Source organism: Acidovorax sp. T1 (assembly GCF_002176815.1).
In the GTDB taxonomy this organism is placed as follows: Bacteria; Pseudomonadota; Gammaproteobacteria; order Burkholderiales; family Burkholderiaceae_C; genus Acidovorax.
The window spans coordinates 2,952,971-3,010,339 of sequence record NZ_CP021648.1 but is presented as its reverse complement, the minus strand read 5'-3'; the positions used below and the strand labels follow the sequence as shown (position 1 = coordinate 3,010,339).

Here is a 57,369-nt window from a genome sequence, read left to right as displayed (position 1 = left end):
CAAGAGCCTGCAGGACAAGAACGTGGCCGACAAGGTGTACGAGAAGTTCCCGCTCATCCTGACTTCCGGCCGCTTGGTCGAATACGAAGGTGGCGGCGAGGAAACCCGTTCCAACCCCTGGCTGGCCGAGTTGCAGCAGGAGTCGTTCGTCGAGATCAACCCCAAGACGGCGGCCGACCGGGGCATCCGCAACGGCGAGCGTGTGTGGCTGAGCAGCCCTACGGGCGCACGCCTGAATGTGCAGGCGCTGGTCACCGAACGGGTTGCACCAGACACGGTCTGGATGCCGTTTCACTTCTCTGGCCGCTGGCAAGGGGCGGACATGCTGGCGTATTACCCCAAGGGTGCGGCACCTGTGGTACGCGGCGAAGCCGTGAACACGGCCACCACCTATGGCTACGATAGCGTGACCATGATGCAGGAAACCAAGACCACGATCTGCAACGTGGAACGGGCGTGAGCGCGCAGCACTGACCAGGAGACAGAACAATGGCACGAATGAAATTCATCTGCGATGCAGAGCGCTGTATCGAATGTAACGGCTGCGTCACCGCCTGCAAGAACGAGCACGAGGTGCCGTGGGGTGTGAACCGCCGCAGAGTGGTCACCCTCAACGACGGGGTGCCCGGCGAAAAATCGATCTCGGTGGCCTGCATGCACTGCAGCGATGCGCCCTGCATGGCGGTCTGCCCCGTCAACTGCTTTTACCGCACCGAAGAGGGTGTGGTGCTGCACGACAAGGATGTCTGCATTGGCTGTGGCTACTGCAGCTATGCCTGCCCGTTTGGCGCGCCGCAGTTTCCGTCGCAAGGCACCTTTGGCGTGCGCGGCAAGATGGACAAGTGCACCTTCTGTGCCGGTGGCCCAGAGGTCAACGGCAGCCAGGCAGAGTTCGAGAAATACGGCCGCAACCGTCTGGCCGAAGGCAAACTGCCCGCTTGTGCCGAAATGTGCTCGACCAAGGCCCTGCTGGCAGGTGACGGCGATGTGGTCGCCGACATCTTCCGCAACCGCGTGGTGCAGCGCGGCAAGGGTGCCGAAGTGTGGGGCTGGGGCACGGCCTATGGCACGCAAAAGGGTGCCCAGCCACCTGCAGGAGCCAAGTCATGAAGCGCGTAACCCTCATCCTGACAGCGGTGTTGGCCCTTGCCGGCCTGGCCGCCTGCTCCGAAAAGCCCCAGACCGGTGGCGGTGTGAAGCAAGACGCTGCACCTTACGCGGGCACCGGCAGCAATTTCACCCAGCCGGGCTGGAAGGCGGGCGACAAGACCAGCTGGGAGCAGCAGCTGAAGGCGCGCCAGCAGTACGGCCAGAACGAATACACCCGCTCCCAGTCCAAGTGAGGCCCGCCATGAAACACATCGTGTGGACCCTGGCTTTGGCGGCTGGCCTGGCCTGGGGGCCTGCGGGCGCCCAGGCTCCGGCAGCGCCGGATGCCGCTGCTGCGCCTGCAACCGCTGCACCGGCTACCCCCGCTGCAACCGGAGGCATCCAGAGCCAGAGCATCTTTCAGGTCAAACCCGACGCCAGCGCCGACCCGCAGTACGCCGAGCAGACCAACGGCGAGCGCATGAAGGTGCAGCCCGGCAACAACGCGCCCATGTGGCGCCAGGTGGGGCAGGGCGTGACGGGCTACAGCAGCCTGCCCAAGACCCAGGCGCCCGAAGCGGGCAATCTGATCCAGCCTTTTGTGGAGTACCCCGGCTCGCGTTTCACCAATGCAGGTGAGGCATGGCGCCAGGTGCGCAACCAGTGGATCATTCCCTATGGTGCTGCCTTGCTGAGCCTGGTGTTGCTGGCCTTGGCGATTTTCTATTTCACCAAGGGAGCCATGGGGCACGAGCATCCCGAATCAGGCCGCAAGATCGAGCGCTTCACCCCGTTTGAACGCGCGGCGCACTGGGCCAATGCCGGCGCATTCATTGCGCTGGCGATTTCGGGCATTGTGATGGCGTTTGGCAAGTTCTTTCTGCTGCCGATTATCGGCAGCACGCTCTTTGGCTGGCTGACCTACGCGCTCAAGAACGTGCACAACTTCATGGGCCCCCTGTTTGCCGTTTCGCTGCTGGTCATCATCCTCACGTTTGTGAAGGACAACATCGCCAACCGCGCCGATATCGTCTGGCTCAGCAAGGGCGGCGGCATGCTGGGCGGCGGTGACCACCAGGTGCCTTCGCACCGTTTTAACGCGGGTGAAAAGGGGCTGTTCTGGTGGGGCATCACCATCCCGGGCATCTTGGTGGTGGCAACGGGTCTGGTGCTCGACAAGCTGATTCCTGGTTTTGGTGACGTGCGTGGCGACATGCAGATCGCCCACATGATCCACGCCACCCTGGCCATCTGGATGATGGCGCTGATCTGCGGCCATATCTACATGGGCACCGTGGGCATGCGAGGCGCCTACAAGGCCATGAAGACGGGCTACGTGAGCGAGGCATGGGCGAAAGAGCACCATGAGCTCTGGTACGACGATGTCCAGGCAGGCAAGATTCCCCGTCAACGCAGCGCCAGCCAACCGGCGGCCAATGCTGCCGCAACACCATCAGCGGGCCAGCCCGCGCAGGTATGAGGTTTCGCCCCATGATGATGCACTTTTCCCGTTCCTCTTTGCTGGCGCTTTGCGCGGCCAGCGTTTGTACGCTGGCATCGGCCAAGCTGCCCGCTCCCTCGCCTGAAGCGGCTGCCAAAGCGGCAGAAGCCGCCGCCAAGGCCGCATGGGCTGGCAAGGTGGACAACTACAAACTGTGCCAGTCGCAAGACCGCGTGGCAGCCCACTATCGAAAGACGACGCCGTCGGCAAAGCCAGCCACTGCTGTTGGTTCGGGCTGTACCGACCCCGGCCCCTTCGCTTACACACCGCCAGCTGCCAAGCCCGTTGAAGCGGCTGGCGCGCATTCGCCACCAGGCACCGCCAGCAGCCCGCCCAGCACGCTGGTGCCTGCTGCGGCAGCTGCGTCGGCGCCCAAGTCCTGAGGCAGCCATCGCCTGGATGAAAGCCGTGCCCACTTTGTGAGCGCGGCTTTTTTTGTGGCGGGACCGACGCCTTGCGGACAGTGCGCAGGGCGTCCCGGCGCCGGCGCAACCAGCCACCAAGAGTCCACGCGCTATTACGTATAAGCGGCTAGTGCGTATATTGACCCCATGAAACGTTCTTCGCACCCCGCTTCTGTTGTGCCAGCCCTGCCGCGTCTTACGCAAGCCCAGGCGCCCCTCACTCACGGCGTGGAGGTTGTCAATGAACTGGGCGAGCGCGAGCAGGTGCAGATTCCGGCTGAGCGGCCGCTCACCGTCTACGTGGACAAGCGCGAGCTCGTCACCCTCATGACGTTGGGCGCGCAACCCGAGTTGTTGGTGCTGGGCTACCTGCGCAACCAGCGGCTGGTGGAGTCGGTTTTGGACATCGAATCCATCACGGTCGATTGGGAGGTCCACGCCGCCGCCGTGCGCACGCGCCACGGCATTGCACGCATCGAAGAGCGCACCGCCAGCAAGGTGGTGACCACCGGTTGTGGGCAGGGCAGCGTGTTTGGCGGGCTCATGGACGAGGTCGATCGCATCGAGCTGCCGGCAGCGCAGCTCACGCAGGCGCAGCTCTATGGCATCGTCAACGCCATCCGCCTCAAGGAAAGCACTTACAAGTCTGCCGGCTCGGTGCATGGCTGTGCGCTGTTTCGCGGCGAAGAGCTGCTCACGTTCGTGGAAGACGTGGGCCGGCACAACGCCATCGACACCATCGCCGGCTGGATGTGGATGCAGGATGGTGACATGGCAGGGGGCGACAAGGTGTTCTACACCACGGGCCGGCTGACTAGCGAGATGGTCATCAAGTCGGCGCAGATGGGCGTGCCCATCGTGGTGTCGCGCAGTGGCATGACGCAGATGGGCCATGCCGTGGCGCAGCAACTTGGCCTGTGCGCCATTGGCCGGGCAACCAATCGGCGCTTCGTTTGCTACAGCGGCGCCGACCGATTGGTGCTGCAGCCCGAACTGGCGCTGGCCCGTCCTGTCGCACCGGTACCTGTCGGGTAAGTTGCAACACCGCAGTGGCTGCGGCAAATCCCCAGAGCCACTTTGGGGGCGCAATTGCGCTAAGGTCCATACCCATGAATCTGTCCTTTTTTCGCCTGGGGTTGCGCACCCTGGCGCGTGACCTGCGCGCCGGAGAGTTGCGCCTGCTCATCGTGGCTGTCACCCTGGCGGTGGCGGCGCTGACGTCGGTGGGGTTTTTTGCCGATCGCTTGCAAGGCGGGCTGCAGCGCGACGCCCTGCAGCTGCTGGGCGGCGATGCCGTGGTGGCCAGCGACAACCCTACGCCCCCCGCCTTTGTCGAGCGCGCGCGGGCGCTGGGCCTGCAGACGGTGACGACCATGGGCTTTCCGACCATGGGGCGGGCCAGCGAGCAGCAGGGCGGAGCCACCAAGCTCGTCGCCCTCAAGAGCGTGGAGCCGGGCTATCCCTTGCGCGGCAGCCTGCAGGTGGCCGATTCGCCCGATGCCTTGGGGCAGGCCACCAGCGATATTCCGGCGCCAGGCGAGGTGTGGGTGGACGCCCCCTTGCTGGAAGCGCTGGGCCTGTCGATGGGCGACATGCTGCTGCTCGGTGATGCGCAGCTGCGCATTGCCCGCATCATCGTGGTGGAGCCCGACCGGGGCACCGGCTTCATGAGCTTTGCGCCGCGCGTCCTGCTTAACCAGGCCGATGTGCCGGCCACCGGGCTGGTGCAGCCGGCTAGCCGCATCACCTACCGCTTTGCCGTGGCCGGAACGCCCGCAGCCGTCAAGGCTTTCAGCGAATGGGCTGCGGCCGAGGCCAAGAAGCCTGAAGTGCACGGCGTGCGCGTCGAGTCGCTCGAAAGCGGCCGCCCCGAAATGCGCCAGACGCTGGACCGCGCCCAGAAGTTTCTCAACCTGGTGGCCCTGCTGGCGGCACTGCTGTCGGCCGTGGCCGTGGCGCTGGCGGCGCGGGGCTTTGCGGCCGACCATCTCGATGCGTCGGCCATGCTGCGCGTGCTGGGCCAAAGCCAGCGCGCCATCGCGGGCGCCTACACCATCGAGTTCGCGCTGATCGGCCTGTTTGCCAGTGCCCTGGGCGTGGCGCTTGGCTACCTGGTGCACAACGTGTTCGTGCTGCTGCTGGCCGGGCTGGTGGAGTCGGCCCTGCCCGCGCCCAGCCTGTGGCCGGTGGCGTTTGGCCTGGGCATGGGCCTGACGCTGCTGCTGGCCTTTGGGCTGCCGCCGGTGCTGCAGCTGGCCCAGGTGCCGCCGCTGCGCGTGATTCGGCGCGACATGGGCGGGCTCAAACCTGTTTCTCTGGCCGTGCTGGCGGTGGGCGTGGCCGGTTTTGCGGCACTGCTGCTGGCCGTGAGCAGCGATCTGGTGCTGGGCCTGATCGCCGTGGGTGGCTTTGCCGGGGCCGTGGCGCTGTTTGCGCTCTTGAGCTGGGTGGCGGTGAAGCTGCTGCGCAAGAGCGTCAACGAATCCACGGCGCCGCGCTGGCTGGTGCTGGCCACGCGGCAGATTTCGGCGCGCCCGGCCTATGCCGTGGTGCAGGTCAGCAGCTTGGCCGTGGGGCTGCTGGCGCTGGTGCTGCTGGTGTTGCTGCGCACCGACCTGATTGCCAGCTGGCGCCAGGCCACGCCGCCCGACGCGCCCAACCGCTTCGTCATCAATGTCATGCCCGACCAGGCCGATGCCTTCCAGCAGGTGCTCAAAAATGCGGGCGTGGCCCGCTACGACTGGTACCCCATGATCCGCGGCCGCCTGCTGGCCGTGAATGGCCAGCCCGTGGGTCCCGACAACTACGTTGAAGACCGCGCCAAGCGCCTGGTGGACCGCGAGTTCAACCTCTCCAACGCCGTCGATGCGCCCGGCCACAACCAGGTGGTAGCCGGCCAATGGACACCCGGCGAGGAGGGCGCCATCAGCGTCGAAGAGGGCATTGCGCAAACCCTGGGCCTGCGGCTGGGCGACAGCCTGCGTTTTGACATGGGCGGCGTGCAAAGCGAGGCCCGCATCACCAGCCTGCGCAAGGTGGACTGGGGCTCCATGCGCGCCAATTTCTTCGTGATGTTCCCCGTGGCCCACCTGCAGGATGTGCCGGTGACTTACCTCGCCGCGTTCCGGGCCCCCGACAAGGCGGGGTTCGACAACGCGCTGGTGCGCCAGTTTCCCAACATCACCAACGTGGACATGGGCGCCACCATTGCCCAGATCCAGCGCGTGCTGGAACAGGTGATCCAGGCGGTCGAATTTTTGTTTGCCTTCACGCTGGCGGCCGGGCTGGTGGTGCTGTTTGCCGCCGTCACGGCCACGCGCGAGGAGCGTGCGCGCGAGTTCGCCATCATGCGCGCCGTGGGCGCCCGCGCCAGCCTGCTGCGCCAGGTGCAGCGCGCCGAGCTGGTGGGCGTGGGCCTGCTCGCGGGCTTTTTGGCCAGCTGCGTGGCCGTGGCCGTGGGCTGGGCCTTGGCGCGCTACGTGTTCGATTTCGCGTGGACCGCCGCGCCCTGGGTGCCGCTGGTCGGGGCCCTGGCGGGCGCCGTGCTGGCTCTGGCCGCAGGCTGGTGGGGGCTGCGCGATGTGCTCAACCGCCCCGTGGTAGAGACACTGCGGCGTTCTGCGGAATAGGCGATGCCGGACCTTGCTGCGAAATGGTTGCTTTAGTATTAATTTGATAGCTGTCAGCGCTTGATAGCATTGCGCTTGAGCCGGTTTTTATATGAATAATCCAAACCTTGATACGCACGAAGATCGTGCCAACCCTGCAGCCGCAGAAACGCCCTTTGAATGGATCGGCGGCGAAGAGCGCGTGCGCGCGCTGACCGAGCGCTTCTACGACCTCATGGATCTGGAGCCCGGCTACGCCGAACTGCGTGCCGCCCACGGCAGCGAGCTGGCCGATGCGCGGCAAAAGCTCTTCATGTTCCTGTGCGGCTGGCTGGGCGGGCCGTCGTACTACACCGACCAGTTTGGCCATCCCCGCCTGCGTGCGCGCCACATGCCGTTTGCCATCGGCATCAAGGAGCGCGACCAGTGGGTGGCCTGCATGGACCAGGCCATGGGCGAAACCGGCGTGCCGCAGGACTTGCGGGCGCGGCTGAAAGAGAGCTTCATGGGCACGGCCGACTGGATGCGCAACAAGGGCGTGTGAGCTTGCAGGATGCGATTGCTATGAGTTACATAGCTGCTAACGCTTGCCAATAAATGGGTTGAGCCTGTTTTCATTCATATCCATTGTGTGCGCTGCTTTGGCGGCTGCGCACCATGCACTGCGGCCTGCATTGGCGGTTTCAGCCAAGCCATCTTCGGCCGCTAAGATGCCCTCATTCAATCAAACGGGAGGTGGGATATGTCGGCAACTGCATGGATTGTTCTGGCAGTGATCGCTGCGTTGGTGCTCTGGGCCATTGCGGTTTACAACCGGCTGGTGCAGTTGCGCAACCGCATTGCCAATGCCTTTGCCCAGATCGACGTGCAACTCAAGCGCCGCTACGATCTGGTGCCCAACCTCGTGGAAGTGGCGCGCGGCTATCTGGCCCATGAAGCGGCTACGCTGGAGGCGGTGATCAAGGCGCGCGGCCAGGCGCAGAGGGCCGCCACCGCAGCACGGACGGCGCCCACCAGCGCGGGCGCCTTGGGGGCGCTGGCCGTGGCTGAGCAGGCCCTGGGCGGCAGCCTGGGGCGCCTGATGGCGGTGGCCGAAAACTACCCCGATCTCAAGGCCGACACCACCATGCAGTCGCTCAGCGAGGAACTCACCAGCACCGAGAACCGCCTGGGTTTTGCGCGCCAGGCCTACAACGACCAGGTCCTCGACTTCAACGACCAGGCCGCGCGGTTTCCGGCCATCGTGGTGGCGCGGCTGCTGGGCTTTCCCTCTGCGCCCATGCTCCAAGCCACGCGCAGCGAGGAAGAGCGTGCCGCGCCCCGGGTGCAGTTCGGACAATAGGCGACCTGCGTAAGCTTTCCCCATGAGGTTCTGGGACCATCAGCACACCGCCCGCAGCGAAACGCGGCGGCTGCTGCTCGCCTTTGCGCTGGCCGTGGCCGTGCTGGTGGCGGCCGTGCATGGGGCGCTGGTGGTGGCCTGGCTGCTGATGGCGGCGGTGTTGCCGGTGCATCTGCCGTTTCCGGCCGGTTTTTTGGCGGTGAACGTGGGGGTGTCGCTGATGCTGGTGCTTGGCGGCTGGTGGGTGGAAACGTCCAACCTGCGTGCGGGTGGCGTCAAGCTCGCCCAGCGCATTGGCGCGCGCGAGGCCCGGCCCAACGTGTCGCATGCCGAGCAACGCCTGTGCAATGTCGTGGATGAACTGTGCATCGCGGCCCACATGCCGCCGCCGCAGGTCATGGTGCTGCCACGCACCGAAGCCATCAACGCCTTCGCCGCCGGATGGGACGCGAGCGACGCCGTGGTGGCCGTCACCCAGGGCGCGCTTGACCACCTCACGCGCGAGGAACTGCAGGGCATGGTGGCCCACGAACTGAGCCACCTGCACGAAGGCGACACGCGCCTGAAGATGCGCCTGGCGGGCATGGTGTTCGGGTTGGAGCTGGTTTACAACTTTGGCGACGAACTGCGCGAGCGCCGTGGCCTGGCATGGCTGTTTGGCTCGGCCATCATGCTGGCGGGATTTGCCGGCTGGCTGGCAGGCCGCATGCTCAAGGCTGCCGTGTCGCGCCAGCGCGAATACCTTGCCGATGCCCGCGCCGTGCAATGGACGCGCAGCCGCGACGGCCTGGGCGGCGTGTTGCGCAAGGTGATGGCGCAGCGGCGCGACACCCCGCAGGCTACGAGCGCGCAACCCACCAGGGGCTGGCGCACCCCGCGGTGCAGCACATGCTGCTGGTGGACCTGCCGGGCGCGGGCGCCATGGAGCGCTGGCTCGACTCGCACCCCACGCTGGCAGAGCGCGTGCAGCGCATCTATGGCCGCAGCATGCAGCCGCTGCCGCTCACACCGGTCAACGAGCCGCCCGAGGCCACACGCCGCGCGGGCACCGTGGCGCCAGGTGCCGTGACGCTGGCCTCGCTGGTCGACCCGTTCGCCCGCCTGTAAATCTCGCTTGGCAGGGTGCCCTGCCGGAGTCGCTTGGGCCTGATGGCTATCGCGGCGCTGGGCCCGCTGCGGATGCCGGCTTTTGTAGCATGCCCCGGGTCTCGATGAACTTCACCACCTCGGCCACGCCTGTCAGCGTCTTGAGGTTGGTCATCACAAAGGGCTTGAGGCCCTGGGCGTTGGTGCGCATGCGGGTGGTGTCGGCGTGCATCACCTCCAGGTTGGCGCCTACATGGGGGGCCAGGTCGGTCTTGTTGATGATGAACAGGTCGCTTTTGGTGATGCCGGGGCCCCCCTTGCGCGGGATTTTTTCGCCAGCCGCCACGTCGATGACGTAGATGGTGAGGTCCGAGAGCTCCGGGCTGAAGGTGGCGGCCAGGTTGTCGCCGCCGCTTTCGACAAACACGATGTCGGCGTTGGGGAACTCGCCCAGCATGCGGTCGATGGCCTCAAGGTTGATGGAGCAGTCTTCGCGGATGGCCGTGTGCGGGCAGCCGCCGGTCTCCACGCCCAGGATGCGGTCCGCAGGCAGGGCGCCGCTCACCGTGAGCAGGCGCTGGTCTTCCTTGGTGTAGATATCGTTGGTGATGGCGATGAGGTCGTAGTCATCGCGCATGGCCTTGCACAGCATTTCCAGCAGCGTGGTCTTGCCCGAGCCCACCGGGCCGCCGATGCCGACGCGCAGGGGGGGCAGGTTCTTGGTGCGGTGGGGGATGTGGTGCAGTGCGTTGGTCATGGCGTTTGTTACTATTAAATCAATAGCTGCTTGCGCAGGCGGTGCGTGCGCTAGGAGCGAAAAAGCCTTGAATATTGGACTTCGTGCTGGCTGCTGAGTATGGCCAGCATGGGTGAGAAAGCCTGGCGCTCGCTGTCCATCAGGCCGATGGCGTGGTCGGCGGCAGCGGGGATGGCTTCGGCCAGGCGGGCGAGGATGCGCTGGCCGGCGCTCTGGCCCAGCTGCATCGATTTGAGGGCGGCCTGCACCATGTTTTCGGCCCAGCCAAAGGCGTAGGCCAGCAGCACATCGCGCACGCTGGCCTGGGTGATGGACGCGGCCAGTGCATACGCCACGGGGTAGGTGGGGGGCAGGGCGGCCAGGTGGCGCACGGCGGGCATCCGTTGTGCATCGCCCTGGTGCTGGTTGCGCAGCCAGTCGGCCATGGAGCGGCCCATCTGCTCGGTTTGCAGCCGCAGCTCGCTGGTTTCGCGGGTGTGCAGCACCCAGTCGTTGAGCTCGCGCACACGATCCCAGTCGGCGCGGCGCCAGGCGCCCACGGCCTTGGTGATCAGCGCCATGTCGCCGCGCGCCTGGGCAATGTGCAGCTGGTCCAGCAGCCAGTTGGCCACCGCGGCCTCGCTGTCGATGCCAGCGTATTCGACGGCGCTTTCCAGCCCCTCGGAATACGAAAAACCGCCCACCGGCAGCGCGGGTGAGGCGAGCCACATCAGCTGCAAGAAGCTGGCGGCGGGCAGGGGCGTGGGGCGGTCGGCGCGCATGGTGGTGGTGGGTCAGCCCAGTGGCTGGGGGTGGGGGCGCAGGTGGGGCATGCAGCGTGCCTTGGCTTCGACAGGCTCAGCCCGAACGGAGAGGGGGTTGCGTTGCGGGCGGCTCATTGCCTGCTCAGTGGTCGTGGTTGCAGTGCGGGCCGTGCACATGGCCCTGGGCGACCACGGGGATGGACACGGTGCGGCCACGGGCGGGGGGCTCGGTCGCAGCCGGTGCATCGGTGTGGGCATGTCCGTGGTCATGATCGTGCGCGTGGTCATGGGAATGGCCGTGACCATGGCTGTGACTATGGCCCCCGCCGTGGCCCGCCGCATAGGCACCGCCTTCGGGCTCAAACGGCAGGTTTTGCTCGGTCACGATCAGGTGCATGGCGCGCAGCATGTCGGCCAGCACATGGTCGGGCTCGATCTTGAGGTGGTCGGGCTGCAGCTCGATGGGCACATGCCGGTTGCCCAGGTGGTAGGCGGCGCGCGTCAGGTCAAACGGCGTGCCGTGATGGGCGCAGTGCGTGATGACCTGCACCGGCTGCGGCGCGGCCAGCACGCGCACCAGAGAGCCGTCTTCGGCCACCAGCACATCGCCGCCGCGCACCAGCGTGCCGCGTGGCAGAAACACGCCCAGCTCACGCCCGGCCGAATCCGTAGCGGCAAAACGGCTTTTCTGGCGCACGTCCCAGTCCAGCTCGATGGTGGTGGCGCGCTTGAGTAGCACAGGCGCAAGGCCTTGGCCTTGGGGGATGAGTTTGGAGATCTGGATCATCGATGGGGTCAGAAAAGGAAATAGCGCTGCGCCATCGGCAACACCGTGGCGGGCTCGCAGGTGAGCAATTGTCCATCTGCGCGCACGGTGTAGGTTTGCGCGTCCACTTCCATCTTGGGTGTGTAGCTGTTGTGCACCATGTCGCGCTTGCGGATGCCGCGGATGTTGTGCACGGCGCTCAAGGTTTTGCGCAGGCCAAAGCGCTCGCCAATGCCAGCGTTCAGGCCCGCCTGCGAGACAAAGGTGAGCGAGGTCTTGGCCACGGCCCCGCCAAATGCGCCAAACATGGGCCGGTAGTGCACCGGCTGCGGTGTGGGGATGGAGGCATTCGGGTCGCCCATCGCGGCCATGGCGATCAGCCCGCCCTTCAAGATGAGCGCGGGTTTCACGCCAAAGAAGGCGGGCTTCCAGATCACGATGTCGGCCCACTTGCCCACTTCGAGCGAACCGACCTCGTGGCTGATGCCGTGGGCAATGGCGGGGTTGATGGTGTACTTGGCCACGTAGCGCTTGATGCGGAAGTTGTCGTTGCGCTGCAGGATTTCGGCCAGCTCATCGCGGCCGGCGGTGGGGGCCAGCCAGCCGCGCTGCACCTTCATCTTGTGCGCCGTTTGCCAGGTGCGCAGGATGACCTCGCCCACCCGGCCCATGGCCTGGCTGTCGCTGCTCATCATGCTGATGGCACCCAGGTCGTGCAGGATGTCTTCGGCGGCAATGGTCTCCTTGCGGATGCGGCTTTCGGCAAAGGCCAGGTCCTCGGCAATGCTCGCATCGAGGTGGTGGCACACCATGAGCATGTCCACATGCTCGTCCAGCGTGTTGTGCGTGTAGGGCATGGTGGGGTTGGTGGAGCTGGGCAAGAAGTTGTCTTCACCCACCACGCGCAGGATGTCGGGCGCGTGGCCGCCGCCCGCACCCTCGGTGTGGAAGGCGCAGATGCCGCGCCCGCCCACGGCGGCGATGGTGTTCTCTACAAAGCCCGATTCGTTGAGCGTGTCGCTGTGGATGGCGACCTGCGTGTCGGTCTCGTCCGCCACGTCCAGGCAGTTGCTGATGGCCGAGGGCGTGGTGCCCCAGTCTTCGTGGAGCTTGAGGCCAATGGCGCCCGCGTTGATCTGCTCGTGCAGCGCATCGGGCAGGCTGGCGTTGCCCTTGCCCAAAAAGCCCAGGTTCATCGGGAAGGCGTCGGCGGCCTGCAGCATGCGCTCCAGGTTGAAGGGGCCCGACGTGCAGGTGGTGGCCAGCGTGCCCGTGGCGGGGCCGGTGCCGCCGCCCAGCATGGTGGTCACGCCGCTGGCCAGGGCTTCTTCGATCTGCTGCGGGCAGATGAAGTGGATGTGGCTGTCGATGCCGCCTGCGGTGACGATGTTGCCCTCGCAGCTGATGACCTCGGTGCCGGGGCCGATGATGATGTCCACGCCGGGCTGCACGTCGGGGTTGCCCGCCTTGCCGATGGCTGCGATGCGGCCTGCCTTGAGGCCAATGTCGGCCTTGAAGATGCCGGTGTGGTCCACCACCAGGGCGTTGGTCAACACCGTATCGACTGCACCTTGCGCATTGCTGCGTTGCGACTGCGCCATGCCGTCGCGAATGGTCTTGCCGCCGCCAAACTTTACCTCTTCACCGTAGCTGCCAGCGCGCAGCGTGTAGTCGGCCTCGACCTCCAGGATGAGTTCGGTGTCGGCCAGGCGCAGCCGGTCGCCCACGGTGGGGCCGAACATTTCGGCGTAGGCGCGTCGTCCAATGGTTGCCATGGTGGGGTACTCCGCGAGAACTGGTAACTATATTTTTGATAGCTGCTAGCGCTTATCCATCAAGCGCTAGAGGCTGTTTTGGCTTGAAATTTCTACAGTGCGCCCTGCGTCAGGCCCTGAAAGCCATACACGCGGCGCTCGCCCGCGTAGTCCACCAGCTCTACCGTGCGCTGCTGGCCGGGCTCAAAACGCACGGCGGTGCCCGATGCAATGTTCAGCCGCATGCCGCGCGCGGCGGCGCGGTCAAAGCCCAGGGCGTTGTTGGTCTCGGCAAAGTGGTAGTGCGATCCCACCTGGATGGGGCGGTCGCCGGTGTTGCGCACCACCAAGGTCAGCGTGCGGCGGCCGGTGTTGAGCGGGTGTTCGCCGGGTTCGGTGAAGAGTTCGCCTGGGATCATTGCGTGCTCCTGGTGGGCAGACGGGTTCAGGCCATTTGCGCCAGCAGCGCACCGCCGAACGCGGCCACGCCAGCGCCGGCTGCGCGTGCCAGCCACACATGGCGGTGGCGCAGGGCCCAGCCAGCCGCCAGGCCTGCGCTGTGCAGCAGCACGGTGGCCGTCAGCATCCCCGCCAGGGTTTGCCAGGCGCTGTCGCTGCCCGCCAGCTCGTGGCCGTGGGCCACGCCGTGGAACACCGCAAACACCCCCACGCCCAGCGCGGCCACGAGGCCGGGCACGCGAAGGCGCGACCACACGAGCAGGCCGGTGACCAGCAGCGACGCGGCAATCATCGGCTCTACCGCAGGCAGTGCCACGCCCTGCAACCCCAGCACGGCGCCCGCCAGCAGCATGGCTGCAAAACCCACGGGGCCCCACAGCAGATCGCGCCCGGCGCTGCGTGCGGCCAGGGCGCTCCACAGGCCCACGGCCACCATGGCGGCCAGGTGGTCCAGGCCAAAGAGCGGGTGGGCAAAACCGCTCAGAAAACTGTGGTGGATGTGGGATTCAGCCCCTGTATGGGCGATAGCGCTTGTGGATACTGCGCTGATTGCTATAAAAATAAGAGCGACTGTGTGGCGGTGTGTGTGTGCGATGCGCATGGGGGCTCCACAGAGAGAAAGGGGGAAGAGGGGGTCAAACGATCGGCTGATGCACGGTGACGAGCTTGGTGCCGTCAGGGAAGGTGGCCTCCACCTGGATGTCCGGAATCATTTCGGCGATGCCGTCCATCACATCGGCGCGGGTCAGCACGGTGCGGCCTTCGCTCATGAGTTGCGCCACGGTCTTGCCGTCGCGGGCACCTTCCATCACGGCGGCGCTGATCAGGGCCATGGCCTCGGGGTAGTTGAGCTTGAGGCCCCGGGCCTTGCGGCGCTCGGCCAGCAGGGCGGCGGTGAAGATCAGCAGCTTGTCTTTTTCGCGAGGAGTCAGTTCCATTTCGTTTCACTCAATGCTGGGGTCAATGGCTCGCGCGACCGCTGTGCGGCCGAACGCGAGGAGTCAGTTCCATTTCGTTTCACTCAATGCTGGGGTCAATGGCTCGCGCGACCGCCGAGGCGGTCGAACACGAGGGGTGAGTTTCATGGTGTACCGGGTGATCTGGTGGCAGCGGATTCATCATAGGCAGCAAGCCCCGTGCCCGCCATACGTCATCTGGCGCAGGGGCTGTGCTCGCTGGGGCGGCCGTGGCATGGAAACTGCACCTGCAGTGCTTGCTGTCATTCCATGCCCATGCCACTTTCCTCCGCTTCTCTTGCTCCCGCCGATGCTGCGCCGGTGCAGCCGTCGGGGCAGGATGTGGATGCGCAAGCCCCCCAGCAGGTCGTCAAGGTGCGCCGCGACTACAACAGCTGGGTGGCCACCGAGACCATGGAGGATTACGCGCTGCGCTACACGCCGCAGCGCTTTCGCAAGTGGTCGGAATGGCGGGTGGCCAACACGGCGTTCGGCGCCGCGTCGTTCCTGATCCTGGAGGCCGTGGGCGCCACGCTGCTGGTGCAGTACGGCTTCATCAACGCCTTCTGGGCCATCGTGGCCACGGGGCTCATCATCTTCCTGGCGGGCCTGCCCATCAGCGTGTATGCGGCCCGCTATGGCGTGGACATGGATTTGCTCACGCGCGGCGCGGGCTTTGGTTACATCGGCTCCACGCTCACTTCGCTGATCTACGCGAGCTTCACCTTCATCTTCTTCGCGCTCGAAGCGGCCGTGATGGCCTATGCGCTGGAGCTGGCGCTCGACATCCCGCCCACCTGGGGCTACCTCATCTGCGCCATTGTGGTGATTCCGCTGGTCACCCACGGTGTGTCGGCCATCAGCCGCCTGCAGGTGTGGACGCAGCCGCTGTGGCTGGTGATGCTGGTGGTGCCGTTTGTCTATGTGTTGGTGCGTGATCCTGGTGCGTTTTCTGGAGTTGTGCACTACGGTGGTGAATCAATGCGCGGTGCCACGTTCAAATTGCCCTTGTTTGGTGCAGCACTCACGGTGGGCATTGCGCTCATCACCCAGATGGGAGAGCAAGCCGACTACCTGCGCTTCATGCCCGCCAGCACACCGGCCACGCGCGGGCGCTGGTGGCTGGGCGTGCTGGTGGGCGGGCCGGGCTGGGTGGTGCTGGGGGTGCTCAAGATGCTGGGCGGTGCGCTGCTGGCCTACCTGGCGCTCACCCACATGGTGCCGGCCGACCGGGCGGTGGACCCGAACCAGATGTACCTGGCCGCCTATGAATACGTCTTTCCGAACTACGGCTGGGCGGTGGCGGCCACGGCGTTGTTTGTGGTGATTTCGCAGCTCAAGATCAATGTGACCAATGCCTATGCGGGGTCGCTCGCGTGGTCCAACTTTTTTTCGCGCCTCACGCACAGCCACCCGGGGCGCGTGGTGTGGGTGGTGTTCAACACGCTCATCGCCTTCATGCTGATGGAGATGAACGTGTTCCGCGCCATGGGCGAAGTGCTGGGGTTGTACTCCAACATCGCCATCGCCTGGATCATGTCCGTGGTGGCCGACCTCGTCATCAACAAGCCGCTGGGCCTGTCGCCCAAGGGCATCGAGTTCAAGCGCGCGCACCTGTATGACATCAACCCGGTGGGCGTGGGCTCGATGGCGCTGGCGTCCATCCTTTCCATCAGCGCGCACCTGGGGTTGTTCGGCCCGTTGGCGCAGGCGTTCTCGGCCGTGATCGCGATGGCGGTGGCCTTTGTCACCGCACCGCTCATCGCCTGGGCCACCGGGGGGCGCTACTACATTGCGCGCCCATCGGAACCCGCTGCGCTGACCGACGTGGTGGCGGTGCCCCTGCACGGCCCGCTGCGCCGCAATGCGCAGGGCGACCTGGGCAGCTACGTGCGCTACACCGTACAGCGCTGCGTGATCTGCGAGCGCGAGTACGAAGCGCCCGACATGGCCCAGTGCCCCGCCTACCGGGGCGCCATCTGCTCACTGTGCTGCACGCTCGATGCGCGCTGCGGTGACCTGTGCAAGCCCCACGCCAGCATGGCGGTGCAGTGGTCTGCTGCCCTGCGCTGGGTGTTGCCGCGCGCCATGTGGCGCTACCTGGACACGGGCCTGGGCCACTTCCTGCTGCTGATGCTGGTGATTGCGCCACTGCTGGCCTCGGTGATGGGGCTGCTGTACCACCAGGAACTCAACACCATTGCGCAGGCGGCCACCGACACCGAGGTGATGGCCGCGCCCGAAGTGGCCTTGCGCTCTGGCCTGCTCAAGGCATATCTTGCGCTGCTGGTCATCTCGGGCATCGTGGCCTGGTGGCTGGTGCTGGCGCACAAGAGCCGCCAGGTGGCGCAGGAGGAATCCAACCGCCAGACCGGCCTGCTGGTGCGCGAGATCGAACTGCACCGCCAGACCGACGAGGCCCTGCAGACCGCCCGCAGCGTGGCCGAGCAGGCGCGCCAGGTGGCCGAAGCCGCGCAGCGCGCCGCCGACCAGGCCAACCAGGCCAAGAGCCGCTACATCAGCTCTATCAGCCACGAGATCCGCACGCCGCTCAACTCCATCCTGGGCTATGCCCAGCTGATGGGCGAGGACGCGGGCGTGCCGCCGCACCGCAAGCAGGCGGTGCATGTGATCCGCCGGGGTGGCGAGCACCTGCTGTCGCTCATCGAGGGCACGCTCGACATCGCGCGCATCGAATCGGGCAAGCTCACGCTGGATGTCACGCCCATGCGTTTTGCCGACGGCCTGCACGAGATGGCCAGCCTGTTCGAACTGCAGGCTGCCGCCAAGGGCCTGGCGTTTCAGTTCGATGTGCTGGGTGTGATTCCTGAAGTGGTGCGCGCCGATGAAAAGCGCCTGCGCCAGATTCTCATCAACCTGCTGGGCAATGCGGTCAAGTTCACCGCGCAGGGCACCGTCACGCTGCGCGTGCGCTATGCGCGCGAGATGGCGCGCATCGAGGTGCAGGACACCGGGCCGGGCCTGACGGCCGAGGAGATCGAGCGCATCTTCGAGCCCTTTGCGCGCGGCGGATCGGGCGGTGGCAGCACTGCGGCCGCGCCCGGCGCGGGCCTGGGCCTGACCATTGCCAAGATGCTTACCGTGCTCATGGGCGGCGAGCTGACGGTGGGCAGCACACCGGGTGTGGGCTCGGTGTTCCAGGTCAAACTCTTTTTGCCCGAGGTGCATGCCGATGCCTTGGGCAAGGCTGGGGCGGCGGCTTTGCCGCGCCCCGCCAGGGTCCGTACCGGCTACGTGGGCGAGCGCCGCCGCATCCTGGTGGTAGACAACGAAGAGCCTGACCGCGAGCTGCTGGTGCAACTGCTCGAACCCCTGGGCTTTGCGTTGCGCCAGGCCGCCAGCGGGCACGATGCGCTCGATTTGTTGGCCACCGGCTACCGGCCGCATGCGATCTTCATGGATCTGGCCATGCCGGGCATTGATGGGTGGGAGACGCTGCGACGTGTGCGGCAGATGCGGTTGCCGGACGTGCATTGCGCCATTGTTTCCGCCAACGCGTTCGACAAGGCGCTGGACAACGACGTAGGCATCCGCCCCGAAGATTTCATCGTCAAGCCCGTGCGCCACACAGAGCTGCTGGACTGGCTGGAACGTCGCCTTGGCTTGCAGTGGTTGCAAGATGAGGCCGCTGCAGCGCCTGCGCCAACGGGCGCAACCGCCGCGCCAGCACCCCTCACGTACCCTGATGCCGCTGCCCTGTCGGCCTTGGCCCAGGTGGTGACGCTGGGCTACTACCGTGGCATCCTCAACACCCTGGACGACATCGAACGCAGCCAACCCGCCCACAGTGCGTTCGTAGTCACCATGCGGCAACTGGCCAAGCAGTTCCAGTTCGATGCAATGGGCCAGATCCTGGAACAGGCGCCCTCGTGATGACCACTGCCAAGCCACCTTCTTTCCCGGCGCCTGCAGCGCCCGCTGCGGCGCTGGATCGCGCCGACAGCGACGTGGTGCTCATCGTGGACGACGTGCCCGACAACCTTGCCGTGCTGCACGACGCGCTCGACGAATCGGGTTACACGGTGCTGGTCGCCACGCATGGCGAGGCCGCGTTGCAGCGCGCTGCGCAGGCACTGCCCGACATCGTGCTGCTCGACGCCATGATGCCCGGCATGGACGGCTTCGAGGTCGCAAGGCGCCTGAAGGCATCGCCTGCCACCGCGCACATCCCCATCATCTTCATGACGGGCCTCACCGAAACCGAGCACCTGGTGGCTGCGCTGGAAGCCGGGGGCATCGACTACGTCACCAAGCCCATCAAGCCGCGCGAGGTGATGGCCCGCATGCAGGTGCACCTGGGCGCCGCCCGCAAGGCCCGGCAGGACGCCCGCCAGGCCCGCGAGGCGCGCAACGCACTCGACGCCTTTGGCTACGCCAGCATCACCGTGCGCGCAGTGGACGGCCGCATCGTGTGGCAGACCCCGCTGGCGCGCGAGCTGCTGCAAAGCTACTTTGGCGAGGTGGGCCCCGATGGTGTGCCCACCGCCTTTGGTCAATGGGCGCCCGAGCCCGTGCAGGCCTGGCTGCGCCGCCATGTGCTGGCCGACAACGCCGCCGAGCTGCTGGCCGCATCGCTGGCCGAGCCGCCGCGCCTGGCGGTAGAGCAGGGCGCCCGCAGGCTCACCTTCCGCCTGCACCAGCAGGCGGGTGACAGCGCAGGCGGTGGCGACTGGCTCATCGTGATGCGCGAGGTGTCGGACGCCAAGATCATCGAATCCATGAGTCTGTCCTTCAAGCTCACCGCGCGCGAGGCCGAGGTGCTGTACTGGGTGGTCAAGGGCAAGATCAACCGCGACATTGGCGACATCCTGGGCGCCAGCCCCGCCACGGTGAAGAAGCACCTGGAGCGTGTGTTTGCCAAGCTGGGCGTGGAGACCCGCACGGCTGCAGCTGCCATGGCCATGAACCGCATCCGGCAGTTGCATCCGCAGTTTGAGGGGTGAATGGATGGGTTTGGGCTTGAAATCGCCCTGGCAGCTTTCCTTTGCAGTCCTGCCTTGCCAGCCGGGCGCTGAAACCCGTTGGGCCGCAGGGATGCTCACGTCCTGGTGCAGGGCCACAAGCCAGTTGCGGTCGGCGGTCTTTTCAAAATAGATGCATTGACGGCCCGCACATCGGCGGGCAGGCATGGGGCGATGGTCGGGTGGTGCGTGCGCAGCTGTTGCGCCGGGAGTCTGCTTACCTGGACTGCCCGCCATCCGAAATCCGCCGTGCGTACACCGCCAGCACGATGCGCTCGGAATGCACCAGGTACTCGTTGAGCGCGGCAGACGCCTCTTGCAGCTTGCCTGCCTCGAACAGTTCCAGGATATTCACGTTCATCTCCACATAAGGCATGTGCAGAAATTCCGGGTCGTTGAGCAGCCCAAAGGCCAGCCGCAGCTCGGCCAGCAGGTGCGAGAACATCACGTTCAGGCGCTCGCTGTCGGCCAGCTCCACAATGGCCATGTGGAACTCCATGTTGGCCGTGCCCACGCCCTGCCAGTCGTCTGCATCGCGGCAGCGCAGGGCCATTTCCACGGCGTCGCGCAGGTGCTTTTTTGCGGGGTGGCGGGGGTAGGCCTGGGCCAGGGCCTGGCATTCAATCAACCGGCGCACGCGGTAGATGTCGATGATGGATGCGATGCTGGGGATGGCCACAAACACGCCCCGGTTAGGCTCGTGCTTGAGCAGCCCCTCCTTGGTCAGCAGGCGGAACACCTCGCGCAGGGTGTTGCGCGATATCTCCAGGCTCTCGCTCAGGGCCGCCTCAGACAGGCGCTGGCCCGGCGTGAACTCCCCGTGCACGATCTTCTGGCGGATCAGCTCCGCCATGCGGTCATTCAGTGTTTGAAAATTGCTCAGTTCTGACTTCATGCCCGGATGGTAAGGGGAAAGACGCCCATCCCACCGCACATCACCCGCCCATCCCAGAGGGAGCGCGACGCAGGGACTGCGCCGCCAAAAGACCACTTTGGAGTGGCAGAAATCGAGGGTTTCTACGTAGTGTGAAGGCGCCTCTTTGTTGGGCAAAATCGACAAATCGTAAAACAATCAAATATTTTTGTTCTACAAAAAATATTTGATTGCCACTCAATGGTGCATGTTTTGTTCTTTGATGTGGCATGCAAGTTGCATGGCGAGAGGTGGCTGGCTTCGTGTTCGGGACTTTGGGGTCTGCACGCAGCGGCAGAGGAAAGGCGCGCGCAGCGGTGCCTGTGCCCTGGTTCAGGGGCGCGTGGCTGTGCGTCGTGTTTGTGTGCTCAATGAAGGATCAACATGCTTAGTGACGTCAATCTGTGGCCGCTCATCGGGGTGGCCATCATCATCGTGGGCTTTGTCCTGCGGTTTAACCCCATGCTGGTCGTGATCGTCACGGCCGTGGGCACCGCCCTGGCAGCCGGGTTTCCCATCGACAAAATCCTCGCCACCATCGGCACAGGTTTCATCAAGACGCGCAACCTGCCGCTCATCATCTTGCTGCCCCTGGCGGTGATTGGCCTGCTCGAGCGCCATGGCCTGCGCCAGCATGCGCAAAACTGGATCAGCTCCATCCAATCGGCCACCGCAGGCCGCCTGCTCATCGTGTACCTGGCTGCGCGCCAGCTCACCGCTGCCATTGGCCTGACCAGCCTGGGTGGCCACCCGCAAATGGTGCGCCCGCTGCTGGCGCCCATGGCCGAAGGCGCCACCGAGGCGCGCTACGGCACGCTGCCAGAGCGCATTCGCCACAAGCTGCGCGCCTTCTCGGCCGCGACGGACAACGTGGGCCTGTTCTTTGGCGAAGACATCTTCGTGGCTTTTGGCGCCATCGTGCTGATGACCACCTTCCTGCACGAAGCGGGCATTGATGTGGAGCCACTGCACGTTGCGTTCTGGGGCATCCCCACGGCGGTCTGTGCGTTCCTGATCCACGCCTGGCGCCTGTACCGCCTGGACGGCGTGCTGGCCCGTGAGCTGAAGGCCGAGGGCATCGAGCCCTTGTCCGCCTCTGCAGCTTCTTCCAACAAAGCTGCCTGAGGAGCGCCGCAATGATTCTCTCTATCCAATACCTGTACTACCTGGTGGGTGCCGTGCTGGCCTTCACGTCCATCGCCACATTCACCGACAGCAGCAACCCCAAGCGCGTGAGCAGCGGCTTGTTCTGGGGCCTGTATGCCCTGGTGTTCCTGGTGGGCGACCGGTTGCCCCCGCTGTGGGTGGGCGTGGGCGCCGTGGCCATGGCATTGATTGCGGGCTTTGGCGGCGTGGCCGGTGGCCAGCACAAAAGCCCCAGCGTGGCCGAGTACGCGGCCAGCGCCAAGCGCCTGGGCAACAAGCTGTTTGCTCCGGCCCTGGCGATTCCGCTGGTCACCATGATCGGCACCTTGTCGGCCAAGCACCTGTCGGTGGGCGGCGTGCCGCTGCTGGACCCCAAGAACACCACGCTGGTGAGCCTGGGCGTGGGCTGCGTGCTGTCGCTGGCGCTGGTGTGCTGGCTGACGCGTGAAACCCCCGCACAGGGCATGCGCGAATCGCGCCGCCTGACCGATGCCCTGGGCTGGGCCCTGGTGCTGCCGCAAATGCTGGGCATGCTGGGTCTCGTCTTCTCGGACGCGGGTGTGGGCAAGGCCGTGGCCTATGTCACCACCACCTACATCAACATGGACCTGCGCTTTGTGGCCGTGGCCGTGTATGTGATTGGCATGGCGCTGTTCACCATCATCATGGGCAACGGCTTTGCCGCTTTCCCGGTGATGACGGGCGGCGTGGGCGTGCCCGTGCTGGTGGGCGTGTACCACGGTGACCCCGCAGTGATGGCGGCCATTGGCATGCTGTCGGGCTATTGCGGCACACTGCTGACGCCCATGGCGGCCAACTTCAACATCGTGCCCGCCGCGCTGCTGGAACTGCCAGACAAGAACGCCGTCATCCGTGCCCAGGTGCCCACGGCCCTGGTGTTGCTCACGGTCAACGTGTTTTTGCTGTACTTCCTGATGTTCCGCTAACCTCAATGAACCCCAAGGAAACGCCATGACGCAGAACGTGCTGCTCACCGGCTTTGAGCCGTTTGACAAAGACCCGCTCAACCCCTCGTGGGAAGTGGCCCGCGCGCTGGACGGCTGGCAGCCAGCCACACCAGCATCCGCCGGTGGTGCCTGCACCGTGCGCGCAGTGCAGCTGCCCTGCGTCTTTGGCGATGCCATTGCCCGCCTGGAGCAGGCGGTTGCGCAGTGGCAGCCCACGCTGGTGATCTGCCTGGGCCTGGCCGGTGGGCGCACCGAGATCACCCCCGAGCGCGTGGCCATCAACGTGGACGACGCCCGCATCCCCGACAACGCTGGGCGCCAGCCGGTGGACACGGCGGTGCACGCCGATGGCCCGGTCGCGTACTTCTCCACCTTGCCCGTCAAGGCCATGGTGCGCGACATGCGGGCCCAGGGTGTGCCCGCTGCGGTGTCCAACACGGCGGGCACCTTTGTGTGCAACCACATCTTCTATGCGCTGATGCACCACCTGGCTACGCGGGCGGGTGGCGCATCAGGGGCGATATCGGGGGCAGCACCGGGTACTGCAGCGGGTGGTGCGGCGGGCTCCGGCGCGGTGCGCGGGGGCTTTATTCATGTGCCTACCTTGCCCGAACTGGCGGCATTGCACCCCGGCATGCCCAGCATGGCCTTGGCTACGCAGGTACGCGGCTTGCAAGTGGCCATCGAAACCGCGCTGGCCGTGCAGGCCGATGTGCGCGAAGTGGGCGGCGCGCTGCACTGAGCCTGGCGCACCCCGCTGATTGATGACGCTGGCCGCGCGCACCTTGCACGCGCCAGCACCTGGAGAACACGATGACAACAATGGACCTCAACAGCGACCTGGGCGAAAGTCTGGGCGCCTGGACGATGGGCGATGACGCCGCGATGCTGGAGATTGTCAGCAGCGCCAATGTGGCCTGCGGCTTTCATGCGGGCGACCCTGTCGGCATATTGCAAACCCTGCGCGCCGCCGCAGCGCGCGGCGTGGTGGTGGGCGCCCACGTGGCCTACCCAGATCTCAAGGGCTTTGGCCGTCGCAGCATGGACATCTCCAGCGCCGAGCTGGTGGCCGATGTGATCTACCAGATTGGTGCCCTGCAAGGGCTGGCGGCGGCTGCGGGCACTGCGGTGCGCTACGTCAAGCCGCACGGCGCGCTGTATAACACCATTGCCCAAGATGCCCGCCAGGCCAAGGACGTGATCACCGCCCTTCGCGCCATCAACCCGCAGTTAACGCTGGTGGCCCTGGCCGGATCGCCCCTGGTGCAGTGGGCCCGCGATGCGGGCCTGCGCGTGGTGTCCGAAGCCTTTGCCGACCGTGCCTACACCCCGCTGGGCGCGCTGGTGTCGCGCCGCGAAAAAGGCGCCGTGCTGCACGACCCTGCAGTGATTGCCCAGCGCATGGTGCGCCTGGTGCGCGAGGGTGTGGTCGAAGCCATTGACGGCAGCACCGTGCGCATCGAGGCCGATTCGATCTGCGTGCACGGCGACAGCCCCGATGCCGTGGGCATTGCCCGTGAGTTGCGCAAGCGCTTTGAGGCCGATGGCATCAAGATCGCTTCGTTCATGGCCTCATTCATGGCCGCGGCCCAGGGGTAAGTCGGCATGCGTTTCTTGCCCGTCACCCTCAATTCGCTGCTCGTCGAGCTGGCCGACCTGGACGAAACCCTGGCGCTGCTGGCCTCGCTGCAGCACACCCCGCTGGCCGGTGTGGAAGAACTGGTCCCCGCTGCGCGGACCATCCTGGTGCGCTACCGCCCCTCAGCCACCAGCGCCGCCGTGCTGGTGCAGCACATTGCGCAGCGCGACCTGTCGCAGCGCGCCGAGCGCAGCGATACCTTGGTCGAAATCCCGGTGCACTACCACGGCGAAGACCTGGCCGAGGTGGCGCAGATCCTGGGCATCACTGCGGATGAAGTGGTGCAGCGCCACACGGGCAGCGAGTACACCGTGGCCTTCACTGGCTTTGCGCCCGGCTTTGCCTACCTGAGCGGCGGCCACCCCAGCCTGAACGTACCCCGCCGCAGCACACCGCGCACCCGCCTGCCTGCGGGCTCTGTGGGGCTGGCGGGCACCTTCAGCGGCGTGTACCCGCAGGCCAGCCCTGGCGGGTGGCAAATCATTGGCACCACCCCCGTGGCCATGTGGGACATTGCCCGCGCGCAGCCCGCCTTGCTGCAGCCAGGCTATCGCGTGCGCTTTGTGGATATTGCTACAAAATCAATAGCTGCTAGCGCTTATGCAGAGAGCGCTACAGGCCAAAAAGACCTTGAATCCTCTGGCCGCACGCAGCCAAGCCTTGCCGCAGGGCAGGCCGGGTTGCAGGTGCGTGCCACCGGGCTGCTCACCGTCTTCCAGGACTTGGGCCGCCACGGCCAGGCCGGGCAGGGCGTGTCGGCATCGGGGGCGATGGACCAGGCCGCCCTCAAGGCCGCCAACCGCCTGGTGGGCAACCCCAGCCACCTGGCTGCGCTGGAGACCGTGGGCGGTGGCCTGCAGCTGCGCAGCGTGGGCGAGAACGTGGTGGCCGTCACCGGTGCCGATGCCGTGCTGACGCTGACCACGGCCGCCGGGCAGCGCTGGCCTGCGCAACGTTACGAGGCCGTGGCCCTGGCCGATGGCGACACCCTGGCCGTGGGCCAACCCACCGCAGGCGCGCGCTGCTATGTGGCCGTGCGCGGCGGCTTTGCCGAAGCGCCAGTGATGGGCAGCTGCGCCACCGACACCCTGGCCCATGTGGGCCCCGCCCCCGTGGCCGTGGGCGACTGGCTGGCCGTGCGACCCGCCCCGGCTACCTGCGTGGTGGCCGCGCCCGAGCTGCCGCCCGCCGACCTGCCCACGCTGGAGCGTGACGTGGTGCTGGACGTGGTGATGGGCCCGCGCACCGACTGGTTCACGCCCGAGGCCATCGCCCGCTTTGCAGCGCAGCGCTGGCAGGTCACGCCCCAATCCAACCGCGTGGGCCTGCGCCTGGCAGGCGAGGTGCCACTGGACCGCGCCATCACCGGCGAGCTACCCAGCGAAGGTACGGCATTGGGCGCCCTGCAGGTGCCGCCCAGCGGCCAGCCCGTGCTGTTTTTGGCCGACCACCCGCTCACCGGCGGCTACCCGGTCATCGGCTGCGTGGCGCCGTACCACCTCGACCGCGCAGGGCAGATCCCTGTGGGCGCGTGGCTGCGGTTCAACCCGATCCAGCCGTTTGCAGAGTTGGCGCCTGAGGATCGCCCCGCCGCGTTCTGAGGATTGAGGCCACATGAGTTCACATAAACCGTTCACTGAGCGCAGTCGAAGCGCTGCGCAGGGCTTCGACAAGCTCAGCCCGAACGGCGTTGCCAGTTCACAGAGAAAGTTATCCATGAAAAAGGTCCTGATTGCTAATCGCGGCGAGATCGCCGTCCGCATCGCCCGCGCCTGTGCCGACTACGGCGTGCAGTCCGTCGCTGTGTACGCCAATGCCGACATCGACGCGCTGCACACCCGCATGGCCGATGAAGCCTACGGTCTGGATGGCGACCGCCCAGCAGACACCTACCTCAACGTCGAAAAGCTCCTGGCCATCGCCAAAAAAAGCGGCGCCGACGCCGTGCACCCCGGCTACGGATTCCTGTCGGAGAACCAGGGCTTTGCCCAGGCCGTCATCGATGCCGGGCTGGCCTGGATTGGCCCATCGCCCACCACCATTGCCCAACTGGGCGACAAAGTGCAGGCGCGCAAGATTGCGCTGCAGGTGGGCGCGCCGCTGGTGGTGGGCACGCCCGACCCGGTGAAGGACGCGAGCGAAGTGCTGGCCTTTGCCGAGCAAAACGGCCTGCCCATCATCATCAAGGCCGCCTTTGGTGGCGGCGGGCGTGGCATGAAGATCGCATGGCGCATGGACGAAGTGGCCGAGCTGTTCGAATCCGCCGTGCGCGAAGCCGTCACCGCCTTTGGCCGGGGCGAATGCTTTGTTGAGCAGTTCCTTGACAAGCCCCGCCACATCGAGGCACAGGTGCTGGCCGACACCCACGGCAACGTGGTGGTGCTGGGCACGCGCGACTGCTCGCTGCAGCGGCGCAACCAGAAGCTGGTGGAAGAGGCCCCAGCTCCGTTCCTGAGCGACGCACAGCGCGAACGCATCCACACCGCCGCACGCGACATCTGCGCTGCCGCAGGCTATGTGAGCGCGGGCACGGTGGAGTTTTTGCTGAGCCAAAGCGGCGCCATTTCGTTCCTGGAGGTCAACACCCGCCTGCAGGTGGAGCACCCTGTGACCGAGCAAACCACGGGCGTGGACCTGGTGGTGGAGCAGTTGCGCGTGGCTGATGGCCTGCCGCTGTCCATCACGCAAACACCTGCGCCCCTGGGCCACTCCATCGAGTTCCGCATCAACGCCGAAGACGTGGGCCGAGGCTTCTTGCCCACGCCCGGCCCGGTGCAGCGCTTTGACGCCCCCTCCGGCCCCGGCGTGCGGCTGGACACCGGCGTGCAGACCGGCTCGGTGGTGCCCGGCACGTTCGACTCGCTCATGGCCAAGCTCATCGTGACCGGCGCCACGCGCGAACAGGCCCTGGCCCGCGCACGCCGTGCGCTGCGTGAATTTCATATCGAAGGTGTGGCTTCGGTGCTGCCCTTTCACCGTGCCGTGATCGACCACCCCGACTTTGTGGGCGCTGATGGCTTCAAGGTGCACACCCGCTGGATCGAGTCCGACTTTGCCACCCCGCTGGCTGCGGCGGTGCGGGCCGTGCCTGCGGCAGACACCAGCTTGCTGCGCACCGCCATCGAGATCGACGGTCGCCGCGTGCAACTGGGCTTGCCAGCGGTGCTGCTGCAAGGCTTGGCCGCAGCGGGTGGGCAGGGCGCTGGTGCCGCCGCACCGGCAGAGGCCGCGGTGGACGCCGCTGCGGTCACATCCCCCATTGCAGGCAACCTGCATGCCTGGAAGGTGGCCGATGGCGACACGGTGCAAGAAGGCGATGTGATCGCCGTGATGGAAGCGATGAAGATGGAGATGCAGGTGACAGCGCACCGCAGCGGGCGCGTGGCCTTGGCTGCGGCGGCAGGCACGGCGCAGGCGCTGGGCGCGGTGATTGCGCGCATCGCCTGAAGACCGAAAGAGAGGCACAGGCCTGCTCACCCTGTGGGATGGGCTGGCTACAAGCCAAAAGCCAAGCGTTGATGTGTTTTTTTGTGGGCAGCGGCATTCAGGGGGCGAACGACGATTCGGCGAGTTTGTGAGATCGACGGCAACGAAGGGGCGCCCATGTACGCCACCCGGCGTATTTCCCGAATGCCAGGGGCTCTCCAGAATCCATTCCATCGCACCACACGGCCTACCGGCAGCCCCGGCGGGCAGGGCGAAGCGGTTTGATTCCTTACCTACCGGAGAAGCACACATGCAACGTCGTTATTCCCTCAAGGCCCTCGCGGCCGTCGCTACGCTCGCTGGCCTGTCTGCGCTGCCAGCCCATGCCCAGGACACGATCAAGGTCGGCATCCTGCACAGCCTGTCGGGCACCATGGCCATCTCCGAGACCGTGTTGAAAGACACCGTGCTCATGGCGATCGACGAGATCAACGCCAAGGGCGGCGTGCTGGGCAAGAAGCTCGAACCCGTGGTGGTGGACCCGGCCTCCAATTGGCCCCTGTTCGCTGAAAAGACCAAACAGCTGCTGGGCCAGGACAAGGTCTCGGTCATCTTCGGCTGCTGGACCTCGGTGTCGCGCAAGTCGGTGCTGCCCGTCGTGGAAGAAATGAACGGCCTGCTGTTCTACCCCGTGCAGTACGAGGGTGAAGAGCTGTCCAAGAACGTGTTCTACACCGGCGCAGCGCCCAACCAGCAAGCCATCCCCGCTGTGGACTACCTGATGAGCAAGGACGGCGGCGGTGCCAAGCGCTGGGTGCTGCTGGGTACCGACTATGTGTACCCCCGCACCACCAACAAGATCCTGCGCGCCTACCTCAAGTCCAAGGGCGTGAAGGACAGCGACATCGACGAGAAGTACACCCCGTTCGGCCACGCTGACTACCAGACCATCGTGGCCGACATCAAGAAGTTCAGCCAGGGCGGCAAGACGGCGGTGGTCTCCACCATCAACGGCGACTCGAATGTGCCCTTCTACAAGGAACTGGGCAACGCAGGCCTGAAGGCCAAGGACGTGCCGGTGGTCGCGTTCAGCGTGGGCGAAGAAGAACTGCGCGGCGTGGACACCAAGCCGCTGGTGGGCCACCTGGCTGCCTGGAACTACTTCCAGTCCATCAAGAGCCCGGCCAACACCGAGTTCATCAAGAAGTGGAGCGACTACGCCAAGGCCAAGGGCATTGCCGGCCACAAGGACAAGCCGCTCACCAACGATCCGATGGAAGCCACCTACATCGGCATCAACATGTGGAAGCAAGCGGTTGAAAAGGCCAAGAGCACGGACGTGGACAAGGTCATCGCCGCCATGGCCGGCCAGACCTTCAAGGCGCCGTCGGGCATCGTGAGCAAGATGGATGAGAAGAACCACCACCTGCACAAGAGCGTGTTCATCGGCGAGATCAAGGCCGACGGCCAGTTCAACGTGGTGTGGAAGACCCCCGGCCCCGTGAAGGCCAAGCCATGGAGCCCGTACATCGAGGGTAACGACAAGAAGAAGGACGAGCCGGAGAAGAAGTAAGGCTCCCCCTGAGCGGCTGCGCCGCTTCCCCCTCTCTCACGCTGCGCATGGGAGGGGGACGCCCCCAGCGCACGCAAGCGAAGCGCCGCATGCGCGGCTTGGCGGCCCTTGCGCGGGGGGGGCACTGGTCTGGGCTGTGCGCGTCGCACAGGCCGACCGCTTTTTGACCCACTGGCCCTTCCATGCTTTCCTCATTTTTCCCCCGCCTGATTGCCTGCGTTCTGTTGTGTGCAACGGTTCAGGCGCACGCCCTTACTGCCGAGCAGGCTCTGGCCATGGCCGCTGGCGAGACCGACGACCGTGTGGCCGCCGTGCAGCAGGCCGTGGTGGAGCCCGGCGAACGCACTGCCGCCTTCCTGCAGGCGCTGGCGGAAGATGCGGTGAAAGTGGCCGACGGCAAGGCGCTGATCGTGCAGGGCGACAAGGGCATCGACCCTGTGACCGGTGCCGAGGTACCCGTGCCCGCCGATGCCGAAGACATCATCAACAACAACCGCATGCGCGGCGAGATCGATACGGCCCTGGCGGGCCTGGCGCTGTTTGGTAAGGACGAAACCCAGCGCATGGCCGCCGCCAAGGCCCTGACCAAGGAGCCTGATGCGGGCCGCCTGCCATTGCTGGACAAAGCCCTGGCGCAGGAAAGCAACGACAAGATCAAGACCCAGCTGGAGCTGGCCCGCGCCGCCACCTTGCTGGGCAGCGACGACGCCGCGCAGCGCATTGCTGCAGCCCAGGCGCTGTCGCTCAGCGCCACGCCCGACACGCGGCTGCTGCTCAACGAGCGCGTCACCATGGAAGAAGACACCAAGGTCAAGGCGGCCCTGCAAGCCGCGCTCAAAGCCATTGACGGCCAGCTGGCCTGGGGCGAGCGCCTGGGCGCTGCGTTCTCGGGCATCAGCCTGGGCTCCATCCTGCTGCTCGTCGCCTTGGGCCTGGCCATCACCTACGGCCTGATGGGCGTGATCAATATGGCCCATGGCGAGCTGATGATGATCGGCGCTTACGCCACCTATGTGGTGCAAGGCATCTTCCAGAAGTATTTTCCGGGCGCTTTCGACTGGTACCTGGTGGCCGCACTGCCGCTGGCGTTTGGCGCATCCGCCGCCGTGGGCGCGGTGCTGGAGCGTGGCGTGCTGCGCTTTCTGTATGGCCGCCCGCTGGAGACTCTGCTGGCCACCTGGGGTATCAGCCTGGTGCTGATGCAACTGGTGCGCACCATCTTCGGCGCGCAGAACGTGGGTGTGGAAAACCCCGCGTGGATGAGCGGTGGCGTGCAGGTGCTCTCCAACCTCACGCTGCCCTACAACCGCTTGGTCATCATCGGCTTTGCCATTGCCGTGCTGCTGGGCATGGGCTACCTGATCGGCCGCACACGCCTGGGCCTGTTTGTGCGTGGCGTCACGCAAAACCGCCCCATTGCATCGTGCATGGGCGTGAACACCGCGCGCATCGACACCATGGCCTTTGCGCTGGGCTCGGGCATTGCGGGCCTGGCCGGTTGCGCGCTGAGCCAGGTGGGCAATGTGGGGCCCGACCTGGGCCAGAGCTACATCGTCGACGCCTTCATGGTGGTGGTGCTGGGCGGCGTGGGTCAGCTGGCGGGCACGGTGTATGCGGCGCTGGGCTTGGGGCTGTTGAACAAGTTCCTCGAAGGCTGGGCGGGCGCGGTGCTGGCCAAGATTGCGGTGCTGGTGTTCATCATCATCTTCATCCAGAAGCGGCCCCAGGGCATCTTCGCGGTCAAGGGGCGGAGTGCCGACGCATGACAACCACTGGCTCCTCTTCATCTCCTCTGTCCCAGCCCTTGACCGTTCAGGCTGAGCCTGTCGAAGCCCGGCCCGGCACTTCGACAAGCTTAGTGCGAACGGACGGGGGTGTGCATCAGCCCGTTTTGCAAGGCCGTCCCGTGACCCCATCTCCTGTCGTTTTGCCCGCACCGGCACCGCTGCTCACGCGCGGTGGCTGGTCGGCCTTCATCGTGGCGCTCATCGTGGTGTGCGCCGTGGCCCCCGTGCTCAACCTGTGGGTGCCCGCAGGCAGCATGTTCCACCTGTCGGACTACGCCGTGGCGCTGCTCGGCAAGATCATGTGCTACGCCATCTGCGCGCTGGCCATGGACCTCATCTGGGGCTACACCGGCATCCTGAGCCTGGGCCATGGTTTGTTCTTTGCGCTCGGCGGCTATGTGATGGGCATGTACCTCATGCGCCAGATTGGCCGCGACGGCAACTACAAGAGCGACCTGCCCGACTTCATGGTGTTCCTCGACTGGAAGGAGCTGCCCTGGCACTGGATGCTGTCCGACAGCTTTGTGGCCACGCTGATCCTCATCGTGGCCGTGCCGGGCGTGATCGCGTTTGTGTTCGGCTACTTCGCCTTTCGCTCGCGCATCAAGGGCGTGTACTTTTCCATCATCACGCAGGCCATGACGTATGCGGCCATGCTGCTGTTCTTTCGCAACGAGACGGGCTTTGGTGGCAACAACGGCTTTACCGACTTCAAGCGCATCCTGGGCATGCCCATCGCCACACAGAACATGCGCATGACGCTGTTCGTGCTCACGGGGCTCACCTTGCTCGGGTTCTTCCTCATGGCGCGCTGGCTGGTGCGCAGCAAGTTCGGCCGCGTGCTGCAGGCCGTGCGCGATGCCGAAACGCGGGTCATGTTCTCGGGCTACTCGCCGCTGCCCTACAAGCTCACCATCTGGACCATCAGCGCCATGATGTGCGGCGTGGCGGGCGCCCTGTATGTGCCCCAGGTCGGCATCATCAACCCCGGCGAAATGAGCGCCGCCAACTCCATCGAGATCGCCGTCTGGGCCGCGGTGGGTGGCCGCGCCACGCTGATCGGGCCCATCGTGGGGGCGTTCATCGTCAACGGTGCCAAGAGCTGGCTCACGGTGACGGCGCCGGAGTTCTGGTTGTACTTTCTGGGCGCGCTGTTCATTGCCGTGACGCTGTTCCTGCCCGATGGTGTGGTGGGCCTGGCGAAGAAGCTGAAGAAGAACAACAACAAGAAGACCGAAGGAGCCGCGCCATGACGCCTGATCTGATGGACGAAGGCGCGCGGCGCATTCAGACCCGGCTGACACCCACTGCGCAGGGCCAGACGGAATCCGGCGGCCGGGCTGCAGGCTTCTCGCGCATTGCTACGCCGGGCGAGGTCGATGTGACCCACGGCCGCATCTTGTACCTCGAAGACGTGCATGTGAGCTTTGACGGCTTCAAGGCCATCAACGGCCTGAGCCTGGACATCGCCCCCGGCGAGCTGCGCTGCATCATCGGCCCCAACGGTGCGGGCAAGACGACGATGATGGACATCATCACCGGCAAGACCCGGCCGCAAAAAGGCACGGTGTTCTTTGGCTCAACGATTGACCTGCTGCGCCACAACGAGCCCGAGATTGCCAGCCTGGGCATTGGCCGCAAGTTCCAGAAACCCACGGTGTTCGAGCAGCTCAGCGTGTTCGAAAACCTGGAGCTGGCCTTGAAGACCCACAAGGGCGTGAAGTCGAGCATGTTCTTCAAGCTCGACTCCGCGCAGTCGGACCGGCTGGCCGAGATCCTGCACACCATTCACCTGGCCGACAGCGTCACGCGGCAGTCGGGCAATCTGAGCCACGGGCAAAAGCAGTGGCTGGAGATTGGCATGCTGCTGATGCAGGACCCTAAGCTGTTGCTGCTCGATGAGCCGGTGGCGGGCATGACGGACGAGGAAACGGCGCGGACTGCGGAGTTGTTTCTCACGCTCAAGGGCAAACATTCGCTCATGGTGGTGGAGCATGACATGGGGTTCATCCGCACCATTTCGGAGAAGGTGACGGTGTTGTGCGATGGGTCGGTGCTGGCGGAGGGTACGCTCGATCAGGTGCAGGCGGATGAGCGGGTGATTGAGGTTTATTTGGGGCGGTGATGGTGTTGTGCGGCTTCTTCGTCTCAGATCGGCTGGCTGCACGCTACTGCTTGCAGGGCGGGAGCCGGGTTGTCGCCCCGGCGGGCGAGGTACTTTTCTTTGCTTCGCCAAAGAAAAGTACCCAAAAGAAAGGCGACCCCCAGTCGGCGACCCCTGCGCTTCGCTACGGGGCAACCTGCGTCGGGGCGGTTGCGGGGTGCGCCGTGGAACTCGCTTTGCGCTGCGCGCGCCGCTCGGACAACCACGGCGAGTCAGATGACGAGGCATGCGCGCTTCGACGCGCATGCTCACCCCGCAACCGCCCCGCCGCAGGCGCAGCCAGCAGGGGGGTGGACAGCCGAACATCCAAGCAGCCACACGGGCCATTGCTTCGCTCGGCCCAGTCTGCGCAGCGCGAGGCGCTCGCGCCCGTGAGAGGGGGCCGAGCGAAGCAATGGCCCGTGTGGATGTCCGATTCGCGGGTTCCCTTCACGATGCGCCGAGGAGCGCAGGGCGTGGGGCGGCACGCGCGTGCTTCGTGCTCTGACTCGCTGCGGTTGTTTGAGCGGCGCGCGCAGCGCGTAGCGAGTTCCGCAGCGCGCCCCACGCACGAGCACCGCAGGTTGCCCGCAGCGAAGCGAAGGGACGCAGCGTGTAGGGTCGCCCTTTCTTTGGTGACTTTCTTTCGGCGAGACGAAAGAAAGTTACTCGCATGCCGGGCGACTCCCGGCCTCCGCCCTCCACCCAGGCACGCCTTCGAAACCAGCACGCCAAGGCTTCGACAGGCCCGAACGGGCAGGCAAACCCAAAGCACTATAAAAACAATAGCTAATAACGCTTTATGAATAAGCGCTAGCGGCCAAAAACACTCAAAACGCCACCATGCTCACCGTCCAAAACCTCCACCAGTACTACGGCGGCTCCCACATCCTGCGCGACGTGAGCCTCACCGCCCAAACCGGCAAAGTCACCGTTTTGCTTGGCCGCAACGGTGTGGGCAAGACGACCCTGCTCAAAAGCCTCATGGGCCTGGTGCCCATCAAAAGCGGCAGCATCAGCTTCGACGGCAAACCCATCGACAAAGCCACCCCGTACGACCGGGCACGCGCAGGCATCGGCTTCGTCCCCCAGGGCCGCGAGATCTTTGGCCGCCTCACGGTGGAAGAAAACCTGCGCATGGGCCTGGCCTACAAAAGTGGTTCCACCCCCGTGCCGCCGCATCTGTATGAACTGTTCCCCGTGCTCCAAAAAATGCTCAAGCGCAGGGGTGGGGACCTGTCGGGCGGCCAACAGCAGCAGCTGGCCATCGCCCGGGCGCTGGCACCCGGCCCGCGCCTGCTGATCCTGGACGAGCCCACCGAAGGCATCCAGCCCAGCATCATCAAAGACATTGGCCGCGTGATCCGCATGCTGGCCGACAAAGGCGAGATGGCGATCCTGCTGTGCGAGCAGTACTACGACTTTGCGCAGGAACTGGCCGATGATTACCTGGTGATGGAACGCGGCGAGGTGATTGCGCGCGGCCCGGGTAGCGAGATGGAGGCCAAGGGCATTCGCAATCTCGTGGCGATCTGATCGCCAGCGCTTTTCGGGCCTGTTCCAGCGCCCGCTGCATGGCCGCCTACGTTGACCAGATGCGGGGCGGCTCGGCGCCGAGCTGCCACAGGGCTGCCCGCCATGCGGCCCGCACCTGCTGGAGCAGTTGCATGGCTGGCTCCACCTGCGGTGCCAGCACACGCAGCACCACCACTTGCCCGTTCGGGCTGGTGGCGCCTGCGGTGGCCTTGAGCGCATGGGTGTCCATCACGGCGCGGGCGGCGTCCAGTGCGGTGTCGCGCCGGGCCTTGTCCAGCGGGGTGCCCGTCACAAAGAACAGGCTGGCCATGCAGCGCTGCCCGGCCAGTCCCAGCGGGCTCTGCAGCAGGCGGTGGTCGGCCGCGTCGATCAGGCCGCGCTCCAGCCACCGGCCGGGCATCTCGATGTGCTGCACGAAACGGCCGGTTTCAAAGGGTTGCCCGGCATGCGGCAGGCCCAGCGCGGTCACGTCCCAGCCCATGCATTCGGCATGGGGTGCGAGCTTCAGCGTGAGGTGGTTTTCGGCATGGCAGGCGTTGTAGCAAAGCGCCTCCAGCGGCAACCATTCCAGGCGGGCGTTTTCTTCGAGCGTGAGGTGTGTGCGCTGCAGCGCGCGCTCTCCGGCAGAGCGGTAAAAGCGGGTGGCACCGGGCGTGGTGACCAGCCCGTGTGCGCCTGGCCCCACGGTGGCGGTGATGTCCAGTGTGTCCCCGCCGACCAGGCCACCTGGTGGGTGCACCAGCACGTTGTGGCAGATGCCATCGCCTTCCGGGTACAGGCTTTGCAGGATGCGCAGCGGCCCGTTGTGCGCAAAGCGCGCCACGGTGCGGGCGTTCTCGACCGTGTAGTTCAGCTGCAGGCGGGCGTGCCAGGGCATATCGGATGAATCGTTTTGCTACCAAATGAGTAGCTGATTATGAAGGGCGGTCGGGCACAGCCCCATGGGTGCACCACAGGCGGTGAACGGCGCGCGCTTCAGGCTGACCAGAACCCGGTGTGTGGCGCGCTGGATTCCTCCAGCAGCGCAGGGCCCAGGCATTCGACGGGGTGGGTTGCTGTGGCCAGCACGTCGCGGCACGACAGATCCAGGTCGCGCAGGGCACGGCGGGTGATGTGCAAGCTGCGCAGCCGCTGCGAGTCGATGCCGAAGACCACGCGGCCGATGCCGCTCCAGAAGATGGCGGCGGCGCACATCGCACAGGGCTCTGCCGATGTGTAGAGCGTGGCTTGGGCGCGGGCTTCGCGTGTGAGGCGGCGGCCCAGCTGCCGCAATGCGTTCATTTCGGCGTGGCCTGTCGGGTCGCCGGACTCGGTGGTCGTGCAATACGCCTCGGCCAGCAGCATGCCGTCGGCCCCGGCGACCACCGCCCCAAACGGGTGATTGCCGCGCGCCCGCGCGGTGCATGCCCAGGCGATGGCCTGGCGCAGATAGGTGCTGTCGGTTTCGCCCAGTGGCGTGGGCTCATCGAACGCGGTCGGGTGCGCCGCCATGAGGGTGTGCATGCTTGTCTCCTGCAGTGTGCTGGGTGCGCGCGCGTGGCGCAGGCCTGCTTGCTGCCTGTCGCCACCTGCCCGCCATCCGTGCCTTTGCCATGCATTTGGCGTGCCAACAACAATGTGTGACATGTCGCCGGAACACCGGTCTTTGCCCCTCAGGAAACACGCTGGGGCCTGCGCGCTGCCAAACCCAGGGCCCGCGTCAAAGCCAGGGCTTGAGCCAGCCCAGCCCGTCCGATGTGGCGTGGGGCGCAGCACCGCGTGCGGGGCGGTATTCGCAGCCGATCCAGCCGTCGTAGCCCAGGCGGTCGAGCAGCTGGAACAGATAGGTGTAATTGACCTCGCCCACGTCGGGCTCATGGCGCTCGGGCACGCCCGCGATCTGCAGGTGGCCCACATGGCCCGTGGGCAGGTACTGGCGGATCTTCATGGCCAGGTCGCCCTCCACGATCTGCGCGTGGTACAGGTCCATCTGCACCTTGACGTTGGCGGCGCCGATCTCGGCGATCAGTGCATGGGCCTGGTCCTGGCGGCTCAGGAAGAAGCCGGGCATGTCGCGGCCATTGATGGGCTCCAGCAGGATCTGGATGCCGTTCGGTGCGGCCTGCTTGGCGGCATGGCGCACGTTGGCGATGTAGGTGGCGCGCGCGGTGGCCGCGTCGGCACCCTGTGGCACCAGTCCTGCCATCACATGGATGCGCGGGCAGTGCAGCGCCTTGGCGTAATCAATGGCCTTGGCAATGCCTTCGCGGAACTCGGCCTCGCGCCCGGGCAGGCAGGCCAGGCCACGCTCGCCCCCGTCCCAGTCACCGGGCGGGGCGTTGAACAGCACCTGCTGCAGGTCGTGGGCTTGCAGGCGTGCGGCCAGTTCTTGGGCGGGGTAGGCGTAGGGGAAGAGGTATTCCACCGCCTTGAAACCATCACGGGCAGCGGCGGCAAAGCGGTCGAGAAAGTCCACGTCGTTGTAGAGCATGGACAGGTTGGCGGCAAAACGGGGCATGGGTGTCTTTCAAACCAGTCTCGGCAGCGCACCGGCTATTTTGGTGCGGGGCAGGAGTCTTCGAGCTGGGCCAGTTCCGCGAGCTTTTGCAGTCGGCTGCGTTTGTCCAGGCAGGCCTGGTGCTGCGCCTGGGCTGCTTTTTGTTGGGCCAGGTGCGTCGCCTTGGCACGCGCGGCCTGCAGCTGGGCCACCCGTTCGCGGATCTGGGGCATGGCTGCCAGGGCAGCCTTCTCGCCTTCCACAATGGCGCTGGCGCGCTGGGTGAAGTCGGCGGGGCCAATGTCCAGCACTTGCGGTGTGATGATCACGTCGGCGCGCGCCAGTTCGGCCTGACCGAGCTTCTGGCCCATGATGGCAATCGACTGGTTCAGCGCGCCCAGCATGTTGGCGGGCGACTGGCCTCGGGCCTTGTTGGAGATGTCCACGGCAATCACGATGTCGGCGCCCAACTGGCGCGCGGCATCCACCGGCACGGGGCTCACGATGCCGCCGTCCACAAAGTGGTATTTGCCGATGGCGACCGGCTGGAACACGCCGGGCACGCTGCTGGATGCGCGCACGGCCTGTCCCGTGTTGCCGCGCGCAAACACGGTGCGCTCACCGTCCTCGAGCCGCGTGGCCACCACCACAAAGGGCTTGGCCATTTGTTCCAGCGGCTTGCGGCGCACCTGTTCGTTCACGTAGTCTTCGAGCTTCTGGCCCAGCACCAGCCCGCCCGATGACAGTTGCAGGTCGCGGATCTTGGCTTCGTCCAGCGCCACGGCTTTTTCCTGCATCTCAAATGCGTTCATGCCGCTTGCGTACAGCGCGCCCACCACGCTGCCAGCGCTGGTGCCTGACACCACCGCAGGCGCCAGGCCATTGGCCTCCAGCATCTTGATCACGCCAATGTGTGCAAAACCCTTGGCCGCGCCACCGCCCAGGGCTATGCCCACGCGGATGGGGGTGGCAGAGGATGAAAGCGGGGTTTCGGTGGACGCATCGGGCCGGGTGGGCGTGGTGCCACCACATGCGGCCAGGGCCAGGGCTGCCAGCACGGTCACGGTGGCACGGGCGGCCAGCGGGTGGAAAAAATCGGTCAAGCGCATGCCAGGCGATCCTGCGGTGCAACGGGGCGCGAAGTATAGCGGCGGCGTGTTGGCAGCGTGGGAAAGACGGCCCGTTGCTTCTGAAGAGGAACTGTCGGCGCATCCTTTGCACTGGCAAGGAGCGCAATCGTCGAAACCGGTGCGGCCTAGTCGAGAACCGCCGCGCAAGGGCCGCCCCGCCGCGCTGGCGGTGTCCCCCTTCCCGAATCGCGCCAGCGATTCGAGAGAAGGGGGAAGGCGCCGAAGGCGACTCAGGGGGATGTACCCTGCCTACTCTCCCTGCGAGCCCCGGTGTGCCCAGCCCGTGGTGCGTTTTTCAATCCAGCTGAACAGCTCGTACATGACCATGGCCATGGCGCCCACCACCATCAGGCCCGCAAACGCCAGGCCCATCTGCATGGACGAGCCCGCACTGATCAGCAGGTAGCCAATGCCTTCGTTGGCGGCGGTCATCTCCGACACCGTGGTGCCCACAAACGCCAGTGTGATGGCCACCTTGAGCGAGCCAAAAAAGTAGGGCATCGAGCGCGGCAGGCCCACCTTGGTCAGCACGTCCCAGCGCTTGGCGCCCAGCACGCGCAGCACGTCTTCGAGCTCGGGCTCCAGTGTGGCCAGGCCGGTGGCGATGTTGACCATGATGGGAAAGAAGCTGATGAGAAAGGCCGTGAGGATGGCCGGGCCCACGCCAATGCCGAACCACACCACGAGGATGGGCACGAACGCCGCCTTGGGCAGGGCGTTGAAGGCTGTCATCAGCGGGTACACGGCGGCATAGGCCAGGCGCGAAGAGCCGATCACAAAGCCCAGCAGCACCCCCACTACGATGGCGATGCCAAAGCCGGCCATGGTCACCCAAAAGGTGCGCCAGGCGTGGCCTGCGATCACGCCGCCAAACTCCACCAGCTGCGTGCCGATGGTCCAGGGGCTGGGGAAGATGAACTCCGAGACATTGAAGGCTGAGCAGATGATCTGCCACAGCAGGACGATCGCCAGCAACAGCAGCCAGGGCGACCAGCGTTCTACGGTTTTCTTGTGCATGGTGCTTGTGTGTCGGTCAGTGGTTACTGCTGGAGAGGGGCGCCGGCTTTACGCAGGGCACCGATATGGCCGCGCAGCTCGTGCACGATGTCCGTGAATTCCTTGGTGTAGGTGATTTCCAGATCGCGCGGCCGGGGCAGCTCGATCTCCTTGCGCACCACAAAACGGCCCGGGCTTTTGCTCATGACATACACGGTATCGGCCAGGAACACCGACTCACGCAGATCGTGCGTGACCAGAATCACGTTGAATTGCTGCTCGGTCCACAGGTCGCGCAGAATGCACCACAGTTCTTCGCGCGTGAACGCATCGAGCGCGCCAAACGGCTCGTCCAGCAGCAGCATTTTGGGCTCGTGGATCAGCGCGCGGCAGATGCTGGCGCGCTGCTGCATACCGCCCGACAGCTGCCAGGGGAACTTGTCTTCATAGCCCGCCAGCCCCACTTTTTGCAGCAGCTTGCGGGCACGTTCTTCGTATTCCTTGCGCTTTTGCTTGAAGTGGCTGCGATAGGGCTCGACGATTTCGAGCGGCAGCAGCACGTTGTCCACCGTGGTGCGCCAGGGCAGCAGCGATGGCGCCTGAAACGCCATGCCCGAGACCTTGAGCGGCCCCGTGACCGGCTGCCCGTCGATGAAAATCTTGCCCATGGAGGGCATCTTCAGCCCCGTGGCCAGCTTCATGAAGGTGGACTTGCCGCAGCCCGAGGGGCCGACGATGGCGATGAACTCGCCGCGCCGCACCTGCAGGTTGATGGCCTCGACCGCAAACTGGTTTTGCGCGCGCAGCTCGTCGTTGTAGGCGAGCCAGACGTCGCGGAAGTCCACAAAATAGGAGTCGGCAGCCTGCATGGGATAGAGTTTTGAATAAAAATGGCCTCTAGCGCTTGCTGGATAAGCGCTGAAAGCTATTAAATTGATAGTAAACGTGCGGCGCTTGCTTGACTACTTCTTGGGCAGGATGTTCAGCTCGGCCGCGCTGGGCAGGAAGCTGGCGTTCCACACATCGTCGGGGTTCACACGCGTTTTGGTGTTGAACGCATCCGACACCTGCGAGGCCATCAGCGACATGCGGCCGGGCTTGGCCTGCCCGAAGCCTTCGGCGCGTGCGTCGGGGCTGTTGATGACGGTGTCGATGGCCAGTTGCAGGCGGCGGGTTTCAAGCGGCACGTTCACGATGCCGTCGCGCGCTTTCACGTACTCGATGGAGGCTGCAGGGTTTGCGATGACCTCTTTGGCGCCCTTGGTGAAGGCTGACAGGAAGGCCTTGACGGCGGCCGGGTTCTCCTTGATGAGCTTCGGGCTGGCAATGACCACGTTGCCGTACAGCTTCACGCCGAAGTCGGCATAGGGCAGCACCACCACATCGGCAGCCTTGGCGCCACGGGCTTCCAGGTTGAGCAGCGAGGTGAAGGTGAAGCCGGTGATGGCGTCCACATCGCCGCGCACCAGCATGGTTTCGCGCAGGGGCGGGTCCATGGCCGTCCAGGTCACGGCGCCGATGCCGTTGGCCTTCTGGAAGATGGGGAACGCGCGGCGGCCCGCGTCGAACACGGGGGCGCCCAGCTTCTTGCCGGCCAGGTCGGCGGGCTTGGTGATGCCGCTCTTCTTGAGCGCCATGACCGAGGCCGGCGTGTTGTTGTAGACCATCATCACCGCCACGGGCTTGTTTTGCGCGTCGGGGTTGTTGGCGTGGAACTCCATCACGGCGGCCAGGTCGGCAAAGCCCATGTCATACGTGCCCGAGGCTACGCGCTGCACGGCACCGCCCGAGCCGTTGCCGGCATCCACCGTCACATCCAGCCCGGCGGCCTTGAAATAGCCCTTGGCCACGGGCTGCAGAAACAGCGCCGCAGGGCCTTCAAAACGCCAGTCGAGCTGGAATTTGATGGGCGTGGGCGTTTGTGCGTGCGCCAGCGAGACGGTGCTGGCCGCGGCCAGCAGTGCGGCGCACTGCAGGAACGAGCGTTTCTTCATGGGGGCTCCTGGGACAAAGGCGTTGAAAGGTGCCGTTTTCACGGCCGCTTGGCCATGAACTCAGCAAAATTAATGCCCGCTTTCGCCGCAGTAGAACCGGGCATGAAGCCATTCTTCCCCGAAGTGGTGCACGGGGGGCATGCAGGGTTTCCCGACATGGCGCGAAACCCTGTGCGCCTGCCCCGCCCTGGGCTGCAGCGCGCATTGCGCCCTTGCGCTTGCCTTTACCTGGGGCGTGCTGCCGCGCTGGCCACGGCCAGGGCCGTCATGTTGAGCACGCGGCGCACGGTGGCGGCTGGGGTCAGGATGTAGGCTGTGGCAGCAGCGCCCATCAGGATGGGGCCCACGGTGACGCCACCGCTGGTGGTCGTCTTGAGCACGTTGTAGAGGATGTTGGCGGCATCCAGGTTGGGGCAGATCAGCAGGTTGGCCGAGTCCGTCAGGGTCGAGTCCGCCATGTAGGCGTTGCGGATGTTGGGCTCCAGCGCGGCATCGCCGTGCAGCTCGCCATCGCACTCGATCTCGGGGTGGGCGGCCACGAACAGGTCGCGCGCCTCGCGCATCTTGCGGGCCGATGCGCGTTTGGACGAGCCATAGCTCGAATGCGACAGGAAAGCGACCTTGGGTGGAATTCCAAATCGCTGTACTTCCTGCACCGACATCCAGGCGATGTCGGCCAGTTGCTGGGCCGTGGGGTCTTCGTTCACATAGGTGTCGGCAATGAAGAGTGTGCCCCGGCTGGTCATCAGCGCGTTCAGCGCGGCGTAGTTGTTGGCGCTTTCCTGGCGGCCGATGATGCTGTGGATGCGCTCCAGGTGCGTCTCGTAGGTGCCCACCAGGCCGCAGATCATGGCGTCGGCATCGCCCAGCTTCACCATTAGCGAGGCGATGATGGTGTTGGAGCGGCGCACGGCGGCCTTGGCCACTTCGGGCGTGGCGCCATTGCGCTTCATGAGCTGGTGGTAGTGCTCCCAGTATTGGCGAAAGCGTGGGTCGTCCTCGGGGTTGCACACTTCCACATCCTTGCCCAGCTGCATGCGCAGGCCCGCCTTGGCGATGCGGGCGGCAATCACGGCGGGGCGGCCGATGAGGATGGGCGCAGCGATCTTGTCGTCGATGGCCATCTGCGCGGCACGCAGGGCGCGCTCGTCCTCGCCGTCGGCATAGGCCACGCGCTTTTGTGCATCGGGCAGGGCCTTGGCCGCGTTGATCACGGGGCGCATCAGCATGCCGGTCTGGTACACAAAGCGCGACAGGGTTTCCTTGTAGGCCTCCATGTCTTCGATGGGGCGCGTGGCCACGCCCGATTCCGCTGCGGCCTTGGCCACGGCGGGCGCGATCTTGAGGATCAGGCGCGAGTCAAACGGCGTGGGGATGAGGTAGTCCGGGCCGAAAGTCAGCTCTTTGCCCGCGTAGGCGCTGGCCACTTCTTCGCTGATGTCGGCCTTGGCCAGGTCGGCGATCTGGCGCACGCAGGCCAGCTTCATGGCCTCGGTGATCTTGGTGGCGCCGCAGTCCAGTGCACCCCGGAAGATGTACGGGAAACACAGGACGTTGTTGACCTGGTTGGGGTAGTCCGAGCGGCCTGTGGCGATGATGCAGTCGGGGCGGATGGCCTTGGCCAGCTCGGGGCGGATCTCGGGCTCGGGGTTGGCCAGCGCCAGGATGATGGGCTTTGCGGCCATCGTTTTGACCATCTCGGCCGTGAGCACGCCGGGGGCCGAGCAGCCCAGGAACACGTCGGCGCCGTTGACGGCATCGGCCAGGGTGCGCGCATCGGTCTTTTGCGCATAGGCCGCCTTCGATTCGTCGTAGCCGCCGGGGCGGCCTTCGTAGATCACGCCCTTGGAGTCGCACATGAAGATGTTTTCCACCTTCACGCCCAGGCCCACCATCACGCCCACGCAGGCAATGGCGGCGGCGCCAGCGCCCGACACGGCGATCTTGACGGCGCCGATGTCCTTGCCCACCAGCTCCAGGCCGTTGAGCAGCGCGGCGCTACTGATGATGGCGGTGCCGTGCTGGTCGTCATGGAACACCGGGATGTTCATGCGCCTGGACAGCTCGCGTTCGATGTAGAAGCACTCGGGTGCCTTGATGTCTTCGAGGTTGATGCCGCCCAGCGTGGGCTCCAGCGCCGCGATGATCTCGATGAGCTTGTCGGGGTCGCGCTCGGCCAGTTCGATGTCGAACACATCGACGCCGGCAAACTTCTTGAACAGGCAGCCCTTGCCCTCCATCACTGGCTTGCTCGCCAGCGGGCCGATGTCGCCCAGGCCCAGCACGGCCGTGCCGTTGGTGATCACGGCCACCAGGTTGCCGCGCGAGGTGAAGTCAAACGCCTTGGACGGATCGGCGGCGATGTCCAGGCACGGATAGGCCACGCCCGGCGAGTAGGCCAGCGACAGGTCGCGCTGGTTGGACAGAGGCTTGGTGGGGGTGACCGCAATCTTGCCACGGCTGGGGTTGCGGTGGTATTCGCGCGCAGCGTCGCGCAGGGCTTGTTCGGCGGTGGAAATGTTCTGTGTCATACGGAAACCTGAAAGTTCTCAGCGGATTGCAAAAACAAGCAAATCCGATGGTGAATCGGGGCCATGTGCCGGTCAATGCGTACGCGGCGTGAAGCACGGCCTGCGCACCCATGCACTGCGCGGATGGGGCTCCATCGTTCTTCGCCTTCATCTGGCGCTGCCCGTGCCGAACGCGGGTGCGCGGTGGCCGGGTGCGTGGGCGCCCAGTCGCACCGGTGTGGCGGCTGGGTGTTTCCAGGGCATTGGAATGCCTCGTGGTGCCCCTGGATGGAGTCGGCTGACAGGATAACCCGATTGCAACGCAAGCTGAACGAATCCTGACAGTAGCAGGGTGCTTTGGCGTCGCCGTCAGGCGAGCAGGTCGCTCAGCGCCCGCGCAATCACCTTGGTGGCGCGGCGCAGGTCTTCTAGCTGAAGCCGCTCGTCGGCGCGCTTGGCGTGCGATTCGAGCACCGTGCGCGGGCCCGCGCCGTAGATCACGCCGGGAATGCCCCGCTCCACATACAGGCGCACGTCGGTGTACAGCGGCGTGCCCACTGCGGGCACCGGCTCGCCAATCACCGTCTGCGCATGTTTCTGGATGGCTTGCACCAGGGGCGCATTGCCCGCCAGCGGGGTCATCGCGTTGGCCAGCAGCAGGCGCTTGATGTCCACGCTGATGCCGGCGCGCTCACCCGCGGCCTGCTCGATCACGCGGCGGATGGTGGCTTCGACCTCCGCCGGGTTTTCCTCGGGGATCATGCGGCGGTCGAGCTTGAACATCACCTTGCCGGGCACGACGTTGGTGTTGGTGCCGCCTTCGATGCGGCCCACATTCAGGTAGGGGTGCTTGATGCCGGTGACCTTGGACGTGACCTTCTTGTATTCATCGTTCTGCGCATACAGCGCATTCAGGATGTGCACCGCGCCCTGCAGGGCATCAACCCCCGTGTGCGGCACGGCGGCGTGCGCCATCTTGCCGTGCACGGTCACCTCCATCTGCAGGCAGCCGTTGTGAGCGGTGACCACTTCGTAGCTGAAACCTGCCGCAATCATCAGGTCAGGCTTGGTGAGGCCTTTTTGCAGCAGCCAGCCGGGGCCCAGTTCGCCACCAAACTCTTCGTCGTAGGTGAAGTGCAATTCCACCGCGCCTTGGGCGGGTTGGGCCACGGCTTCGAGCGCGCGCACGGCAAAGGTGAACGATGCAAAGTCGCTTTTGCTCACGGCAGTGGCGCGGCCATACATGGCGCCATCCACGATCTCGGCGCCGTAGGGGTCGTGCGTCCAGCCTTCGCCGGGCGGCACCACGTCGCCGTGGGCGTTCAGGGCGATGGTTTTGCCGCCGCTGCCCTGCGCACCGTACTGGCGGCGCACGATGAGGTTGGTGATGGATTCCATGCCATAGGCCCGTACATCGGCGGCGGGCACGGCGTGTTTCTCGGCCTCGTAGCCAAAGTCCTTGAGCAGCTCGGCCGTGCGTTCGGCATGGGGTGCGTTGTTGCCGGGCGGCGTGTCGGTAGGTACGCGCACCAGGGCCTGCAGAAAGCGCACTTCTTCGTCAAAGTGCTGGTCGATCCAGGCGTCCAGGGCGGCGTAAGAGGCCGGTGTGGGAGTGGTCATGGGTGGGTTTCCTCGGCAAGCTGGTGCAGCACCTGGGTGAAGGCGTCCACGGCCAGTTGCATGTCGTTGTTGGTGGTGGATTCGAGCGGGTTGTGGCTGATGCCGGAGTTTTCGCCGCGCACAAACAGCATGGCCTGCGGCATGATTTCGTGCAGCTTCATCGCGTCATGCCCCGCGCCACTGGGCATGCGGAACACGGGCACGCCCAGCGCATCCACCGCACGTTCCCAGTGGTGCTGCAGGGCCGGGGCGCTGGGGGCTGCGGCGGCGCGCATGGATTCCTCCAGCGTATAGCGCAGGCCGCGCCGAGCGGCGATCTGGCCCAGCTGGTCCAGCACATCGCGCACCAGCGCGTCACGTTGCGGATCGGTGGGCGCACGCAGATCCAATGAAAAAAGGCAGCGGCCTGGCACCACGTTGATGGAGCCGCCGGGCACGCTGAGCAGGCCTATCGTGCCCACCGAGTCGCCGTCCTGCGCGGCGCGCTGCTCGATGTACAGCGCAAGCTCCGCCACGGCCACGGCCGCATCGCGGCGGCGGTCCATGGGGGTGGTGCCGGCGTGGCTGGCGGTGCCGATCATTTCGCCCACAAAGCGCACGCCGCCGTTGATGGAGGTGACCACGCCCAGGGGCAGGTCCAGCTCGTTGAGCACCGGGCCCTGTTCGATGTGGACCTCGATGAAGCCCAGGTACTGCGCCGGGTCGCGCTGCAGTTGGGCGATGTTGTCAATGCGCAGGCCCGCATGCTGCATGGCCTCGCGCATGGTTACACCGTCTGCGTCCTTCTGGTCCAGCCAGGCCGGGTTGAAGTGCCCGATGAGCGCGCCCGAGCCCAGGAAGGTGGCCTTGTAGCGCTGGCCTTCCTCTTCGGCAAAGGCCACCACCTCGATGCCAAACGGCAGGCGCCGGCCCGCGCGGTGCAGCTCACGCACGCAGGCCATGGGCACGAAGATGCCCAGGCGGCCGTCGTATTTGCCGCCATTGCGCACGGTGTCGTAGTGCGAGCCCGTCATGAGGTACTTCGCACCGGGTGTTGCGGCGCGATACCGCCCTACCACGTTGCCCACGGCGTCCACTTCCACCTCATCAAAGCCGCAGTCGCGCATCCAGTGGCTGATGCGCTGGGCACAGGCGCGGTGTGCATCGGTGAGGTAGGTGACGGTGAGCTGGCCCTTTTCGGCAAAGCCGGGGTCGGAGTGTGCGGCCAGCTTTTCATGCCAGTCCCACACGTCGTTGCCCAGCAGGGGCTGGGCACCGAACTTGTCGTTCAGGCGAATCTCGGCGATGCGGTGGATGTTGCGCAAGGCCTCGGCGCGCTCGAAGTCCGTATGGTTGTCGAGCCGCCGCGCAAAGGTGTCGATGATCTGTTGCCGGGTCAGCCCCGTGCCGCGCGGCCCGCGCACGGCCAGGATGAAGGGGAAGCCAAAGCGCGCGTTGTAGTCGGCATTGAGCTGCTGGATGCGCGCAAATTCTTCGGGCGTGCATTGGGTGAGGCCCGCCTTGGATTGTTCGTTGGTCGATTCAGCAGTGAGGTTTTGCGCCACCATGGCCTTGCCGGCCAGCTCGGGGTGGGCGCGGATCAGGCCCAGCTGCGCCTCGGCGCTGGCCGTGCGCACGGCATGGGCCATGGCGTGCTTGAGGTGCGCCAGTGAGCGAAAGGGCCGCTGCGCCAGGGCGTGCTCGGCAATCCAGGGCGAATGTTCGTACACGCCGTCGAGCCATAGCAGGGCATCGGCAGCGCTGGCGGTGTTGAGTTGTTCCAGGGTCAGGCTCATGCTGTTTGCTTCAATAAAGTGAGCTACTCGCGCTTACGGAATAAGCGCTAGAGGCCTATTTGACTCAAAAAATCGGCGCGGGAAACCGCTGCGCCCAGTGGCGCGCGATGTCGATGCGGCGTGCCACCCACACCTTGTCGTGCTGCCCGATGTGGTCCAGAAAGCGCTGCAGCGCCGTGATGCGCCCCGGGCGGCCCAGCAGGCGGCAGTGCATGCCAATGCTCATCATCTTGGGGGCGTTGTCGCCGTCGGGCGCTCCTTCAGCGTACAGCGCATCAAACGTGTCCTTCATGTACTGAAAGAACGGGTCGGCGTGCGAGTAGCCCTGGGGCAGCGCAAAGCGCATGTCGTTGCAGTCGAGTGTGTACGGCACGATGAGCTGGGGCACGGCGGTGCCGTCGGTGCGCTGCACCTTCATCCAGAAGGGCAGGTCGTCGCCGTAGTAGTCGCTGTCGTATGCAAAGCCACCAAAGTCGGCCGCCAGGCGGCGGGTGTTGGGGCTGTCGCGGCCGGTGTACCAGCCCAGGGGCCTTTCTCCGGTCATGCGCTCGATGATGGCCATGGCCTCGGCCATGTGCGCGCGCTCCACCGCTTCGGGGATGTGCTGGTAGTGAATCCACTTGAGGCCATGGCAGGCGATCTCGTGGCCCAGTTCCACAAAGGCTGCTGTGAGTTCGGGGTGGCGCTGCAGGGCTGTGGACACGCCAAACACCGTGAGCGGGAGTTTGCGCTTTTCAAACTCGCGCAGGATGCGCCATACGCCCGCGCGCGAGCCGTATTCGTAGATGCCTTCCATGCTGATGTGCCGCTCGGGGTAGCTGGCGGGGTTGAACATTTCCGACAGAAACTGCTCGCTGCCCGCGTCGCCATGCAGCACGGCGTTCTCGCCGCCTTCTTCGTAGTTGAGTACGAATTGCACGGCAATGCGGGCGCCGCCCGGCCACTGCGGGTGCGGCGGGTTCTGTCCGTAGCCGATGAGGTCGCGGGGGTAGGGCAGGGTGGAGTCGTAGATCATGGATGGCGGCAAACGGCAGGGGATTAATGCGTCAAGGGCCGCGTCGCTAACAGGTTGCGAGCGGGGCGCTGGTGGGCACGGCGTCAGCAAGCAAATGACAGGCCAGCCCGGTGGTGGGGTGCGGGCGCTGGGGGGCTCCGGCAGGCACCAAGGCCTTGGCGAGGGCGCTGGCAGGCGACAAAAACATGGACGCGATGATAGGTTGAACGGTGCGCAGTGCATACACTTTGGGCACCACTCGGCCCGCTTTTGCGGCCATCCACCTTCAGGAGATTTCCCCATGGGCTTGAGCACCCACGTTCTGGACACCATGCATGGCTGCCCCGCGGCCGGCATGGTGGTGTCGCTGTTTTCCACCCAGGGTGACGAGGCCACGCTGCTCCAGCGTCTGGTGCTCAACCACGACGGCCGCACCGATGCGCCCCTGTTTGACAACGCCAGCTTGCGCAAGGGCACCTACCGCCTCATGTTCGATGTGGCGGCCTATTTCAAGGCGCGGGGGGTGGTTTTGCCAGAGCCTAATTTTCTGGACCGGGTGAGCCTGGATTTCGGCATTGCCCATGCCGATCAGCACTACCACGTGCCCCTGCTGGTGAGCCCGTGGAGCTATTCCACCTACCGGGGGTCGTGAGGGTGCTCCTGAAACAGGAGCTGCTTGCGCTTTGTCTGCGCGGGGTTGGGGCAAAAAATGCGTAAACCCCAAGCGGCTCAAGCGCTGGCCGCTCTTTTTTGGTGAGTGCCGCTTGTCAGAGCTGGCCTTCGGTCAGCGTGTCGAGCTGGAAATGCCCGCTCTTGTCCCACAGCCAGGTATCGGTGTAGGTGACGCGGCCCAGGCGGGCGGGCACCGGGAACGGTGCGGCGGCGCGCACGGTGCGCTCGATCTCGGCAATCACTTCGGGCGCATGGTGTGGTGCGCGCATCCAGTGCAACTTGGTGATGCGGCCGCCGCGGTCGATGTCCACTTCCAGCACGCCAATGGCGTACAGCATGGGCGGCAGCTTGCCCTTGAATACACGCTGGTTGTTCTGGTTGTAGAGGTGGGTAGCCGCGTCGCGGCGATAGGCCCGCGCAGTGCTGGCCGCCGAGGGGCCGGACGCCACCGATTTGCCCAGTGAATGCCCGGCGGCATCGTCGCTGGGCGAGCGGCTTTCGGGCGGCGGGGGCACGTTTTCGGGGGCGGACTTGCAGGCGGCCACGATGGCGCCCACGGCAGCCATGAGCCCGGCCAGCAGCCAGTGGCGGCCAGTTCGGGAAGAGCGTTGGGGCGAAGTGGGTGGCATGGTGTTGTCGCTATGCTGGTGGGCACGATCCATGCGGGCAGTGCATGGCGTGCGATGAACGTATTGAAAGGTTGCCGTGGCGGATCTGTTGTTACTGCTGGAGGGACTGCGGGCCGCCCCGGCTTGCCTGGTGACCGTGGAGTCTACCCAAGGCTCTGTTCCGCGGGAAGCGGGCGCCTGGATGGCTGTGTTCGCTGACAGCCTGGTGGGCACCATCGGCGGCGGGCATATCGAGCACCAGGCCATTGCCGAGGCCCGGCGCCGGTTGCGCGGCGCAGAAGGTGCCGCGCAGCTGCGTTACGCGCTCGGTCCGGCACTGGGCCAGTGCTGCGGGGGTGTGATGCACCTGGGCTTCGCGGTGGTGGGAACGCAACATGTGGCGGATTTGAAACAGCGCCTCGCGCCGGCGCGCCACCCGGTGGCCTTGTTCGGCGGCGGGCATGTCGGCCATGCGCTGGCGCGCGTGCTGGCGCCCCTGCCGTTTGCGCTGACCTGGATTGACAGCCGCGATGGGGTCTTTCCACCGCATCCGCCAGGCGACGTGGCATGCGAACACTCCGACCCGGTGCACAGCGCGGTGCCAGGGCTGGCGCCCGGCAGCCGGGTGCTCATCATGAGTTTCAGCCATGCCGAAGACCTGGATGTGGTGGCCGCGTGCCTCCAGCGCCAGCGCGCGCAGGGCGACCTGTCCTTCATCGGGTTGATCGGCAGCCAGACCAAATGGGCCACCTTTGCCAACCGGCTGCATGGGCGGGGTTTCGCGCCGCACGAGCTGGCGCAGGTGACCTGCCCCATCGGGGTGCCGGGCATACGCGGCAAGGAGCCCGAGGTGATTGCGGTGGCGGTGGCCGCGCAGCTGCTGCAGACCGTGCAGAATGCTCGCGCGCCCCGGCCTATGCAGGCGTCGGATCAGGCCGTGGATGTTCGCACGAAGTAGTCGCCGCAGCCGGTGCCAACGGGTGGGGTGGCAACGGGAACAATTCCTGCATACACTTTTTGCCGAACCGTGAGGGTTCTGGGTCGCAGCGGTGCCCCGGCAGATTTCTGCCACGGTGCGCGGCCTCTTTGTCTGCTCAGAGCGCCCGCAGTGGTGAGCAGGTTTGCTGTTGCAGCGCATGCGCGCTGCCAAGGTTGAGATATGGAAAGCTATTTTCTCGACTGGGCCAACCTGCTGTTGCGCTGGGTCCATGTCATCACCGCGATTGCCTGGATTGGCTCGTCGTTCTATTTCGTTTTTCTGGACAGCAGCCTCACGCCGCCGGAGGATGAGGATCTGAAAAAGCAGGGCGTGAGCGGCGAGCTGTGGGCCGTGCATGGCGGCGGGTTCTACCACCCTGTCAAGTTTGCCGTCTCTCCGCCGCAGCTGCCCAAACACCTGCACTGGTTTTACTGGGAAAGCTACAGCACCTGGCTCAGCGGCTTTGCGCTGTTCACGGTGTCGTACCTGTGGAGCGCCAGCACCTATCTGATTGACAAGTCGCGCATGGACTGGGCGCCCGCCGAGGCCATTGCGGTGGCGCTGGCGTTTCTGGTGGTTTTCTGGCTGCTGTACGACGGGGTCTGCCGCTTTTTTGGCCATAAAAAGCACGGCGACGCCATCGTGGGCGCTTTGGTGCTGGTGCTGGTGTGTTTAGCAGCCTGGCTGGCCTGCCACTGGTTTGCCGGGCGCGCCGCCTTTTTGCTGGTGGGTGCGATGATGGCCACGGCCATGAGCGCCAATGTGTTTTTCTGGATCATCCCGGGCCAGCGCACCGTGGTGGCGCAGATCAAGGCCGGCCAGCCGGTGGACCCGGTGCACGGCAAGCGCGGCAAGCAGCGCAGCGTGCACAACACCTATTTCACGCTGCCGGTGCTGTTTGCCATGCTCAGCGGGCATTACAGCTTCACCTGGGGCCACCCGCAGAACTGGCTGGTGCTGATCGTGATGATGCTGGCAGGGGCCGCCATCCGCCAGTTCTTCGTGCTGCGCCATGGCTACAAGCTGGGGCGCAATAGCCATCCGCTGCCCTACGCCATGGTGGGGGTGGCGCTTGTTGTCGCGGTGGTGATTGGGCTGCGGCCGACGTCAGTTGCTATTAATAATGTAGCTGTTGGCGCAAGTACAGAAAGCGCTACAGGTAAAAATGACTACAAATCCGTGCAGGCGGTGCTGGCCCAGCGCTGCATCCAGTGCCATGGCGCGCAGGTGCAGATGAAGAACCTGCGGCTCGACTTGGCCGACAGCGTCAGGCAGCACGCCCAAGCCATCTACCAGCAGGCCGTGGTGCAAAAGCTCATGCCCATGAACAACGCCACGCAGATGACCGACGCGGAGCGGGCGCTGATCGGCCGCTGGTACCTGGCCGGGGGCGCCACACAATGACCCGGCGGTGTTCAGGTGTGCGCGCTGTCCTGCAAGCCCAGGCCGGCCAGATACACGTCCAGCGCCGCGCTACCGTTGGCCAGCAGATCAAAGGCCTCGGGGTGGAGCAACCATTGGTGCACCAGCCCTTCGACCAGCACCTGCAAACCCCGCGCCGCGCAGTCCAGCGCCACCGGCGGGGGCTGGTTGCGGGCCGCGAAGGCCCGCTCCAGCGCGACATGGTTGCGCGCCAGGCAGCCGTCGTGCACGCTCAGGTGGCGTTCCAGCACGGCGCCCATGTCGGCGGTGTATTCGACCTGGTGGGTGGCGATTTGCAGCACGCGGCGCGTTTGCGCGTCGGTGGCGATCAGGCGCAACGCCTCCAGCATGGCATGACGGATCTCGGCCACCGGGTCGGCCGCCTGCGCTGCATACGCCGCCACCAGCGTCTGCTCCAGCGGCAGGGTTACACGCTCCATCATGGCGTTGAACAGGTCGGCCTTGTCCTTGAAATGCCAATAGATCGCCCCCCGCGTGGTGCCCGCGGCCACTGCAATGTCATTGAGGGACGTGTGCGAAACGCCGCGCGATTGAAACAATTGTTCCGCAGCATCCAGAAGGTTGTTGCGCGTGGTCTGTGCGTCTGCCTTGGTGCGTCGGGCCATGGAATACCTCACTTATTGGCGGTGTTTTTCCGTCACTATACATACATTCTTGAATGTATGTATGTTTTAATGCAGCACTTCGTTACCGTGCCGTGGGCCTGCGCGCAGCGCGTCGCGTCACACTAAACTGGCCCAATTTGCGGCGCGCCGCGATCCATTCATTACTCCAAGGAACACCATGTCTGCCTTGCGCCATGTCAAGACTGTCCCCGTTGTTGCCTCTGCCTCGTCCCCCGCGCTGGTGCGCCTGGGCGTTGCGGCGGGTAGCCTGTCCGTTGTATTGCTGTTGGCGGCCTGTGGCAAGTCCGATGCGCCAGCGGCAGGGACCGGTGGTGGCATGCCGCCCCCCGAGGTGGGGGTGGTGGTGGCAACGCCAGGCGATGTGGGCTTGATCACCGAGTTGCCCGGGCGCCTGGAGGCCTCGCGCGTGGCGCAGGTGCGGGCCCGTGCCGCAGGCATTTTGCAAAAGCGGCTGTTCCGCGAAGGCAGTGACGTGAAGGCCGGCCAGCCGCTGTTTGCCATTGATTCCGCGCCCTATGCGGCGGCGTTGCAAAGTGCCGAAGCCACGCTGGCGCGGGCCCAGGCCAACCTGACCCAGGCTGCCGCGCTCGCCGCGCGCTACAAGCCCCTGGTGGCCGCCAACGCAGTCAGCCAGCAGGAATACGCCAACGCCGTGGCGGCGCAAAAGCAGGCCGAGGCCGATGTGGCCGCAGGCAGGGCCGCTGTGCAGACCGCCCGCATCAACCTGGGCTACGCCAGCGTCACCGCTCCCATATCGGGCCGCATTGGCCGCGCCCTGGTCACCGAAGGCGCACTGGTGGGGCAGGGAGAGGCCACGCAACTGGCAGTAGTCCAGCAGATCGATCCGGTGTATGTCAACTTCACCCAGTCCGCCGGCGAGGTGATGAAGTTGCGCAGGGCCCTGGCCGATGGTCAGCTGCAGCGGGCGGCAGGCAGCGAAGCCGCCAGCGTGCGCGTGGTGCTGGAGGACGGCAGCGAATACGCCCGTGCGGGCAAGCTGCTGTTTTCCGACCTGACGGTGGATGCCACCACGGGCCAGATCACGCTGCGCGCCGAGGTGCCCAACCCCAAGGGCGACTTGCTGCCGGGCCTGTATGTGCGCGTGCGGCTGGAGCAGGCCCAGGTGGCCAACGCCATCTCGCTGCCGCAGCAGGCGGTCACGCGCACCCAGCAGGGCGACAAGATCACGGTGGTGGGCGCCGACGGCAAGCTCAGCCAGCGCACAGTGAAGGTGGGTGCCGCCCGCAACAACCAGTGGGTGGTGCTGGAAGGCCTGAAAGAAGGCGAGCAGGTCATGGTTGATGGCTTCCAGAAACTACAGATGATGCCGCCCGGCACGCCGGTGAAGGCGGTGCCATGGCAGGCCCCGGGCAGTGCCGCAGCATCGGCTGCTAACCCGCCTGCAGCTGCATCGGGTGCTGCGCCAGCGGCCAGTGCCCCTGCTGCAGCCGCCAGCGCCGGCCAGAAATAAGGAGCCAGCCCCATGGCCAAATTCTTTATCGAGCGCCCCATCTTCGCGTGGGTGGTCGCCCTGTTCATCATGGTGCTCGGCGCGGTGTCGATCACCCAGCTGCCGATCTCGCAGTACCCCACCGTAGCGCCGCCGACCATCGTGGTCACCGTCGCCTATCCGGGTGCTTCGGCGCAGACCCTCGAAGACAGTGTGCTGGCCGTGATCGAGCGCGAAATGAACGGCGCGCCCGGCCTTGCCTATATGGAGGCGGTGAGCCAGGCCAATGGCACGGGCACCCTCACGCTGAGCTTCGAGCCGGGCACGAACCCCGATCTGGCCCAGGTCGAGGTGCAAAACCGCCTGTCGCGTGCTACACCACGTCTGCCGGCGGTGGTCAACCAGCAGGGCGTGCGCGTGGAGAAGTCGCAATCGAACTTCCTGCTGTTCACCATGCTGTCGTCGTCCGATCCCAAGTTCGATGTCAATTCGCTGAGCGACTATGCCGCTCGCAACGTGGTGCCCGAACTGCAGCGCCTGCCAGGCATCGGCCAGGTGCGGTTGTTCGGTGCCGAGCGCGCCATGCGCGTGTGGGTGGACCCGGCCAAGCTGCAGGGCTTCAACCTGTCGGCGGCCGACGTCGCCAGCGCCATCCAGGCGCAGAACGCGCAGGTGTCGGCCGGCAGCCTGGGCGAGTTGCCCAACCTGAGCGGCCAGAGCATCTCGGCCACCGTGGTGGTGCCGGGGCAGATCAGCTCGACCAAGGAATTTGGCGACATCGTGCTGCGCGCCAACGCTGATGGTTCCGCGGTGCGCCTCAAGGATGTGGCGCGCATCGAACTGGGCGCCCAGTCGTATGCCACCAGTGCGCGTCTGAACGGCAAGCCGGCCACCGGCATGGGGGTGCAGTTGTCGCCATCGGGCAATGCGCTGGCCGCAGCCACGGCGGTCAAAACCCGCATGGCCGAGCTGGAAAAATACTTCCCGCCCGGCATGAGCTGGACCATTCCTTACGACAGCTCCGAATTCGTCCAGATTTCCATCAAGCAGGTCGCAGTGACCCTGCTCGAAGCCATTGCGCTGGTGTTTCTGGTGATGTATCTGTTTTTGCAGAACTTCCGCTACACCGTCATCCCGACCATCGTGGTGCCGGTGGCGCTGCTGGGCACCTTTGGCGCGCTGCTGGCAATGGGCTTTTCGATCAACGTGCTGACCATGTTTGGCATGGTGCTGGTGATTGGCATCGTGGTGGACGATGCCATCGTGGTGGTGGAAAACGTCGAGCGCATCATGAACGAGGAAGGATTGAGTCCGCTGGAGGCCACGCGCAAGGCCATGGGCCAGATCTCGGGCGCCATTATCGGCATCACCGTGGTGCTGATCGCGGTGTTCGTGCCGCTGGCCTTTTTTGCCGGCTCGGTGGGCAACATCTACCGCCAGTTCTCGGCGGTGATGGCGGTGTCCATCGCCTTTTCGGCGTTCATGGCGCTGTCGCTCACGCCGGCACTGTGCGCTACCTTGCTCAAGCCGGTCGAGGCCGGGCATGGCCACGCCAAGAAGGGCTTTTTTGGCGGCTTCAATCGCGGCTTCGCCCGTAGCGCCAAGGGCTATGAGGGCTGGGTCGCCAAGCTGCTGCGCCGCAGTGGCCGCATGATGGTCATCTATGTCGCGCTGATCGCCGCCGTGGGCGTGCTGTACATGCGCCTGCCCACCTCTTTCCTGCCCAACGAAGACCAGGGCAACCTGCTGGTCAACATCCAGTTGCCGCCCGGCGCCACGCTGGAGCGCACCCAGGCCGTGGTCGAGAAGGTCGAGGAATTCATGCTGCAGCAGCCTGAAGTCAAGAACATGGTTGCCGTGCTGGGCTTCAGCTTCTCCGGCCAGGGACAGAACGCCGGCCTGTCGTTTGTGACGCTCAAGGACTGGTCCGAGCGCAAGGGCGCCGGGCAAACGGCTGAGGCCATTGTCGGCCGGGCCATGGGTGCGCTGTCGGGTGTGCGCGATGCGTTCATCTTTGCGCTGAGCCCCCCGCCCATTCCCGAGCTGGGGGTCAGCTCCGGCTTCACCTTCCGCCTGCAGGACCGCGGTGGCAATGGCCATGACGCGCTGGTAGCAGCACGCAACCAGATGCTGGGCATGGCTTCGCAAAGCAAGGTGCTGGCCGGCGTGCGACCCGACGGCCTGGAAGACGCGCCGCAACTGCAGGTCGATATCGACCGCGAGAAGGCCAGCGCACAGGGCGTGGGTTTTGCCGCCATCAACAGCACCATTTCTACCGCGCTGGGCTCGGCCTACATCAACGATTTCCCGAACGCCGGACGCATGCAGCGTGTGGTGGTGCAGGCCGAAGCCCAGGCACGCATGCAGCCGGACGACATTCTGAAGCTCACGGCGCTGAACAGCCAGGGCAAGGCCGTGCCGCTGTCGTCGTTTGCCACCACGCGCTGGGTCAGCGGTGCCATGCAGACCGTGCGCTACAACGGCTATTCCGCCATGCGCATCGCCGGCGGTGCGGCGCCTGGCTACAGCACCGGCGACGCCATGGCCGAGATGGAGCGTCTGGCAGCGCAGTTGCCCGCCGGCTTCGGCTTCGAATGGACGGGCCAGTCGCGCGAAGAAAAACTGGCAGGCTCACAGGCGCTGGTGCTGTATGGCTTTGCCATCCTGGCGGTGTTCCTGTGCTTGGCGGCCCTGTATGAAAGCTGGTCGATTCCGCTGTCGGTCATTCTGGTAGTGCCGCTCGGTGTGTTGGGCGTGCTGCTGGGCGTCAGCCTGCGCGGCATGACCAACGACGTGTACTTCCAGGTGGGGCTGATCACCATCATCGGCCTGTCGGCCAAGAACGCCATCCTGATCATCGAGTTTGCCAAGGACCTGCAGGCGCAGGGCAAGGGCATCATCGAATCGGCGCTCGAAGCTGCCCACCTGCGTTTTCGCCCGATCATCATGACCTCGCTGGCCTTCATCCTGGGTGTGGTGCCACTGGCCATTGCGTCGGGCGCCAGCTCGGCGAGCCAGCGTGCCATTGGCACCGGCGTGATCTCGGGCATGGTGGTGGGCACCTTCCTGGCCGTGTTTTTCGTGCCGATCTTCTTCGTGGTGGTGCGCAGCCTGTTCAAGGGCAGCGCGCGCCAGCGGCAATTTGATGCCCAGCATTCGCACCAAGCGGACACAGGGAACACCCATGCTTAATATTTTCATGCCCCGCCGGGCTGCCGGCCCTAGTGAGGCCCGCCTGCCTGCTGCCACGGCGCTTGCCGCGGTGGCGCTGCTGGCCGGTTGCTCCATGATTCCCACCTATGAGCGGCCCGAGGCCCCCGTGGCGGCGCAATGGCCTGCTCTGGGCGGCAGCACAGCCGTCACCGCCACCACGGCGGCAGCCGATCTGCCCTGGCAGGACTTTGTGGGCGATGCGCGCCTGCGCGAGCTGGTGGAGCTGGCGCTGCAAAACAACCGCGACCTGCGCGTGGCGGTGCTCTCCATCGAGCAGGCGAGGGCGCAGTACCAGATCCGCCGCG

The 57,369-nt window shown here is 65.7% G+C and carries 49 protein-coding genes and 1 pseudogene (2 of these 50 only partly in view); 29 read left to right on the top strand and 21 right to left on the bottom strand.

What is annotated here, in order from left to right; translation table 11 throughout:
• From CCX87_RS14050 to CCX87_RS14005, 10 genes and pseudogenes are all read left to right on the top strand, one after another.
• On the top strand, positions 1-460 hold the 3' end of the coding sequence (locus tag CCX87_RS14050) for a formate dehydrogenase subunit alpha (protein WP_087747230.1). It extends 2,507 nt beyond the left edge of the window; only the last 460 of its 2,967 coding nucleotides appear in the window; its start codon lies beyond the left edge, outside the window; the stop codon is at positions 458-460.
• 29 nt (positions 461-489) lie between these two features.
• Positions 490-1,110, top strand: coding sequence for a formate dehydrogenase FDH3 subunit beta (fdh3B, locus tag CCX87_RS14045; protein ID WP_087747228.1), 621 nt, complete (start codon positions 490-492; stop codon positions 1,108-1,110).
• Entirely contained in the window at positions 1,107-1,343 is a 237-nt protein-coding gene (locus CCX87_RS14040) for a hypothetical protein (RefSeq protein WP_087747227.1), read from the top strand. The genes fdh3B and CCX87_RS14040 overlap by 4 nt, the downstream gene beginning before the upstream one ends.
• An 8-nt stretch (positions 1,344-1,351) precedes the next feature.
• Positions 1,352-2,569: a formate dehydrogenase subunit gamma gene (locus tag CCX87_RS14035; protein ID WP_087747225.1), complete on the top strand. Its 1,218-nt coding sequence runs from the start codon at positions 1,352-1,354 to the stop codon at positions 2,567-2,569.
• A gap of 14 nt (positions 2,570-2,583) precedes the next feature.
• Positions 2,584-2,973: a hypothetical protein gene (locus tag CCX87_RS14030; RefSeq protein ID WP_087748353.1), complete on the top strand. Its 390-nt coding sequence runs from the start codon at positions 2,584-2,586 to the stop codon at positions 2,971-2,973.
• Positions 2,974-3,141: 168 nt separating this feature from the next.
• A complete protein-coding gene (locus CCX87_RS14025) occupies positions 3,142-4,029 on the top strand; it encodes a formate dehydrogenase accessory sulfurtransferase FdhD (RefSeq protein ID WP_087747224.1) in 888 nt (295 codons plus the stop codon).
• Between the two features lie 74 nt (positions 4,030-4,103).
• Complete coding sequence (locus tag CCX87_RS14020; RefSeq protein ID WP_087747222.1) at positions 4,104-6,623, top strand: ABC transporter permease; 2,520 nt, start codon at positions 4,104-4,106, stop codon at positions 6,621-6,623.
• Between the two features lie 91 nt (positions 6,624-6,714).
• Positions 6,715-7,146 carry a group II truncated hemoglobin gene (locus CCX87_RS14015; RefSeq protein WP_087747221.1) on the top strand — a complete coding sequence of 144 codons (432 nt, stop codon included), beginning with the start codon at positions 6,715-6,717 and terminating at the stop codon, positions 7,144-7,146.
• A 198-nt stretch (positions 7,147-7,344) separates the two neighbouring features.
• A complete protein-coding gene (locus CCX87_RS14010) occupies positions 7,345-7,944 on the top strand; it encodes a LemA family protein (protein ID WP_087747219.1) in 600 nt (199 codons plus the stop codon).
• 22 nt (positions 7,945-7,966) lie between these two features.
• Positions 7,967-9,051 (top strand): annotated as a pseudogene (locus tag CCX87_RS14005) (M48 family metalloprotease).
• Between the two features lie 46 nt (positions 9,052-9,097).
• Here CCX87_RS14005 and ureG read toward each other — a convergent pair.
• From ureG to CCX87_RS13970, 7 genes are all read right to left on the bottom strand, one after another.
• Positions 9,098-9,787, bottom strand: a complete 690-nt coding sequence (gene ureG / locus CCX87_RS14000; protein ID WP_087747218.1) for an urease accessory protein UreG — start codon at positions 9,785-9,787, stop codon at positions 9,098-9,100.
• 50 nt (positions 9,788-9,837) lie between these two features.
• Positions 9,838-10,548, bottom strand: a complete 711-nt coding sequence (locus CCX87_RS13995) for an urease accessory protein UreF (protein ID WP_087747216.1) — start codon at positions 10,546-10,548, stop codon at positions 9,838-9,840.
• A gap of 124 nt (positions 10,549-10,672) precedes the next feature.
• The gene (gene ureE, locus CCX87_RS13990) at positions 10,673-11,317 is read right to left on the bottom strand and encodes an urease accessory protein UreE (RefSeq protein WP_087747214.1); all 645 of its coding nucleotides are present in this window, start codon (positions 11,315-11,317) and stop codon (positions 10,673-10,675) included.
• Between the two features lie 8 nt (positions 11,318-11,325).
• Positions 11,326-13,071 carry an urease subunit alpha gene (gene ureC, locus CCX87_RS13985; RefSeq protein ID WP_087747212.1) on the bottom strand — a complete coding sequence of 582 codons (1,746 nt, stop codon included), beginning with the start codon at positions 13,069-13,071 and terminating at the stop codon, positions 11,326-11,328.
• Between the two features lie 92 nt (positions 13,072-13,163).
• Entirely contained in the window at positions 13,164-13,469 is a 306-nt protein-coding gene (locus CCX87_RS13980) for an urease subunit beta (RefSeq protein WP_087747210.1), read from the bottom strand.
• 26 nt (positions 13,470-13,495) lie between these two features.
• Positions 13,496-14,110 (bottom strand): HupE/UreJ family protein, encoded by a 615-nt coding sequence (locus tag CCX87_RS13975; protein ID WP_087747208.1) that lies wholly within the window; start codon positions 14,108-14,110, stop codon positions 13,496-13,498.
• A gap of 34 nt (positions 14,111-14,144) precedes the next feature.
• Positions 14,145-14,447, bottom strand: coding sequence for an urease subunit gamma (locus CCX87_RS13970; protein WP_055399013.1), 303 nt, complete (start codon positions 14,445-14,447; stop codon positions 14,145-14,147).
• Between the two features lie 294 nt (positions 14,448-14,741).
• On the opposite strand from CCX87_RS13970, the gene CCX87_RS13965 reads away from it, so the two are divergent.
• Together CCX87_RS13965 and CCX87_RS13960 are read left to right on the top strand one after the other, a co-directional pair.
• Complete coding sequence (locus CCX87_RS13965) at positions 14,742-18,359, top strand: hybrid sensor histidine kinase/response regulator (RefSeq protein WP_087748351.1); 3,618 nt, start codon at positions 14,742-14,744, stop codon at positions 18,357-18,359.
• The gene (locus CCX87_RS13960; protein ID WP_087747206.1) at positions 18,359-19,429 is read left to right on the top strand and encodes a response regulator; all 1,071 of its coding nucleotides are present in this window, start codon (positions 18,359-18,361) and stop codon (positions 19,427-19,429) included. Before CCX87_RS13965 ends, CCX87_RS13960 begins: the two co-directional genes overlap by 1 nt.
• 235 nt (positions 19,430-19,664) lie before the next feature.
• On the opposite strand, the gene CCX87_RS13955 is transcribed toward CCX87_RS13960, so the two are convergent.
• The gene (locus CCX87_RS13955) at positions 19,665-20,342 is read right to left on the bottom strand and encodes a GntR family transcriptional regulator (protein WP_087747204.1); all 678 of its coding nucleotides are present in this window, start codon (positions 20,340-20,342) and stop codon (positions 19,665-19,667) included.
• Between the two features lie 402 nt (positions 20,343-20,744).
• Between CCX87_RS13955 and CCX87_RS13950 the strand changes: the two genes are divergently transcribed.
• The 11 genes from CCX87_RS13950 to urtE all read left to right on the top strand — a co-directional run bounded on the left by CCX87_RS13950 (position 20,745) and on the right by urtE (position 34,578).
• Positions 20,745-21,485, top strand: coding sequence for a DUF969 domain-containing protein (locus CCX87_RS13950; protein ID WP_087747202.1), 741 nt, complete (start codon positions 20,745-20,747; stop codon positions 21,483-21,485).
• Between the two features lie 11 nt (positions 21,486-21,496).
• Entirely contained in the window at positions 21,497-22,453 is a 957-nt protein-coding gene (locus tag CCX87_RS13945; protein WP_087747200.1) for a DUF979 domain-containing protein, read from the top strand.
• Positions 22,454-22,478: 25 nt separating this feature from the next.
• Complete coding sequence (gene pcp, locus CCX87_RS13940; protein ID WP_087747197.1) at positions 22,479-23,216, top strand: pyroglutamyl-peptidase I; 738 nt, start codon at positions 22,479-22,481, stop codon at positions 23,214-23,216.
• 71 nt (positions 23,217-23,287) lie between these two features.
• Positions 23,288-24,073, top strand: coding sequence for a LamB/YcsF family protein (locus tag CCX87_RS13935; RefSeq protein WP_087747194.1), 786 nt, complete (start codon positions 23,288-23,290; stop codon positions 24,071-24,073).
• Positions 24,074-24,079: 6 nt separating this feature from the next.
• Positions 24,080-25,714 (top strand): 5-oxoprolinase subunit PxpB, encoded by a 1,635-nt coding sequence (pxpB, locus tag CCX87_RS13930; protein ID WP_087747192.1) that lies wholly within the window; start codon positions 24,080-24,082, stop codon positions 25,712-25,714.
• A 115-nt stretch (positions 25,715-25,829) separates the two neighbouring features.
• A complete protein-coding gene (locus CCX87_RS13925; protein WP_087747190.1) occupies positions 25,830-27,560 on the top strand; it encodes an acetyl/propionyl/methylcrotonyl-CoA carboxylase subunit alpha in 1,731 nt (576 codons plus the stop codon).
• A 289-nt stretch (positions 27,561-27,849) separates the two neighbouring features.
• A complete protein-coding gene (gene urtA / locus CCX87_RS13920; protein ID WP_087747188.1) occupies positions 27,850-29,112 on the top strand; it encodes an urea ABC transporter substrate-binding protein in 1,263 nt (420 codons plus the stop codon).
• Between the two features lie 182 nt (positions 29,113-29,294).
• On the top strand, positions 29,295-30,878 hold the full coding sequence (gene urtB, locus CCX87_RS13915) for an urea ABC transporter permease subunit UrtB (RefSeq protein ID WP_087747187.1): 1,584 nt from the start codon (positions 29,295-29,297) through the stop codon (positions 30,876-30,878).
• Positions 30,879-31,018: 140 nt separating this feature from the next.
• Positions 31,019-32,152, top strand: a complete 1,134-nt coding sequence (urtC, locus tag CCX87_RS13910; protein WP_087747185.1) for an urea ABC transporter permease subunit UrtC — start codon at positions 31,019-31,021, stop codon at positions 32,150-32,152.
• A complete protein-coding gene (gene urtD / locus CCX87_RS13905; protein ID WP_087747183.1) occupies positions 32,149-33,024 on the top strand; it encodes an urea ABC transporter ATP-binding protein UrtD in 876 nt (291 codons plus the stop codon). Before urtC ends, urtD begins: the two co-directional genes overlap by 4 nt.
• Before the next feature lie 861 nt (positions 33,025-33,885).
• Complete coding sequence (urtE, locus tag CCX87_RS13900; protein WP_087747181.1) at positions 33,886-34,578, top strand: urea ABC transporter ATP-binding subunit UrtE; 693 nt, start codon at positions 33,886-33,888, stop codon at positions 34,576-34,578.
• 46 nt (positions 34,579-34,624) lie between these two features.
• Here urtE and CCX87_RS13895 read toward each other — a convergent pair whose 3' ends face one another.
• From CCX87_RS13895 to puuE, 11 genes are all read right to left on the bottom strand, one after another.
• Positions 34,625-35,455, bottom strand: a complete 831-nt coding sequence (locus tag CCX87_RS13895; protein WP_087747179.1) for an urease accessory protein UreD — start codon at positions 35,453-35,455, stop codon at positions 34,625-34,627.
• 98 nt (positions 35,456-35,553) lie between these two features.
• Complete coding sequence (locus tag CCX87_RS13890; protein WP_087748350.1) at positions 35,554-36,081, bottom strand: nucleoside deaminase; 528 nt, start codon at positions 36,079-36,081, stop codon at positions 35,554-35,556.
• Between the two features lie 196 nt (positions 36,082-36,277).
• A complete protein-coding gene (gene otnI / locus CCX87_RS13885; RefSeq protein WP_087747177.1) occupies positions 36,278-37,075 on the bottom strand; it encodes a 2-oxo-tetronate isomerase in 798 nt (265 codons plus the stop codon).
• Between the two features lie 35 nt (positions 37,076-37,110).
• Positions 37,111-38,163, bottom strand: coding sequence for a patatin-like phospholipase family protein (locus CCX87_RS13880; protein WP_087747175.1), 1,053 nt, complete (start codon positions 38,161-38,163; stop codon positions 37,111-37,113).
• A gap of 270 nt (positions 38,164-38,433) precedes the next feature.
• The gene (locus tag CCX87_RS13875; RefSeq protein WP_086911570.1) at positions 38,434-39,201 is read right to left on the bottom strand and encodes an ABC transporter permease; all 768 of its coding nucleotides are present in this window, start codon (positions 39,199-39,201) and stop codon (positions 38,434-38,436) included.
• Positions 39,202-39,224: 23 nt separating this feature from the next.
• Positions 39,225-40,049, bottom strand: a complete 825-nt coding sequence (locus CCX87_RS13870; protein ID WP_086911571.1) for an ABC transporter ATP-binding protein — start codon at positions 40,047-40,049, stop codon at positions 39,225-39,227.
• A 93-nt stretch (positions 40,050-40,142) separates the two neighbouring features.
• Entirely contained in the window at positions 40,143-41,174 is a 1,032-nt protein-coding gene (locus CCX87_RS13865) for an ABC transporter substrate-binding protein (protein WP_086911572.1), read from the bottom strand.
• 224 nt (positions 41,175-41,398) lie between these two features.
• Complete coding sequence (locus CCX87_RS13860; RefSeq protein ID WP_087747172.1) at positions 41,399-43,705, bottom strand: NADP-dependent malic enzyme; 2,307 nt, start codon at positions 43,703-43,705, stop codon at positions 41,399-41,401.
• 348 nt (positions 43,706-44,053) lie between these two features.
• Positions 44,054-45,304 carry a M20 family metallopeptidase gene (locus CCX87_RS13855; protein WP_087747170.1) on the bottom strand — a complete coding sequence of 417 codons (1,251 nt, stop codon included), beginning with the start codon at positions 45,302-45,304 and terminating at the stop codon, positions 44,054-44,056.
• On the bottom strand, positions 45,301-47,079 hold the full coding sequence (gene uraD, locus CCX87_RS13850; protein WP_087747167.1) for a 2-oxo-4-hydroxy-4-carboxy-5-ureidoimidazoline decarboxylase: 1,779 nt from the start codon (positions 47,077-47,079) through the stop codon (positions 45,301-45,303). The genes CCX87_RS13855 and uraD overlap by 4 nt, the downstream gene beginning before the upstream one ends.
• A 64-nt stretch (positions 47,080-47,143) precedes the next feature.
• Positions 47,144-48,094: an allantoinase PuuE gene (puuE, locus tag CCX87_RS13845; protein WP_086911576.1), complete on the bottom strand. Its 951-nt coding sequence runs from the start codon at positions 48,092-48,094 to the stop codon at positions 47,144-47,146.
• 280 nt (positions 48,095-48,374) lie between these two features.
• Between puuE and uraH the strand changes: the two genes are divergently transcribed.
• Complete coding sequence (gene uraH, locus CCX87_RS13835) at positions 48,375-48,725, top strand: hydroxyisourate hydrolase (protein WP_086911577.1); 351 nt, start codon at positions 48,375-48,377, stop codon at positions 48,723-48,725.
• 115 nt (positions 48,726-48,840) lie between these two features.
• On the opposite strand, the gene CCX87_RS13830 is transcribed toward uraH, so the two are convergent.
• Complete coding sequence (locus CCX87_RS13830; RefSeq protein WP_087748348.1) at positions 48,841-49,311, bottom strand: hypothetical protein; 471 nt, start codon at positions 49,309-49,311, stop codon at positions 48,841-48,843.
• A 139-nt stretch (positions 49,312-49,450) separates the two neighbouring features.
• Between CCX87_RS13830 and xdhC the strand changes: the two genes are divergently transcribed.
• Positions 49,451-50,311: a xanthine dehydrogenase accessory protein XdhC gene (gene xdhC, locus CCX87_RS13825; RefSeq protein WP_087747160.1), complete on the top strand. Its 861-nt coding sequence runs from the start codon at positions 49,451-49,453 to the stop codon at positions 50,309-50,311.
• 201 nt (positions 50,312-50,512) lie between these two features.
• Positions 50,513-51,736 (top strand): urate hydroxylase PuuD, encoded by a 1,224-nt coding sequence (locus CCX87_RS13820; protein WP_087747158.1) that lies wholly within the window; start codon positions 50,513-50,515, stop codon positions 51,734-51,736.
• Positions 51,737-51,747: 11 nt separating this feature from the next.
• Here CCX87_RS13820 and CCX87_RS13815 read toward each other — a convergent pair whose 3' ends face one another.
• Positions 51,748-52,380 carry a TetR family transcriptional regulator gene (locus CCX87_RS13815; RefSeq protein WP_087747156.1) on the bottom strand — a complete coding sequence of 211 codons (633 nt, stop codon included), beginning with the start codon at positions 52,378-52,380 and terminating at the stop codon, positions 51,748-51,750.
• A 178-nt stretch (positions 52,381-52,558) separates the two neighbouring features.
• On the opposite strand from CCX87_RS13815, the gene CCX87_RS13810 reads away from it, so the two are divergent.
• The 3 genes in view from CCX87_RS13810 to CCX87_RS13800 are tightly spaced (at most 12 nt apart) and all read left to right on the top strand, a layout consistent with a single transcriptional unit that may run on beyond the window.
• The gene (locus tag CCX87_RS13810) at positions 52,559-53,872 is read left to right on the top strand and encodes an efflux RND transporter periplasmic adaptor subunit (protein WP_087747154.1); all 1,314 of its coding nucleotides are present in this window, start codon (positions 52,559-52,561) and stop codon (positions 53,870-53,872) included.
• Between the two features lie 12 nt (positions 53,873-53,884).
• Positions 53,885-57,043 (top strand): efflux RND transporter permease subunit, encoded by a 3,159-nt coding sequence (locus CCX87_RS13805; RefSeq protein WP_087747152.1) that lies wholly within the window; start codon positions 53,885-53,887, stop codon positions 57,041-57,043.
• Positions 57,036-57,369 carry the 5' end (the start) of an efflux transporter outer membrane subunit gene (locus tag CCX87_RS13800; protein ID WP_369825258.1) on the top strand. It continues 1,142 nt past the right edge of the window, so only the first 334 of its 1,476 coding nucleotides appear in the window; its start codon is at positions 57,036-57,038; the stop codon falls past the right edge of the window. Before CCX87_RS13805 ends, CCX87_RS13800 begins: the two co-directional genes overlap by 8 nt.

Bases quoted from the DNA above. Each gene is read 5' to 3' on its own strand.
- urtB (WP_087747187.1), top strand. From the start codon at position 29,295: ATGCTTTCCTCATTTTTCCCCCGCCTGATTGCCTGCGTTCTGTTGTGT.
- CCX87_RS13895 (WP_087747179.1), bottom strand. From the start codon at position 35,455: ATGCCCTGGCACGCCCGCCTGCAGCTGAACTACACGGTCGAGAACGCC.
- CCX87_RS13805 (WP_087747152.1), top strand. From the start codon at position 53,885: ATGGCCAAATTCTTTATCGAGCGCCCCATCTTCGCGTGGGTGGTCGCC.
- CCX87_RS13975 (WP_087747208.1), bottom strand. From the start codon at position 14,110: ATGCGCATCGCACACACACACCGCCACACAGTCGCTCTTATTTTTATA.
- ureE (WP_087747214.1), bottom strand. From the start codon at position 11,317: ATGATCCAGATCTCCAAACTCATCCCCCAAGGCCAAGGCCTTGCGCCT.
- ureG (WP_087747218.1), bottom strand. From the start codon at position 9,787: ATGACCAACGCACTGCACCACATCCCCCACCGCACCAAGAACCTGCCC.
- urtD (WP_087747183.1), top strand. From the start codon at position 32,149: ATGACGCCTGATCTGATGGACGAAGGCGCGCGGCGCATTCAGACCCGG.
- CCX87_RS13970 (WP_055399013.1), bottom strand. From the start codon at position 14,447: ATGGAACTGACTCCTCGCGAAAAAGACAAGCTGCTGATCTTCACCGCC.
- pxpB (WP_087747192.1), top strand. From the start codon at position 24,080: ATGCGTTTCTTGCCCGTCACCCTCAATTCGCTGCTCGTCGAGCTGGCC.
- CCX87_RS14020 (WP_087747222.1), top strand. From the start codon at position 4,104: ATGAATCTGTCCTTTTTTCGCCTGGGGTTGCGCACCCTGGCGCGTGAC.
- urtA (WP_087747188.1), top strand. From the start codon at position 27,850: ATGCAACGTCGTTATTCCCTCAAGGCCCTCGCGGCCGTCGCTACGCTC.
- uraD (WP_087747167.1), bottom strand. From the start codon at position 47,079: ATGAGCCTGACCCTGGAACAACTCAACACCGCCAGCGCTGCCGATGCC.
- CCX87_RS13815 (WP_087747156.1), bottom strand. From the start codon at position 52,380: ATGGCCCGACGCACCAAGGCAGACGCACAGACCACGCGCAACAACCTT.
- CCX87_RS13925 (WP_087747190.1), top strand. From the start codon at position 25,830: ATGAAAAAGGTCCTGATTGCTAATCGCGGCGAGATCGCCGTCCGCATC.
- CCX87_RS13830 (WP_087748348.1), bottom strand. From the start codon at position 49,311: ATGGCTGCCGTGGGCGCCATCGTGGCCGCCTGCAAGTCCGCCCCCGAA.
- uraH (WP_086911577.1), top strand. From the start codon at position 48,375: ATGGGCTTGAGCACCCACGTTCTGGACACCATGCATGGCTGCCCCGCG.
- CCX87_RS14010 (WP_087747219.1), top strand. From the start codon at position 7,345: ATGTCGGCAACTGCATGGATTGTTCTGGCAGTGATCGCTGCGTTGGTG.
- CCX87_RS14035 (WP_087747225.1), top strand. From the start codon at position 1,352: ATGAAACACATCGTGTGGACCCTGGCTTTGGCGGCTGGCCTGGCCTGG.
- CCX87_RS13945 (WP_087747200.1), top strand. From the start codon at position 21,497: ATGATTCTCTCTATCCAATACCTGTACTACCTGGTGGGTGCCGTGCTG.
- CCX87_RS14040 (WP_087747227.1), top strand. From the start codon at position 1,107: ATGAAGCGCGTAACCCTCATCCTGACAGCGGTGTTGGCCCTTGCCGGC.
- CCX87_RS14015 (WP_087747221.1), top strand. From the start codon at position 6,715: ATGAATAATCCAAACCTTGATACGCACGAAGATCGTGCCAACCCTGCA.
- fdh3B (WP_087747228.1), top strand. From the start codon at position 490: ATGGCACGAATGAAATTCATCTGCGATGCAGAGCGCTGTATCGAATGT.
- CCX87_RS14025 (WP_087747224.1), top strand. From the start codon at position 3,142: ATGAAACGTTCTTCGCACCCCGCTTCTGTTGTGCCAGCCCTGCCGCGT.
- CCX87_RS13935 (WP_087747194.1), top strand. From the start codon at position 23,288: ATGACAACAATGGACCTCAACAGCGACCTGGGCGAAAGTCTGGGCGCC.
- CCX87_RS14030 (WP_087748353.1), top strand. From the start codon at position 2,584: ATGATGCACTTTTCCCGTTCCTCTTTGCTGGCGCTTTGCGCGGCCAGC.
- CCX87_RS13880 (WP_087747175.1), bottom strand. From the start codon at position 38,163: ATGCGCTTGACCGATTTTTTCCACCCGCTGGCCGCCCGTGCCACCGTG.
- CCX87_RS13865 (WP_086911572.1), bottom strand. From the start codon at position 41,174: ATGAAGAAACGCTCGTTCCTGCAGTGCGCCGCACTGCTGGCCGCGGCC.
- puuE (WP_086911576.1), bottom strand. From the start codon at position 48,094: ATGATCTACGACTCCACCCTGCCCTACCCCCGCGACCTCATCGGCTAC.
- CCX87_RS13950 (WP_087747202.1), top strand. From the start codon at position 20,745: ATGCTTAGTGACGTCAATCTGTGGCCGCTCATCGGGGTGGCCATCATC.
- pcp (WP_087747197.1), top strand. From the start codon at position 22,479: ATGACGCAGAACGTGCTGCTCACCGGCTTTGAGCCGTTTGACAAAGAC.
- CCX87_RS13875 (WP_086911570.1), bottom strand. From the start codon at position 39,201: ATGCACAAGAAAACCGTAGAACGCTGGTCGCCCTGGCTGCTGTTGCTG.
- CCX87_RS13870 (WP_086911571.1), bottom strand. From the start codon at position 40,049: ATGCAGGCTGCCGACTCCTATTTTGTGGACTTCCGCGACGTCTGGCTC.
- CCX87_RS13965 (WP_087748351.1), top strand. From the start codon at position 14,742: ATGCCACTTTCCTCCGCTTCTCTTGCTCCCGCCGATGCTGCGCCGGTG.
- CCX87_RS13960 (WP_087747206.1), top strand. From the start codon at position 18,359: ATGACCACTGCCAAGCCACCTTCTTTCCCGGCGCCTGCAGCGCCCGCT.
- otnI (WP_087747177.1), bottom strand. From the start codon at position 37,075: ATGCCCCGTTTTGCCGCCAACCTGTCCATGCTCTACAACGACGTGGAC.
- CCX87_RS13860 (WP_087747172.1), bottom strand. From the start codon at position 43,705: ATGACACAGAACATTTCCACCGCCGAACAAGCCCTGCGCGACGCTGCG.
- ureC (WP_087747212.1), bottom strand. From the start codon at position 13,071: ATGGCAACCATTGGACGACGCGCCTACGCCGAAATGTTCGGCCCCACC.
- CCX87_RS13810 (WP_087747154.1), top strand. From the start codon at position 52,559: ATGTCTGCCTTGCGCCATGTCAAGACTGTCCCCGTTGTTGCCTCTGCC.
- CCX87_RS13955 (WP_087747204.1), bottom strand. From the start codon at position 20,342: ATGAAGTCAGAACTGAGCAATTTTCAAACACTGAATGACCGCATGGCG.
- CCX87_RS13890 (WP_087748350.1), bottom strand. From the start codon at position 36,081: ATGCACACCCTCATGGCGGCGCACCCGACCGCGTTCGATGAGCCCACG.
- urtE (WP_087747181.1), top strand. From the start codon at position 33,886: ATGCTCACCGTCCAAAACCTCCACCAGTACTACGGCGGCTCCCACATC.
- CCX87_RS13820 (WP_087747158.1), top strand. From the start codon at position 50,513: ATGGAAAGCTATTTTCTCGACTGGGCCAACCTGCTGTTGCGCTGGGTC.
- CCX87_RS13855 (WP_087747170.1), bottom strand. From the start codon at position 45,304: ATGACCACTCCCACACCGGCCTCTTACGCCGCCCTGGACGCCTGGATC.
- CCX87_RS13980 (WP_087747210.1), bottom strand. From the start codon at position 13,469: ATGATCCCAGGCGAACTCTTCACCGAACCCGGCGAACACCCGCTCAAC.
- CCX87_RS13995 (WP_087747216.1), bottom strand. From the start codon at position 10,548: ATGCGCGCCGACCGCCCCACGCCCCTGCCCGCCGCCAGCTTCTTGCAG.